We start from the raw sequence: 57671 nt of genomic DNA, 5'->3' as shown, positions 1-57671 counted from the left end.
AAGACGCAGACCATCCCCGTCGGGCCCGGCCGCGGATCGGGCGCTGGCTCGCTCGTTGCCTATGCATTGACGATCACGGATGTCGACCCGCTGCGCTTTTCGCTGCTTTTCGAGCGCTTCCTCAATCCGGCGCGCGTTTCCATGCCGGACTTCGACATCGATTTCTGCCAGGATCGGCGCGAGGAGGTGATCCGCTACGTTCAGGGCAAATACGGGCGCGAACAGGTCGGCCAGATCATCACCTTCGGATCGCTCCAGGCACGCGCGGCGCTGCGCGACGTCGGGCGTGTGCTTGAGATGCCTTACGGGCAGGTCGACAAGATCTGCAAGCTGGTGCCCAACAATCCCGCCAATCCGACGCCGCTATCGAAGGCCATCGAGGAAGAGCCGCGGCTGCGTGAAGCGGCGGAGGCCGAGCCGGTGGTCGCCAAGCTGCTCGATATCGCGCAGAAGCTCGAAGGGCTCTACCGCCACGCCTCGACCCATGCGGCCGGCATCGTTATCGGCGATCGCCCGCTGGCCAAGCTGGTGCCGATGTACCGCGACCCGCGTTCGGACATGCCCGTCACCCAGTTCAACATGAAGTGGGTGGAGCAGGCCGGGCTGGTGAAGTTCGACTTCCTGGGCCTCAAAACGCTGACGGTACTCAAGACGGCAGTCGATTTCGTCACCAAGCGCGGGGTCGCGATCGATCTTGCCGCCCTGCCGCTCGATGACCGCCCGACCTACGAGATGATGTCGCGCGGCGAGACGGTCGGTGTGTTTCAGGTGGAATCGGCCGGGATGCGCAAGGCGCTGATCGGCATGAAGCCTGACCGCATCGAGGACATCATCGCGCTTGTCGCGCTCTATCGGCCGGGGCCGATGGAGAACATTCCGGTCTACAACGCCCGCAAGCACGGCGAGGAAGAAGTCGCCTCGATCCACCCCAAGATCGACCATATCCTTTCCGAAACCCAGGGCGTCATCGTCTACCAGGAACAGGTGATGCAGATCGCGCAGGTGCTGGCCGGCTATTCGCTCGGCGAAGCCGACCTGTTGCGCCGCGCTATGGGCAAGAAGATCAAGGAGGAGATGGACAAGCAGCGCGAGCGCTTCGTCTCCGGCGCCGTGGAACGCGGCGTTTCCAAGCCGCAGGCCGACATGATCTTCGACCTCCTGGCGAAGTTCGCCAATTACGGCTTCAACAAGTCGCATGCGGCCGCCTACGGGATCGTCTCTTACCAGACCGCCTACCTGAAGGCGCACTATCCGGTCGAGTTCCTCGCCGCGTCGATGACCTACGACATGGCGAACACGGACAAGATCAACGACTTCCGCCAGGATGCGCGGCGGCTCGGCATCGAGATCGTGCCGCCATCGGTTCAGACATCCTTCCGGCTATTCGAGACCGGCGAAAACCGCATCTACTATTCGCTGGCCGCGATCAAGGGCGTGGGCGAAGGGGCTGTCGATCACATCGTCGCGGTGCGCGGCGACCGGCCATTCGCTTCGATCGAGGATTTCTGCCTGAGGATCGACCCTAAGATCATCAATCGCCGCACGCTGGAACATCTCATCGCGGCCGGGGCGCTGGATTGTTTCGGCTTCGACCGCGCAAAGCTCGTCGCCGGGATCGACCGGATGGTCGGCTTTGCCCAACGGGCGGCGGAAACGCGTATTTCTGGCCAGGGGGACATGTTCGGCGCGGGGGCGGCGACAGGGCCCGAGCGCATCCATTTCCCCGAATGCGAACCATGGCTGCCAGCCGAGATGCTTCACCGCGAGTATCAGGTGCTGGGCTTTTATCTCTCGGCGCATCCGCTCGACAATTATTCCGACGTCCTCGCCAAGCTTCGGGTGCAGACCTATGCCGACTTCGCGATTGCGGTTAAGAAGGGGGCAACGGCCGGCCGACTGGCCGGTACGGTGACTGGACGACAGGAGCGCAAGACGCGGACCGGGAACAGGATGGGCATCGTGATGTTTTCCGATGCTTCGGGCCAGTTCGAAGCCGTCCTGTTCTCCGAGGCCCTGGCGCAATACCGGGATCTGCTCGAACCGGGCCAGTCCCTGGTGATCGTCGTCAGTGCGGAGGAAAGACCGGAGGGCATCGGCCTGCGCATCCAGACCGTCCAGTCGCTCGAAGAGCGTTCGGTCCAGATGCAGACTGCTCTTCGGGTCTATGTGCGTGACAGCGGGCCGCTGCGGGCGATCGCCGGACAGCTCAACGCAAGAGGCGAGGGGCTCGTTTCATTCGTCGTCATCAAGGAAGACGGCAAGCGGGAAATCGAGGTCGAACTGCCCGACCGCTACAGGCTCTCGCCGCAGGTCGCCTCCGCGATGAAAGCGGCCCCCGGCGTGGTGGACGTCGAACTGGTATAGGAGAGATTGCCCGCAGCCCGGGCGACCATGCCTACGGGCAGGTCGCTCGGCTGGTGATCGCCAGCATGAGCGCTGGGCCCTGGCAACGAAAGCCAGTGCGCCAGCGGTTTCGGCGGAGCTACCGGCGGGATCAGGCCCGCGCGGCGATCTTCATGAAGGCAGGAATATCATCGCCAAATCCGATCGGCGTTGCCTCGTCATCGCGATTGCCACGCCGAGAGCCGGAATTGCGGCCCCGCCCGTTCTCGGAGCGGCCGGCGTCGTCATTTGCGGCGCGGCGCGGCTTCGGCTCGGCTGGAGCAGGGCTGACAGGTCCCTTCTGCTTCGCTGCGGCGCCGGATGTGCCGTCTTTCGCCGAGCCGTTCGTGGCGGCAGAGCTTTCAACGGCGGCGACCACTTCGGTCAAGGCCTCCTCGGCAGCGGGCTCCTTGCGCGCGCCGCGGGCGCTCTCCTTGCCGCCGCGCGGTTTGCGGCCACGTTTGGGCTTGTCTTCTTCCGGCGCAGCCGGTGCGATGGACGACAAATCACCGCTCAGCCACTCGATCTTCTGGTCGATCAGCTTCTCGATCGCGTCGACATATTTGCCCTCGCGCTTGGTCACCAGCGTGAAGGCCTTGCCCGAACGGCCGGCGCGGCCCGTGCGGCCGATCCGGTGCACGTAATCTTCGGCGTGGATCGGCACGTCGAAATTGAACACGTGACTGACATCGGGAATGTCGAGGCCGCGTGCGGCGACGTCCGAGGCCACCAGCAGTTGGAGGTTGCCTTCGCGGAAATTGTGCAGCATCGCCATACGCGAGCGCTGATCCATGTCGCCATGAAGCGCACCGGCCGAAAACCCATGCCGGTCGAGCGAGCGGAACAGGTCGGCGACGTCCTTCTTGCGATTGCAGAAGATGATGGCGTTCTTCAACTCATCCTGATCGCGTACGAGATCGCGCAGCGCGGCACGCTTTTCGTAGTCCTTGGCGCCCGTCGCCACCAGTTGCTGCGTGACGGTCTTGGCTGTCGACGAACGCGTGGATACCTCCACGCGAACCGCGTTCTGGAGGAAATTGTCGGCGAGCTTCTGAATTTCCGGCGGCATCGTCGCGGAGAAGAAGAGGGTCTGCCGGGTGAACGGGATCAGCTTCACGATCCGCTCGATGTCGGGGATGAACCCCATGTCGAGCATGCGGTCCGCCTCATCGATCACCAGAACCTCGACACCGCTCAGCAGCAGCTTGCCGCGCTCGAAATGGTCGAGCAGGCGACCGGGCGTGCAGATGAGGACATCCGCGCCGCGCTCAAGCTTGCGGTTCTGCTCTTCGAACGAGACGCCGCCGATGAGCAGCGCGACGTTGAGCTTGTGGTTCTTGCCGTATTTCTCGAAATTCTCGGCGACCTGGGCGGCGAGTTCGCGGGTCGGCTCCAGGATCAATGTGCGCGGCATGCGCGCCCTGGCGCGGCCCTTTTCCAGAAGCGTCAGCATCGGCAGGACAAAGGACGCGGTCTTGCCCGTGCCGGTCTGCGCGATGCCGAGAACATCACGTCGTTCCAGCGCCGGCGGGATGGCGCCTTCCTGGATCGGTGTCGGTTCGGTGTAGCCCGCATCTTGAACGGCGGACAGGACTTTCTGGCTCAGGCCGAGGTCGGAAAAAATGGTCAAGGGAAACTGGTTTCCATTGTCGATCGTTGATCGGGGGTGGTTCGCCAGCGTTCGTCCTGACGAAAGCGGCACGCGCTTGACAGCGCCACAAATGCCTTTAATGCGTCGGCACATAGAGCGAATGGCGGATGATGTCAAGAAATGCCCGCAAATGCGGGGCTCGGCGCGGCCGGTTCGCTCAGAGTGCTGCCAGCAGCGGCTTCAACGACATGCCTGCACCAAGAAAATTCTGCGGGTCGACGGGTTTGCCATGGCGGCGCACCTCGTAGTGCAAATGCGGGCCGGTCGATCGGCCGGTGCTGCCGGCAAGGCCGATGCGCTCTCCGGCGGCGACAAGTTGGCCCCTGGAGACGTCAAGCGCGGAAAGGTGCGCGTAACGCGTCGTCAGTCCGTCTCCGTGGTCGATTTCGACGAGGTTGCCATAACCGCCGCTGCGACCGGCCTTTACAACCGTGCCGCCGCCCGAAGCGCGGACGGCTTCGCCAGACCCGATGCGAAAATCGATGCCGGCGTGAAAAGCCGTGCGGCCGAGGAAGGGGTCCTTCCGCGTGCCGAAGCGGCTCGACATCTTTCGGCCCGGTGCCGGATGGGCGAAGGGCAAGGCAGCGGCATGGCTGCGCATGGCATCAAGCCGGGTGAGCGCCTCGTCCAGATCATCCAGCGTCGCCTCGAACGTGCTGTTTGCCGGAGCATCGATAAAGGGTCCGCCAACGCCGTCAGTGTCGGAAACAGGGCCATTCAAACCGACAGCGTGCAGAACATCTTCTATAGCCTTGGCAGTATCATAGGCATCGGATGTGAGAGCGCGGACACGCGAGAGCTGTTCCTGCTCGATGGCGTGGAGCGATGATTCTATTTCGCTGAAGACGCGGTCGGGATGGTGGTGTTTCGGTTCCTCGGACGGTGCATAGGCTGAGGCGGTGTCTGACCCATTGCCGCCCGCGCCTTGCGTTGCCGGGATGCTGCCCGTGACGAGCGAAATGGCATCGAGCGCGGTATCGGCACGAAGTTCGGCGGAGACGCCCGGTCGCGGTGTCGGCAAGGGGGCGTCGATCGCGCCCGGTGCAACATCGTGTTCGGCTCGGCGGAGCAGGGCGTCGAGACGACCGTTGCGCGAGGACAGCGCGTCCTGATGGGCGATCAGGCGGTCGACCTTCTCCTCCATCAATTGCTGGTCCAGCAACTGTCGACTGGTCACGCGGTCGACTTGCGCGCGCAGCGCGGCGATCCGATCCTCGTAAGCGTGTTGCATGCGCGCCTGACGCGCGACAGAAGAACCGATGAGGTCGTCGCGCAGCACGAGATAGGCGGCTGCGGCAACGAACGTCACCATCAGCACTGCGGCAAGGCATCCGGTCACCGCCATGGCCCATGGGCGGACGGTCATGTGACGGACGCGATCGCCGCTAGCGATGATGATCGTGTGTTCCTTGGGCCGCTTGCCGAAAATGCGTCCTTGCTGCGATTGCGCCACGGTTGCCTCTGCCGTTCCTCGAAGCGATCGATGGCACATTAGACCGCGTTAAGGTTAACATTGCCTTGCGGCTCAGGAGGTGCTGACGGCGGTCAGAGAACGATAGAAGGACGGCGTCAGGCCGGCCTCGGCGCGGGCGAGGTCGTTGAACGGGGCCTTGAGCGGGCCACGGAAATTGGCCCGCACCAGTGTCCGGAAAGTGGCAGCGGGATCCTTGCGTTGGCGCTGACACAGGAAGCGGAACCATTTCGCGCCGACCGCCACGTGCTTCTTCTCGTCTTCATAGATGATGTCGAGAACCTCGGCGCTCGCTGCGTCGCCGCTGTCGCGCATCTTCGCCTGAAGCGCGGGTGTGACATCGAGTCCGCGGGCCTCCAGGATCAATGGCACGACTGCGAGGCGGGCGGTCAGATCGTTGCGCGTGTCGTGGGCCGCCTGCCACAGACCGTCATGGGCGGGCAAGTCCCCATAGTCCGCATCCATTGCATTCAGACGTGCGCGTATGAGCTTGAAATGCTTCGCCTCCTCGAAGGCAACCTGCATCCAGCCGTCAAAAAAGCTTTGCGGCATCTTCTCGGCTGCGAAGCGGGCGACAATGTCGAGAGCAAGATCGACCGCGTTGAGCTCGATATGGGCGATGGCGTGCAGGAGCGCGATGCGACCTTTATCCGATACCAGTGAGCGCCGCTTGACCTTGGTCGGCGGCACAAGAAGCGGCCGGTCCGGACGGCCCGGCCTGTCGGGCAATGTCGCGTCGAGCGGGGAGCGCAGCGACAATTCGCGCGCGAACCAGCGCCGCGCACCTTGTTGTGCACGCTCGGTCTTCTCGATGAGGTCGGCGGCGGCGATGGCTGTCGCGGCCGCGTCGCGCAGCGAATGGAACCGAAAGTCCGCAACCATCAGCTCACATCGCCTTGACGGCCGCAAGCACGTCCTCCGCGTGGCCCGGCACCTTGACCTTGCGCCAGACGCGCGCGATCCGCCCGTTCTCATCGATCAGAAAGGTCGAACGCTCGACACCCATGTATTTGCGGCCATACATGCTCTTTTCCTTCCAGACGCCATAGGCCTCCAGCGTCGACTTCTCCTCGTCGGAGACAAGCGGCACTGTCAACCCGTGCTTGTCGCGGAATTTATCGTGCTTTTTCACCGGATCGGGGGACATGCCGATGACATCCGCGCCGGCCTTCTGGAAATCCGATCTCAGTCCCGTAAAGGCAATGGCTTCTGCCGTGCAGCCGGAGGTGTCGTCCTTGGGATAGAAGAACAGAACCACCTTTCGACCCTTCAGGTCTTCAAGGGATACGGTCTCTGCGCCGTCGCGCGGCAAGGTGAAGCCTGGCGCCGCATCGCCCTCGGTCAGATCGCTCATCGCTGGCCTTTCTTTCGTCGTCTTTATGCAGGAGTGGGTTCGCGTAAGCGATATATGGTCCGCAAAGCCTGCGTCCAGTTGTGATTTGGCACAATCGCCACGCGCTTTCTCCCCTTTTGTCGCGGGGAAGGCTTGCGCGAGCGCACCTGTCGCAGGCAAGTTGCGGAGTGAGCGTGCGTCACCTCTCCGCGTCGGATTGGTGAGCGTAATGGCCCTCGCGGCGGGACGGCCGGGCCCAGCGGATAGTTGAGCGAATGAACCAGAAGGACGATGCAAGCCCTTCGGCAGACGCGCCGTACCGTCCGGCTTCCGATCGCCAACGGGGGGTGAGGGCCAAGCGGACGCGCTTTCGCCGGGTGCTTGGTTTTCTGGGCGCAACGGTTGGCGCAGCCTTCGTGATCGTCATCCTTGCATTCAGCGCCGTTCAGTTCGGTCTGGCCGACGGTCTCTTCGCGAATCGCATCCGCGCCGTGCTTGCCGCGACCGTCGGGCCCGACATGACTGCCACGGTGGACAGCGCCAGCATCCGGATTGGCCGCGACGGACGCCTGGCGATCGAGGCGGATGCCGTGCGTTTCCGCCGGAGTGGGCGGCCCGGCACATCGGCTCCTGGCGAAGACGATCTCCTGACCTCGGCCCGTTCAGTCCGCCTGCTGCTCGACCCGCTTCCCGTCCTCAATGGTCGTTTGAATGTCGAATCCGTCGTGATCGACGGGGCGACCTTCGATCCGACGGTGATCGGCAATGGCGGCCGTCTCGATTGGAGCCGTATCCGGGTGGATGCGCTCGAGGAAGCATCGCGATTTGCATTCGAGGGGCTAGATCGGGCGTTTCGGATGCTCGACCGCAGCGGCACGAGTGCGATCCGCTTCACCGACGGCGCGGTGGTCGGCGCCGGTGCGGAGCGGGCCGACGGGAGCCGCGGGCCGCTGCGCATCGAGACGGTGGAACTGGCATTGTCAGCGCAGGACGATCTGACGATCGAAGGCACCATTTCATTCGGGGACCAGACACTTACGGTCAACGGCGAAACCGCTCCGCACCGCGAACTGGAAACGCTTGAGGACCTGAACATCAGGATCGCCGGCCTGACGGCCCTCGGCAACCGGCCCTTCTTCGCTGTGACCGCCGACGCGCCTGAGCTGGAGTCCCGCCGCCGCTTCGGGGTTGAAAGCGAGGCGAGCATCGCGCTCACGGCCCATCGCACGCCACAGCCGGGCCGGGCGATGATCGCGATGACGCTTGATCTGGCGCCCGGGGTGGCGACACTCGGCGGTAATCGATCGGTGCTGAAGCAAAGCCGGCTGCGTGCGGAATACCTGCCCGACGAGGACAAGATCGAAATCCTGCCTTCGACACTTCATGTGGGACAGTCGCGTTTTCCCTTCTCCGGGGGCATCATCGACATCTCCAACCTGAACTCGGTCGAGGGGCGGGGGTTTGCGATCGAACTGCTCGTTGACGAGGGACGATCGGCGCCGACCGATTCTTCCGAGCCGGCCCTGACTTTCGACGGCAAGGTCTTCGCGCGCTTCCTCAAGCATCACCAACGCCTCGTCATGGATGAGATCACCCTGGCCAGTCCGTTCGGCCAGATCTTCGCCTCGGCGGGAGTCGGTTTCGGCGGCAAGTCGCCGGAGGTCAGCCTGGCCGCTTCGTTCGCGCGAATGGGCACCGGCGGATTGAAGCAACTCTGGCCGCACTGGATTGCGAAGCGTCCACGCCAATGGGTATTGGCGAACCTCTTTGGAGGGCATGTCGAGAACGGAGAACTGCGCCTGTTCATTCCGCAGGACCGCATGGCCGAACAAAGGGGCCGGCTGCAGCTCGACGACAGCCAGCTGCGCTTCGGGTTCGATCTTAGGGGGGCGCGTGTCGGTATCGCCGGTGACCTGCCGCCCCTGCGCGAGGCGAACGGACGGTTCGACCTCATGGGCAACGCGCTAACGGTCGCCATCGACCGGGCCAAGACATATTTCGCATCCGACCGGGACGTGGATGTCGAGAGCGGGACCTTCACCATCGCCGAGACGGACCGCAAACCGCTGATGGCGGATCTTGAACTGTCGCTAGCAGGTTCAGCCGACGCCGTGGCCGAGATCATATCGTACCGGCCGATCGACGTGATCGACCGGATCGGCTATCGACCGGAAGACTTCTCAGGGACAATCAAGGCCGATGTATCCGCCCGTTTCGGCCTTATCGCCGAACAGGGCCCGCCGCCTCCGGAATGGTCGGCCGAGCTCGATCTGGCCGATGTGGACATTGCAAAGCCGGTGGAAGGACGCAGGCTCGAGGGCATGACAGGGACGCTGGCGGTCAAGCCAAGCCACGCCGTCCTGCAGGCTGATGCCGCTGTCGACGGCGTGCCGATGACGTTGCAGGTCACGCAGCCTTTGCAGGCCGGCGCGGGTATCGAAGCCGAACGTCTCATCACGGCACAGCTCGACGATGCGGCGCGCGCTCAGCTTGTCCCGGGTCTTGGCGGCATGCTGTCGGGCGTGGCCGATCTCAGCCTTTCCCAGATCGGAAAGGCGCCGATGGAGATCGCCGTCGACCTGACATCCAGCGCCTTGACCGTCCCTGGGCTGAATTGGACCAAGGCCGCCGGCATACCCGCCGAGGCGACATTCACCGCGGCGGTCGAAGAGACGGGAATCCGTATCGATGCCTTCGAGTTTGCCGGCGACGGCTTCGGGGTCAGCGGTGCGATGGATCTTGTGGACGGCCGGCTTGCAAGCGCGCGCTTCGACCGTGTGAGGCTGTCGCAGGCGGACGAGTATTCAGCCAGGCTCACCAACGATGGCGACGGCTACCGGGTCGAGATAGACGGAGAGACCATCGATCTGCGTTCGATTGTCGGATCGATTCGCTCCGGTGCGACCGGATCGTCCACGGGGGAAGGGGTGTCAGAGGGCGCCGCGATCGATGTGACGGCGAATGTCGCGCAGGCGGTTGGATTCAACGGTGAAGTGCTTTCGAACCTGACGGCAAGCTACAGCGGGCGAAATGGCGAGGTCCGTTCACTCGACGTCAAGGGCGTGACGGGCAGCGGCGAGGCGCTGGTGCTTTCGATCGATCCGGTCGAGGGCGGGTCGCAGCTTCAGCTGAACAGTGGCGATGCCGGGGCAGCCGCGCGCTTCGCCGATCTTTACGGCCGGATCGATGGCGGCCTGATCAACCTGCAACTGACGAGATCGGGCAAGGGGCCCTATGCCGGGCGCGTCACGATGGACAATTTCTCGGTGATCGACGAAGCCCAGTTGCAGCAGATTGTGACGGCCCGCGCCTATGGGGCCGAGCAAAGCCTGAACGATGCAGTGCAAGGGCGGATCAATACCGAGGCGGCGCAGTTCGAACGCGGTTTCGCGCGCATTCGGATCGGCGATGGTTCCGTTACCGTCTCCGACGGGGTGGTGCGCGGCCCGCAGATCGGAACCACGTTCCAGGGCACCGTTCGCGATCCCAATGGGCAGATGGCGATCACCGGCACGTTCATGCCTGCCTATGGCCTCAATCGCCTCTTTGCCGAAATCCCGCTGTTCGGGGCACTGCTTGGCAATGGACGAGACCGGGGCCTGATCGGCATCACCTTCCGCCTGGCAGGACCGAGCGCCGATCCGCAGCTTACCGTCAATCCGATCTCGGTGATGGCACCCGGCATATTCCGCCAGATATTCGAATTCTGAGCGATCGTTGCGGTCATGCGCACCAGGACCGGCGGGCTCCGCCCCACGGCCTTGCCAGCCCCTCGCTGACGAGCTGCTGGCCAAGAGAGCGCCCGCCGCGATGCACGGTGCGCAGGCTGCGGCCGTAACGATCCTTGTCGCGCGCTTGAAGGCGCAGCTCGATCGGTCCGGCATTGAGCAGTTCGTGCATGCGCATCGTTGCGCGCTTTCCGCGTTCCGCTTCGGCCGCACAGTCGGGACGGAAGGTCTCCGGCGTATCGATATCGGCGATTCGGATCGGCTGGGAACCGAGGTAGAAGGTGTCGCCATCGATGACGCAGTCGGCGTGGGGTGGTGTCGCGCAGAATGCAAAATGCGTGTGTAGCGCGCCCGTGACGATCGCGTCGGGCGGTTGAATGGTTCGTCCGTCGAACCAGAGGCAACCCGCGGCAATACCGATGGCAAGCACAAGCGCGGCCATCCGGCTGGCGAACCTGCTCAGCCTCGCGCGCCGCCGCGATCGGACCGCCGGTCTGCGGCCGTTGGTTCTCAGGAAAATAACGTTGCTCATGATTCGCCTCGCCATATCGAGGCAAGTGTGCGGGAGAGAGCCTGCGCGAGGATGAATCAGAACGCGAAAATGCACTGAATTGCGTGTGAACGCTTGATAAGCAGAATCATGTGTCCTGATCAGGCGCCTGTTTTGAATAGGCAAAAGCGGGTTCTGACGGTGGGTGGTTCGGATCGCCGAGCCGGGTTGCCGGGAGAATGGGCCATCCTCGGGCTTCGTGCGCAGCCCGTTCTTGTTTCGGCCAAGGATCGTCACTATCCATTGGTCGGAACCACCGGAGTTTCCTCGATCATGCGGCCCATCGCCAATGTCATCGCCATCGTAGCTGTCGCCCTGATACTGGCAGCCGTGCCGCGCACCGCGGCGCTGTCGCAAGAGGAGGGCCCGTCGATCGAGACGTTCCTGAACGATCTCTTCGGGCAAGACCGCGAGGCGGCGCCGCGCGCCGATGAGGCGCCAGCGCAACAGCCATCGGCGCCCGTACGGACCGTGCCTGAAAACCGGGCGGAGATGCAGCTTTCCTTTGCCCCGCTCGTCAAGCAGACGGCACCGGCGGTCGTCAACGTCTATGCCGACCGCGTGGTCCAGCAGCGCTCACCTTTTGCCGGCGATCCGTTCTTCGAGCGCTTTTTCGGCCAGGAAATGCCGCACCGCTCGCAGCGGCAATCCTCGCTAGGCTCGGGTGTGGTGATCGACCCTTCGGGCATCGTCATCACCAACAACCACGTGATCGACGGAGCAGACGAGATACGAGTCGCCTTTTCCGATGGCCGGGAATACGCCAGTGAGGTCGTGCTGAAGGACGAGACGGTGGATCTGGCCGTCCTGAAGATCGAGGCGGAGGAAACCTTTCAGTCCGTGCCGGTCGGCGATTCCGATGCCGTCGAGGTCGGCGATCTCGTGCTGGCGATCGGCAATCCCTTCGGGGTCGGCCAGACCGTGACCAGCGGCATCGTCTCGGCTCTTGCCCGCAACCAGGTCGGCATTTCCGATTTCGGCTTCTTCATCCAGACCGACGCGGCAATCAATCCGGGCAATTCCGGCGGTGCGCTGATCGACATGGATGGCAGGCTTATCGGGGTCAACACGGCGATCTTTTCCCGTTCCGGCGGATCGAACGGCATCGGCTTCGCCATTCCGGCCAACATGGTCCGCGCCTTTGCCGCCGCCGCCGAGACGGGGAACGACACCTTCATTCGCCCCTATATCGGCGCGACCTTCGAACCCGTGACACCCGACATCGCCGAGGCGGTCGGAGCGCAGCGGATTTCGGGAGCGCTCGTCAACGAGGTCGTGGATGATGGGCCTGCCGCGCGGGCCGGTCTCAGGCCGGGCGATATCGTGACGGCGGTCAATGGCCGTCCTGTCGAGCACCCAGACGCGCTCGGCTACCGCCTTGCGACGGCCGGTATTGGCCAGACCGTAGAGCTGGCGCTGCTTTCGCAGGGCGAGCGGCGCACGATTTCCATCGCGCTGGAGGCGCCGCCCGAAATCGAGGAGCAACGGATCGAGGGAGACAATCCATTTGCAGGCGCCGTAGTTGCGGACCTCACGCGGCAGCTGGCCCAGCGGCTGAGGTTGCCGGAGCCGCGCGGTGGCGTGATCGTGCTGGACGTCGACCGTCGCGCGCCGGCAGCCCAGTACGGGCTGCGTCCGGGCGACGTCATCGTCGCGGTCAATGGCGAGAGCGTCGGCGATGTCGACGGGCTCGTCGCCGTTCTCGATGAGGGTGCCGCGTTCTGGCGTTTCGACATCGAGCGGGGCGGGCGCCTCATGCGCCAGTTCGTCCGGTAGATGAGCGACCTGTTCACCCACGGACTGGACCCGACCGGGGGCACGCGGCGTCCGCTGGCCGACCGCATGCGGCCGCAAACGCTTGGCGAGGTCACCGGCCAGCCGCATCTGACAGGCCCCGATGGGGTGCTGACCCGGATGATCGCGGGCGGCTCGCTTGGCTCGCTCGTCTTCTGGGGGCCGCCTGGCACTGGCAAGACAACGGTGGCGCGGCTGCTGGCCGGCGAGACGGATCTGGCCTTCGAACAGATTTCCGCGATCTTTTCCGGTGTCGCCGATTTGAAGAAGGTGTTCGAGACAGCACGCGCACGCCGGATGTCGGGCCGTCAAACGTTGCTTTTCGTCGACGAGATCCATCGGTTCAACAAGGCGCAACAGGATTCCTTCCTTCCAGTCATGGAAGACGGAACGGTGATCCTGATCGGCGCGACCACGGAAAATCCCTCGTTCGAACTCAATGCCGCGCTCTTGTCGCGCGCGAGGGTCCTGACGTTCCATCCTCACGACGAGGCGAGCCTTGCCGCCTTGCTCGATCGGGCCGAGCAAGTGGAGGGCAAGGCGCTTCCGATCACCAAAGAGGCGCGCGCCGTTCTCATAAGGATGGCTGATGGCGACGGCCGTGCGGTGCTGACGCTGGCCGAAGAGGTCTGGCGTTCCGTGCGTGCCGACGAAACGATCGATGCCGAGCAATTGCAGTCTATCGTGCAGCGCCGTGCACCGGTCTACGACAAGGGTCAGGACGGTCACTACAACCTGATCTCGGCGCTTCACAAATCGGTGCGTGGCTCGGACCCCGACGCGGCGCTCTACTATCTGTGCCGGATGCTGGATGCCGGCGAAGATCCGCTCTATCTCGGTCGCCGGCTGGTGCGCATGGCGTCGGAGGATATCGGCCTGGCCGACCCGCAGGCCCTGACGATCGCCAGTGCGGCCAAGGACGCCTACGACTACCTTGGATCGCCGGAGGGGGTACTGGCGCTCGCCGAGGCCTGCGTCTACCTGGCGACGGCGCCGAAATCGAATGCCGTCTACACGGCCTTCAAGGCAGCGATGCGCGCGGCGAAGGAGAACGGTTCGCTGCTGCCGCCAAAGCATATCCTCAACGCACCGACCAAGCTGATGAAGTCGGAAGGCTACGGCCAGGGCTACGAATACGATCACGATGCACCTGATGCCTTCTCCGGCCAGACCTATCTGCCGGACCCCCTCAGCGGTACGACGTTCTACGATCCGCCCGAACGGGGTTTCGAGCGGGAAATCCGCAAGCGTCTCGACTTCTGGGCGGCGCGCCGGCGTGAGCGCCAGGCCCGTGAAGGCTGATGCCGGATTGTGCTTCAAAACCGTAACAAAAGCGGTTAGGGAAACAGGATGCTGCACACGCTTCTCGTGGCGCTCGGCGGCGCCATCGGCGCATCTTTGCGCCATCTCACCTCTCTCGCCGCGTTGAGGATTCTCGGTCCTCAATTTCCTTTCGGGACGATGACGGTGAATATCGTCGGCTCGTTCGCGATGGGTGTTCTGGTCGAACTGATCGCCCGGCGTTTCGGCGCATCATCGGAATTGCGCCTCTTTCTTGCCACGGGGCTTTTGGGCGGCTACACGACCTTTTCCGCGTTCTCGCTCGACACGATCGTTCTTTGGGAACGCGGCGCGGCGACCCTTGCGGTCTGCTATGTCGTCGCGAGCGTTCTGGTATCGATCGCGGCGCTTGTCGCCGGATTGAGCCTTGGCCGCGCAATTTTCTGAGCCGAGCTGCGGCGTATCAAGGATCGAGTGACAATGGCGGGCGTCGAACAGCGCAAGGTCGATGGCGACGAAGCGGGCATGCGGCTCGACCGGTGGTTCAAGCTCCACTTTCCTGGCCTCGGTTTCGGCCAGTTGCAGAAGCTTCTGCGATCCGGCCAGATCCGGCTCGACGGCGGACGGGCAAAATCCGACACGCGGGTCGAACCGGGGCAGATGGTCCGCATCCCGCCTCTGCCGGTGGACGAAAAGACCAAGGGCGGTCCGGTGTCGGCGCGCGCGGTTCGCTCAAGTCCCGATCATGAACTGTTGAGCCAGATGCTGATCTATGAAGATCCGAAGGTCTTTGTGTTCAACAAGCCGGCTGGTCTAGCCGTCCAAGGTGGCTCGGGGCTGACGCGTCATGTCGACAAGATGCTGGAGGCCTGGCGCAACAAGAAGGGCGAGAAGCCGCGGCTCGTCCATCGTCTCGACCGGGAGACCTCGGGCGTTCTCGTGGTCGCGCGCACACGCGGCGCTGCGCAGGCCCTGACGGGCGCGTTTCGCGAGCGCACAACGAAGAAGACCTATTGGGCGGTGGTCAAGGGTGTTCCCAAGAAGCGTGAAGACAAGATATCGACCTGGCTCGTCAAGCAAGCAACGCCCGACGGCGATCGCATGCGCGTTGCAAAGCATGGCGAGCCCGACAGCGACCACGCGGTTTCCTTCTATCGCATTCTCGAACAGGCGGGACAGGATCTCTCCTGGCTGGAAATGGAGCCTTATACCGGGCGCACACACCAGTTGCGCGTCCATGCTGCCCATATCGGGCACCCGATCCTGGGGGACCCGAAATATTTCGAAGCCGATCAGAACTGGTCGTTTCCCGGTGGAATGCAGAACCGCCTGCACCTCCACGCCCGCCGGATCGTGATCCCGAACCCTGCAGGTGGCACTATCGACGTGACGGCGCCGCTGCCGCCGCACATGGTGCAGACCTTCAATCTCATCGGGTTCGACGAGGCAAACGGAGCATCCGACTGATGGCCGACGAGGACAACAGAACCGTTCGCGATATCTTTTCCGACCTTTCCGGCGCGATGAGCGACCCGGACCCGGTCAAGCGCGCGCAAATCCAGATGCAGAAGCCGCTGCCCAAGCGCTTCTATAAGGAGGCGGGCGTCGCCGCACAGGAAGAGGGCAGGTACGGGGTCGTCCTCGACGGCCGGCCGGTCCGAACGCCGGGCCGCAATCTTCTCGCTTATCCGTCAGAGGCGCTTGCGGTGCGCGCCGCTGAGGAATGGGCATCGCAGGGCGAGGCCATCGATCCGGCGACAATGCCGCTGACACGCCTTGCCAATACGGCGCTCGATGGCGTTGCAAGCGATATGCAAGCCGTGGCCGAAGACGTCCTTCGCTTTGCGGGAACCGATCTCATTTGCTACCGCGCGGGTGATCCGGAGCGCCTGGTGGCGCGACAGGCGGAAACGTGGGATTCGGTCATCGACTGGGCGGCCGGCACGCTTGGTGCCCGGTTCTTGCTCGCGGAAGGCGTCATGCATGTCGCCCAGCCACGCGAAGCGATCGCCGCGTTCTCCGTCCATGTCGCGGGGTTCGACGATCCGTTGGCGCTCGCCGCGCTGCATGTGGCGACCGCGCTGACGGGGTCTGCCATTCTCGCAATGGCACTTGCCAAGGGTGCCCATTCCCCTGACGAAATCTGGGCGATGGCCCATCTCGACGAGATGTGGAACGAGGAACTATGGGGGCAGGACCATGAGGCATTGAAGCGGCGCGCGGCAAGGCGGCGCGATTTCGATGCCGCGGCCCTGGTGCTGGACGACGCCGCATCGCGCTGAGGGGCGGCTGGCTGGATCCCGCGGCGCGGTCGACAGGAAAGGCGCCATCGTCTAAGCGAAAGAGGTGCCGCTCACGGCCCGTCTGGAGGAACGATGCATGAAGAATGTGCTTCTCGAACTTGAGGAACGCCGACGCAAGGCCCGGCTCGGCGGCGGAGAAGCACGGATCGCTGCGCAGCACCAGAAAGGCAAGCTGACTGCGCGCGAGCGGATCGAGACGTTCCTCGACGAAGGCTCCTTCGAGGAGTTCGACATGTTCGTCGAGCATCGCTCAATCGATTTCGGCATGGCGGACACGAAGATATCCGGCGACGGCGTTGTCACCGGCTGGGGCACCGTGAACGGACGCAAAGTCTTCCTTTTCGCAAAGGACTTCACCGTCTTTGGTGGTTCACTTTCCGAGGCTCACGCCGAGAAGGTGATGAAGGTCCAGGACATGGCGCTGAAAAATCGGGCGCCGATCATCGGTTTCTACGACGCCGGCGGCGCGCGCATCCAGGAGGGGGTGGCCGCGCTTGGCGGCTATGCGGAGATTTTCCAGCGCAACGTGCTCGCCTCAGGCGTCATACCGCAGATCTCGGTGATCATGGGTCCTTGCGCAGGCGGCGACGTCTACTCGCCGGCGATGACAGATTTCATCTTCATGGTGCGCGACACGTCCTACATGTTCGTGACCGGTCCGGATGTCGTCAAGACGGTGACCAACGAGACGGTAACGGCGGAAGAACTGGGCGGGGCATCGATCCACACGACGAAATCCTCGATCGCTGACGGTGCTTACGACAACGATGTGGAAGCCCTGTTGCAGATGCGACGCCTTGTCGACCTGCTGCCGCAGTCCAACACGTCCGAAGTCCCGGAAATCGAGAACTACCAGGCCGTCGACGACATCGACAAATCGCTCGATACACTGATTCCGGACAACGCCAACAAGCCCTACGACATAAAGGAACTCATCCTGAAGGTCATCGACGAGGGCGACTTCTTCGAGATCCAGACATCGTTTGCGAAGAACATCGTATGCGGGTTCGGTCGCGTCGAGGGGCGTACCGTCGGGTTTGTCGCCAACCAGCCGATGGTTCTTGCCGGCGTGCTCGACAGCGACGCATCGCGCAAGGCGGCGCGGTTCGTGCGTTTTTGCGACTGCTTCAACATTCCGATCGTGACCTTCGTCGACGTTCCCGGCTTCCTGCCCGGCACGTCGCAGGAGTATGGCGGGCTCATCAAGCACGGGGCGAAGCTGCTTTTCGCCTATGCCGAAGCGACCGTGCCCAAGGTGACGGTGATCACGCGCAAGGCCTATGGCGGGGCCTACGACGTCATGGCGTCGAAGCATCTGAGGGGCGATATCAACTATGCCTGGCCGACAGCGCAGATCGCGGTGATGGGCGCCAAGGGCGCCGTCGAGATCATCTTCCGCAAGGACATGGGTGACGCCGACAAGATCGCGGATCACACGCGCATGTACGAGGACCGGTTCCTATCGCCGTTCGTTGCCGCCGAGCGTGGCTATATCGATGAAGTTATCATGCCGCATTCGACGCGCAAACGCATTGCGCGGGGGCTGAGGATGCTGCGGGACAAGCAACTGACCAATCCCTGGAAGAAGCACGACAACATTCCGCTTTAGTAAGGGCCGATCAGACAAGGCCTGCGCAAGCTCCCGTTCCGATCATGCCGTTGCCGGAATCAGCGGAGCCCGCCATGCTGTCCACCTATCTCAACTTCAACCTGATCGACAGGGACATGGCACGCAGCCTGGACAGGGTCGCCAGCGATCCCATCGTCGCGCGTGAAGCCAAGTACTACCGCGAGACAATAGGCTCTGTCGCTTCCGTGGATGCGTTTCTCGACGACTACCGGCTCTACTCCTACGCCATGAAAGCCTATGGGCTGGAGGACATGACCTATGCCCGCGCCTTCATGCGCCAGGTGCTGGAAAGCGATCTGACTGACGCGGAAAGCTTTGCCAACAAGCTGGAAGACGAACGCTACCGCACCTTCGCCGCCGCCTTTGCCTTCGGTGGCAATAGCCAAACGAGCGTTTCGATCGACATCCAGTCGAACCGGCAGACCGAGGATACCGTCGGGCTTTATGACAAGGGTGTCCAGGACGAGGCGGCAGGCTACGTCCGCGAGTTCAACTACTACAAGGATCGCATCGGCGATATCGAGAGTGTCGATGCTCTTCTGGCCGATCGGCGGCTGACCGAGTTCGCGCTGGAGGCGGCGGGACTCGACGTGCGCTACTACTCGCTCTCGCACCTGAGAGACATACTGACCAGCGACGTGGAAGACCCCGACAGCTACGTCAACCGCGAGGAGAATGCCCGCTATCTCTATTTTGCAGGCTGGTTCAACTTCGCCGCTGACGGTTCGGTGCCGGAAGGCGAGGCAGCGCAGGACGAGGCACAAATCCGCAACATCACCGAGACCTACATCTTCGACGTGCCGGATCGGATCATCCCGCTCGCCGCGGAGATCAAGACGGAGTACTTCAAGTCGGCTATCGCCGATGTCGAGACGATCGACGACTTCGTGGGCGATTTCAAGCTGGTCAATTATCTCTGGACGGCCTACGGCCAGCCGGCATCCTTCACCATGACGGCGGATGTGAAAGCAGCTCTGACCAGCGATCTCGACGATCCGGCGAGCTTTGCCAACACCCATCCCAATGGCGTCTTTCGGGCGATGGCGAGCCTGTTCAACTTCGGAACGGACGGAACTGCGCCCGACGGGGCACAGACGAACGAACAGAGCGATGCGCTGGTGGCACGGTTCATGGAGACCTATGACGATGCCGGCGAGCGCCGGGATGCCAACAGGGCCGCATATTTCCGCTCCGCCAGCGAAAGTGTCGTCAGCATCGATGGCCTGATGCGCGATACCCAGCTTTTCGACTACACGATGCGCGCCTATGGCTTCGACCCGCAGACGGTGTCGAAAGAGGCCGTCCGCCGTGCACTGACGAGCGATGTCGATGATCCTTTGAGCTTTGCCAACAGGCAGAGCGATGGGCGATATCGGGCACTGGCCGCTGCCTTCAACTTCGACGCCAATGGTCTTGCGACCACAGCCCGCAGGGCCCAGTCCCAGGCCGAAGCGGATGCGCTTGCCCAATCCTTCGCCGAGCGGGGGGACCTTCTCGGGCTTTCCGACAAAGAGGTCGAAGCGGAGATCATCTATTATCGCGAGCAGACCGGTCTGATCGACGATGTCGAGGGTTTCCTTGGCGATCAGCGCCTCGTCGGGTTCGTCCTGGATGCGCGCGGCATCGCCCGCGACGAGATGACTGAGGACATGTTGCGCCAGGTGCTGACGAGCGACGTCAATGACGCGGAGAGCTTCGTCAACACGCTGCCGGACCGACAGTTCCGCCTGTTGGCCGCGAGCTTCAATTTCCAGCCCGACGGGACGGTTTCGCGCGAACTGCTGTCAGTGGGCCAGGCGAGGGCGGACATCGTGACGACGGAGGAAAACTATCTCCGGCAATCACTGGAAGAGGAAGCCGGGGCGGAGAACGAAGGCGTGCGCCTGGCACTTTACTTCAAGCGCATGGCAGGCGAGATCACCAACGCCTTCGACATCCTTGCCGACCCCGCGCTGCAGGAGGTGGTGCGGATTGCGCTCGGTCTGCCGCAGGAAATCGCCCAGGCCGATATCGATGCGCAGGCCGCGATGATCGAGGAGCGGGTCGATTTCGCGGATTTCACCGATCCCGAGGAACTGGACAAGTTCCTGACCCGCTTCAGCGCGCTCTACGACATCGAGTATGACACGACACCCTCACTCGCCTCCACGCTGCTGTCCACCGATCCCGGCGCGACCCTCAACGCCGACATGCTAATGAGCCTGTCGCAGGTGCGTCTCAGGCTTTATTGACGGTCAGAGGCGCTCGGCATGCCAGCGCAAATGATCGCTCATGAAGCTGGAGATGAAGAAATAGGAATGGTCGTAGCCCTCCTGCATGCGCAGGGTGAGGGACATCCCGGCCTTCTTGCAGGCGTCCTCGAGGAGCCATGGCCGCAGACCCTCGTTAAGGAAACCGTCAGCGGTGCCCTGGTCCACCAGCAGTTCGGGAAAACGGGCGCCATCCTCGATCAGGGCACAAGCGTCATGCTTGCGCCAGTCGGCAGCATCGGTGCCGAGATACTTCCGGAATGCGCCGCTTGACCAATCCGCCGTCGACGGCTCGACAATCGGGGCAAAGGCCGAGCATGCCTTGAACCGTTCCGGATGACGCAGCGCGATCGTCAGAGCGCCATGGCCACCCATGGAATGGCCGAGGATCGACTGGCGGGCCATGTCTGCCGGAAATTCTTCGGCGATAAGCTTCGGCAGTTCGTCCACGACGTAGGAATACATTCGATAGTTGCGGTCGTACGGCGCTTGCGTCGCGTCGACGTAAAAGCCGGCGCCCTTGCCGAATTGCCAGTTGTCCGGTTCGTCGGGCACATCCTCGCCGCGCGGACTCGTATCGGGACAGACGACGATCAATCCGAGCTCGCTGGCGATCTGCCGGTACTCGCCCTTGTCCATGACGTTCTGATGGGTACACGTCAGGCCGGAAAGATACCAGACGACAGGGCACGGCCCATCCTTGGCCTGGGGCGGCACGAAGACGGCGAAGGTCATCTCGCAATTGCAGACATCTGATTGGTGCGAATAGACACCCTGGATGCCGCCGTGGGATTTCGCTTCGGACACTGTCTTCATACTGTTCTCCAATCCTTGATCGAGGGCAGCGATATCAGGTGTCCAGCGTCTTCGAAACGGAACTTATCGCCCGTCTCGCCACGGTCTCGAGCGCCTGCAGGAACGCCGAGCGGTCGCGCTGCGAGAACGGCGCGTTGTAGCCCTTGATTTCGCCTGCTTCGCGCAGGTGCTGTGACAGATCGCGCATCGCGCTAGCCATGCCGATGGTGGCCTCGTCGAAGATGCGACCGGAATGGGAGAGCGTGTGGAGACGCTTTTCCACGCAACTCGCGGCAAGCGGCACGTCGGCGGTGACGACGATGTCGTTTTCCTGCGCATTCTCGACGATCCAATCGTCGGCGGCGTCGAAGCCGGCGGACACCACCACATGCTTTACCATCGGGTCGCGTGACGGCCGCAGACCGGAATTGGCGACGATCACCGTCTTGAGGCCGTGCCGATCCGCGACCTTGAGTATTTCCGGCTTCACCGGACAGGCATCGGCGTCGACGAAGATGGTGGGCCCGACGATCGTCACGAACGTCCCAGTTCGGTCCGGATCAGGTCTGCACCGGCGCCCAGGGCGCGCAACTTGGCGCTGGCCACATCACGCGTCAACGGTGCCAGGCCGCAATTGGTGCAAGGGTATATCCGCTCCGGGTCGGCGAATTCCGTCGCGGCTTTCAAGACATTGGCCACGTCCTGCGCGGTTTCGACGGTTGTGGAGGCCACATCGATCGCGCCGATGAGCAGATCCTTTTTCGACAGGAGGCCGATCAGCGAGATCGGAACCCGCGAGTTGGCGCATTCGAGCGAGACCTGGTCGATCCGGCTTTCGTTCAGCGCCGGAAAGATCGCCTCGTATTGGCGCCATTCCGAACCGAGCGTCTCCTTCCACTTGATATTGGCTTCGATGCCGTAGCCGTAGCAGATATGGACGGCCGTGGTGCATTTGAGGCCCTCGGCGGCGCGTTCGAGCGCGGCGATGCCCCATTCGCCGACCTCATCCATGAAGACGTTGAAGGCGGGCTCGTCGAACTGGATCGTGTCACAGCCGGCGGCTTCAAGCTCCTTTGCTTCATCGTTCAGAAGTTCGGCAAAGGCCATCGCCATGTCGGCACGCTTGCCGTAATGGGCATCGGCAATCGTGTCGCAGATCGTCATCGGGCCGGGGAGGGTGAATTTGAGACCCTTCCTAGTATGCGCGCGGCAAAACGCGGCTTCGTCCCTGTGAACCGGGCGCTTGCGCGAAAGCTTGCCCGTTACAGTCGGCACCTCGACCGTGTAGCGGTTGTTACGGATCCCCATCGGGGTTTTCAGGTCCCAGTCGATGCCGTCCACATGCTCCAGAAAGCCATGGACGAAATGGGTGCGGAACTGCTCGCCGTCCGAGACGATCTCGATGCCGGCGTCTTCCTGCTCCTTGATCCAGATCAGCGCCGCATCGCGCTTGGCCCGGTCGAGCGCCTCGCCCTCAAGGCGCCATTTCGGCCAGAGCTTCTCGGTTTCGGCCAGCCAGCCAGGTTTCGGCAGGCTGCCGGCGACGGTGGGACGAAAGAGCATCGGGTCCTCCTGCGGCTCGGTTGGCCGCAGATTGCCGCTTTCCGGGCGGGGGTCAACCCGGCCCGGAAGGATAGGTCAGGACTTTTCGATCAATAGACGACGACCGAACGGATCGATTCACCGCTGTGCATCATGTCGAAGCCCTTGTTGATGTCTTCGAGCTTGAGGATGTGGGTGATCATGGGATCGATGTCGATCTTGCCGTCCATGTACCAGTCAACGATCTTCGGAACGTCCGTGCGTCCGCGTGCCCCGCCGAAGGCCGTGCCCTTCCACACGCGGCCGGTCACGAGCTGGAAGGGGCGGGTGGCGATCTCCTGACCTGCGCCAGCAACGCCGATGACGACCGATTCGCCCCATCCACGATGGGCCGCTTCCAGCGCCTGGCGCATGACCTTGACGTTCCCCGTGCAGTCGAAGGTGTAGTCCGCCCCGCCGATCTGGTCCGCGCCTCGCTTGGTCATGCCGACGAGGTGCTGGACGATGTCGCCGTCGACCTCCTTCGGATTGACGAAGTGGGTCATGCCGAACTTCTCGCCCCATTGCTTCTTGTCGTTGTTGATGTCGACGCCGATGATCATGTCGGCGCCGGCAAGCTTCAGGCCCTGGATGACGTTGAGGCCGATGCCGCCGAGGCCGAAGACGATCGCGGTCGCGCCGATCTCGACCTTGGCTGTGTTGATTACCGCGCCGACGCCGGTCGTCACGCCGCAGCCGATGTAGCAGATCTTGTCGAAGGGGGCGTCGGGATTGACCTTGGCCACCGCGATCTCCGGCAGGACGGTGAAATTGGCGAAGGTCGAGCAGCCCATGTAATGATGGATCTTGTCCTTGCCGATGGAGAACCTTGACGTGCCGTCCGGCATCACGCCCTGGCCCTGGGTGGAGCGGATGGCGGTGCAAAGGTTCGTCTTGCGTGACAGGCAGGAGGGGCAAGAGCGGCATTCGGGCGTATAGAGCGGGATGACGTGATCACCCTTCTTCACGCTGGTGACGCCCTTGCCGACATCGACCACCACGCCGGCTCCCTCGTGACCGAGGATGGCTGGAAACAAACCTTCCGGGTCGGCGCCGGAGAGGGTGAAATCGTCGGTGTGGCAGATGCCGGTCGCCTTCACCTCGATAAGCACTTCGCCTTCCTTCGGTCCTTCGAGCTGAACCGTCATGACTTCCAGTGGCTTACCGGCCTCCACGGCAACTGCGGCGCGTACGTCCATAACGATCTCCTCTCGGGCCTCAATGCGTTTGGGGCGAACTTGTCAGAGCTTGGGCGGCGCCTCAAGCACGGTTTTGAGGCGGAATGCCGGACTTTGGAACTATAGGCGCGTCACTCGCTGAACTGACGACCGAGTATGGTGATCTCTTTCTCGAGCGAGTCGATCAGGTCCGCGGTGCGCGCGTGCTGCTCCTTGAGCTTGCGCAGCCGCATGTTGACCACCTTGAGCGCCGACTCCACCGAATGCGCGTTGGGCGCGTCGCCGACGCCGCTGAGCAGCCAGGTGGGCGAAACGCCGAGCACGCCGGCAAGCATGATGAGGCGGTTGGCTCTCGGCTCCGATCGGTCACCCTCCCATGCGGCGATCGTCTCGGTCTTCACGCCAAGACGGCGGGCGAGCTGCGCAACGGTGATGTCGAGCGCGTCGCGTGCACGCCATATGCGCCCGCCGAGGGTGTCGCTGTCGGGTGTGTCCTGGATGATATTGCCGGCCTGTTCCATACGGGTCCCCTTCCGAACGTAGCGGTGGCGTCGCTTTCACGATTGTTGCCCCGAACGAAATGGCTTAACGCGGATTGATGATGCAATCCGCAACAGCGCAGACGATCGCAGGGCGCGACCACGTCCAGGGAATGGTGATCATGTCGATTGGCATGCTCATCTTGCCGGTCATGGACGCCATAGGCAAGTATCTGGCGACGGAAGAGGCCATGTCGCCGGGGCAGGTGACGTTCTATCGCTTTCTCTTTCAACTCATCTTCACCGCCATCGCCATCGCCATCGTTTCGGGACGGACAGGGTTCCAGTCGCAACGCTTCTGGCTGAACATCCTACGCGGACTGGTCATGGGTGTCGCCAGCCTTTGCTTCTTTGCGGCAGTGAAATACATGCCGATCGCCGATGCGCTTGCCATCTTCTTCGTCGAACCATTCATCCTGACGGCGCTGTCGGCGATCTTTCTGGGTGAGAAGGTGGGGTGGCGGCGCTGGACGGCAATCGCCGTCGGCTTCGTGGGTGCCGTGATCGTCATCGAGCCAAGCCTTGCCCGGTTCGGCGCTGTCGCGCTCCTGCCGCTGATGACGGCGATGCTGTTTGCGACCTATCTCCTGATGAACCGCATGCTCGGTGTCCACGACGGCCCGCTGGTGATGCAATATCTGGCAGGCATCGGCGGAACGGCGATCGCGTTCGTGTTCATCGCGGTCGGCGGGTTTGCCGGGATCGACAACCTGCAGCCCTCATTGCCGGCCAGCGGCCTCAGCGTCGCTCTGGTTCTGCTGCTTGGCGCTCTCGCTGCATTCGGACACGGCTTCGTCGTCCTCGCGTTTCAGAAAGCACCGGCGTCGGTGCTGGCGCCGTTCCAGTATCTGGAAATCGTGTCGGCCGTGCTCATGGGGTATTTCATCTTCGGCGACGTGCCCAGTCTTTCCAAATGGGTGGGCATCGCCATCATCGTCGGATCGGGTCTCTTCATCTTCTGGCGGGAGCAGCAGGTCCTGGAGAGCTGACGCTTTCGCGTGGCGCGGAACTGCTCTAGAACCGGGCGGAGAGAAGCCTCCGGCGTCAAATGGGGGCAACGGGGGATGCGCCTTCATGTTCAAGAAAATCCTGATCGCAAACCGCGGTGAAATCGCCTGCCGGGTCATCAAGACGGCCCGGCGCATGGGAATTGCCACGGTCGCCGTCTACTCCGACGCGGACCGCGATGCGCTTCATGTGGAAATGGCCGACGAGGCTGTCCATATCGGGCCGGCCGCCGCGTCGGAAAGCTATCTCGTCGGCGACAAGATCATCGACGCGTGCAAGCAGACTGGCGCGCAAGCCGTGCACCCAGGCTACGGCTTCCTGTCGGAGCGTGCGTCCTTCTGCGAGGCGCTCGAAGCGGAAGGTATCGTCTTCATCGGCCCGAAGCCGAAGGCGATACGGGCGATGGGCGACAAGATCGAATCGAAGAAGTTCGCCAATGACGCGGACGTCTCGACCGTTCCCGGCTTCATCGGCGTGATCGAGGACGGCGACCATGCCGAGGCCATATCCGACGAAATCGGCTATCCGGTCATGATCAAGGCGTCCGCCGGCGGCGGCGGAAAGGGCATGCGGATCGCCCATTCGCGGTCCGAGGTTCGCGAGGGGTTCGACCGGGCACGATCGGAGGCGAGAAACTCGTTCGGTGACGAGCGCGTGTTCATCGAGAAATTTATCGTCGAGCCGCGCCATATCGAGATCCAGGTGCTTGCCGACGCGCATGGCAATTGCATCCATCTCGGCGAGCGGGAATGCTCGATCCAACGGCGCAACCAGAAGGTCATCGAGGAAGCCCCGTCACCGTTTCTCGACGAGAAGACGCGTCAGGCGATGGGAGCGCAGGCGGTGGCGCTCGCACAGGCGGTCGACTACCAGAGCGCTGGGACGGTGGAGTTCATCGTCGACAGTGAAAAGAACTTCTATTTCCTGGAGATGAACACGCGTCTTCAGGTGGAACATCCGGTGACGGAACTGGTGACCGGGATCGATCTCGTGGAGCAGATGATCCGTGTCGCGGCGGGCGAGCGCCTCGCCTTGAAACAGGACGACGTGAGAATGACGGGATGGGCGGTGGAAAGCCGGCTCTACGCAGAGGATCCCTACCGCAATTTCCTGCCGTCGATCGGGCGGCTGACCCGCTACCGGCCGGTGCCCGAGGGGCGGCAGGGCGAGGTCATCGTGCGAAACGACACCGGCGTTTTCGAAGGCGCCGAGATCTCGATGTTCTACGATCCGATGATCGCCAAACTGTGCACCTTCGCACCGACCCGCGCAGGGGCGATCGAGGCGATGGGCGAAGCGCTGGACGGATTCGTCGTCGACGGGATCGAGCACAACATTCCCTTTCTCGCATCGCTGATGCGGCACCCGCGCTGGCGAGACGGACGACTGACGACGGGCTTCATTGCCGAGGAATATCCCGACGGATTTGCGTCGCAACGGCCCGGACCAGAGGAACAGGCTGTGCTTGCCGCGGTGGCGCTGACGGCGGAACTCCTGCGCAAGGACCGTCTGGACCGTTTCAGCGACCGGCTGGCACCGCACGAGGGCGCGCTGAGGCGCGATTGGATCGTGCGGCTCGACGATGACTATGTTGAGGTCTCGGTCGACGACGGCATGGCATCGATACCTTTCGAGGCGGACATGTCGATCGACGGCAAGAGGCTGACCGTCACGACCGATTTCAGGCCTGGAGACGCGGTCTGGCGCGGACGGATCGGAAACCTGGCCGTCACCGCGCAGACCCGTCCGGTGGTCAATGGACTGCGGGTCGATTGGCAGGGCTTCTCGACGGTGGCACGCGCATTGACCCCGCGCCTTGCCGAACTCGATCGGCTGATGCCGGTGAAGGTGCCGCCGGACACGTCGAAGATGCTCCTGTGTCCGATGCCGGGGCTCGTCGTATCGATCGCGGTCGCCGAGGGCCAGGCCGTCAAGGCAGGTGAAACGCTCGCGGTTGTCGAGGCGATGAAGATGGAGAATGTCCTGCGTGCCGAGCGCGACGCTACTGTCGCATCGATCAAGGCGGAGCCGGGCGAAAGCCTTTCGGTCGATGCCGTGATCATGGAATTCGAATAACCGGCCGGGGAGGGCCTATCAGGTGTCTTCGGTCTGACCGAAAACGTCCTGAAACGCTCTCTTCAACGCCAGGTCCGCATCGGCCATGCCAACCGGCAGGCCGAGATCGACGAGGCTCGTCACGCCGTGGTCGCTGACCCCGCAGGGCACGATCCCGGAAAAGTGTTCCAGATCAGGCTCCACGTTGAGCGCGATGCCGTGAAAGCTCACCCATTTGCGGATGCGGATGCCGATCGCGGCGATCTTGTCTTCGGCAGGCTGGCCGGGGACCGTGGCAGGACGATCCGGGCGCACGACCCAGACCCCCACACGATCCTCACGCCGTTCGCCGCGCACATTCATCGCGGCGAGCGTCTCGATGACCCAGGCTTCCAGGGCAGCGACGAAGGCACGCACGTCCTGGCGCCGGCGCTTCAGGTCGAGCATCACATAGGCAACGCGTTGACCGGGCCCATGATAGGTGTATTCGCCGCCGCGCCCGGTCTTGAAGACGGGAAATCGTCCAGCGGCGATCAGATCGTCCGCACGCGCGGAGGTGCCGGCAGTGTAAAGCGGCGGATGCTCGACCAGCCATACGGTCTCCGGCGCGCTGCCCGCAGCGATCAGCGCCGCGCGATCCTCCATGAAGGCAACCGCTTTCTCGTAGTCCGTCAGGCCGGGCGCCACACGCCATTCCACCGGCGCGGATCCGGCCACCGGGTGAAAACGCGCAACGAGCGAATCGCGGGCAGGGCCAGCGCGCTTGTGGGCATTTGCATCGAGCGTCAGATCGTTCATGAGGGGCTATCTATGCCCTCGCCATCGCCAGCACAATGGCGTCATTCCCGCCATTGCACGCCCATTGTCTTGAGGCCGCAATTTATGACGGCCACGGCCTTGTGCACCCCGAACCTATTTGCTAGATGACCGGCGCTGGCCGAGGCCGGCTTCTACCACGTGCGGTCGTGGCGGAATTGGTAGACGCGCAGCGTTGAGGTCGCTGTGGGGCAACCCGTGGAAGTTCGAGTCTTCTCGACCGCACCAATTTTCCCGATCATCAGGATGAAGCGGGCCTTTCAGAGGTCAATGCGCCGTGCGTTCCGCGCTCCGAGGATGCGTCGTCGGTTCGCGAAGGTGCGCGGCATTGATGGCGTCGATGACTTCATCGGCTGTTTCCAGCACCAGCGTCAGATCGTTGTCGATCGTCTTGATGGTCGCCGGGCCGCCATGTCCGGCTATGCGCATGATGTGATTGATGTTGAGATGGATGTGGTTGCCGTCACTCAGTGTCAGTCTGATGAACATTGCCGTCTCCTCCCACTCTCTTTCAAGAAACGCGGGCATAATCCACGCTTTCCTCATCAATAATCATAAAGCAAACGCGCGATCTTGAAAAGAACGATCGCAGAATTGTTGCTGGCGCCGTACAAGTGTGAACTCCTGCCGATGCGCTTATGCTTGCGGTCTTTGAGATGGCGGTGATATCGATCTGACATCGTGACCACCTGGACGGAATTCATGCTCAAAAGGATAGGCCGGCGCTTGATGCGCATGACCGGGGCGCGCGGCGCGCCGCCAGCTGTGCCGTCGATGCCGGAGCCACCCGCCGATGGGGTTCGGCTCAATCTGGGCTGCGGGTTCGATCTGCGGCCGGGCTGGGTCAATGTGGACCTGCACGACTTTCACAAGCCCGACCTTGTCTGCGACATCACGTGGCTCCGCTCGGTCGAGAGCGAAAGCGTGGACTATGTGCTTGCTCAGGACGTCCTGGAGCATATCCATCGCGTGCGCTGCCATACGGCGCTGATGGAGTGGAACCGTGTCTTGAAATTGGGTGGAGAGATCGCGGTGCGCGTGCCGGACGTGACGGCGCTGGCGGACATGCTGAGGCGACCCGATTACGCAACGGCACAGGGGCAGCGTCATCTTCTGCAGAACATGTTCGGCACGCAGAGCTATGACGGCGACTTTCATTTCAATGGGTTCACGACCCTTTCAATCCGCCACGACTTCGAAAGCTGCGGATTCGAGATCCTTCATCTCGGGCACAAGGACGAATGGCTTTTCGAGGTGCTCGGCCGCAAGGTCGACCACCGGGAACCGGATGAAATCTTAAGGATCGGCTCGGATGAGGCCTTCATCGAGGAAGCGTATCAGCGCTATCTCGGCCGCCCGTCCGACCCCGAGGGGCGAAACTATTTCCTCGGCGCGGTGGGCAAGGGCGTGCCGCGCGAAGCCGTGATCGAGACGCTCAAGGCCGCTTGAGAGGCATGAGACCTTGCGGCACGATACGCCGCAGCCCATTTATCGGGGGTCCGCGCGCCCTTCGTCTATCGGTCAGGACGCCAGATTCTCATTCTGGAAAGAGGGGTTCGATTCCCCTAGGGCGTGCTAGGCGATATGGCACGTGCCGGACAACGGTTCCTGCTTGACGGTTGCGTCTTCGGCAAACGTTCCTCTATGAATGTCGAGCGGTTTCGGATCGGGCCGCCCTGCACACATCCATGCAAAATGAGTCTCACCTGCCTTCGGGCCGGAACGGCTTTTGCGCCTTGGCATTGTCCGATCGAGAATGGCAGGCGAGGCAACAGGAAGGGACGTGCGAATGAGCGAACTGGGCGAGGACAAGCGGGCGGACGCGCAGGCGGCGGAAACCGCCGATGCGGGCATCGACGACGTGTACGCCGACGACGGCGCGCTGCGCTCGGATTTCCTCGAACGCGTGCTCGATGCGATAGAAATCGGCGATCGCGAAGCGCTTGAAGCCGAAGTCGGCGCACTGCACGAATCGGAACTGGGCGACCTTCTGGAGTCGATCCAGGCCGATGACCGCCAACGTCTCGTTTCACTCCTCGGCTCCGGGTTCGACTTCTCCGCTCTGACGGAGGTCGACGAGGCGGTGCGGCTCGAGATCATCGAGACGCTGCCTAACGAACAGATTGCCGAGGCGCTCAGCCAGCTCGATTCCGACGATGCCGTCTACATCCTGGAGGACCTCGACCAGGAGGACCAGGACGATATCCTGGCGAAGTTGCCGTTCACCGAACGCATCCGGCTGCGCCGCTCGCTCGACTATCCGGAGTCAACGGCCGGCCGGCGCATGCAGACGGAATTCGTGGCTGTGCCGCCGTTCTGGACGGTCGGCCAGACCATCGACTACATGCGTGAGGAAGCCGGGCTGCCGGACAGCTTCTCTCAGATTTTCGTGGTCGACCCGACCTTCAAGCTTCTCGGTGTCGTCGATCTCGACCGGATCCTGCGCACGAAACGCGCGGTGAAGGTCGAGGACATCATGCGCGACACCAACTATCCCGTTCCGGCGGAGATGGACCAGGAAGAGGCCGCGCAGCTGTTCGAGCAGTACGATCTTCTTTCGGCGGCGGTGGTCGATGGCAACAACAGGCTCGTCGGTGTCCTGACGATCGATGACGTCGTCGACGTCATCCAGGAGGAAGCGGAAGAAGACATCATGCGCATGGGCGGTGTCGGCGACGAGGAGCTGTCCGACAGCGTGCGCGCGACGGTCCGCTCGCGCTTCCTGTGGCTTCTCATCAATCTTGGGACGGCGGTGCTCGCGTCGCTCGTCATCGGCATGTTCGATGCCACCATCCAGCAGATGGTGGCGCTGGCGATCCTGATGCCGATCGTCGCCTCGATGGGCGGCAATGCCGGGACGCAGACTATGACCGTCACCGTTCGCGCGCTGGCGACGCGTGACCTCGATATCTACAATGCGGGCCGCATCATCCGGCGCGAGGCGACAGTCGGTCTGATCAACGGGTTTCTTTTCGCCGTCGTCATCGGCGTCGTGGCGCTGTTCTGGTTCGGCAATGCCGACCTTGGCATCGTCATCGCGCTCGCAATGATCATCAACATGATTGCGGCCGCACTCTCGGGCATACTGCTGCCGCTTCTGCTCGATCGTGTCGGAGCCGATCCGGCGATATCCTCGGCCGTGTTCGTCACGACGGTGACGGACGTCGTCGGATTCTTCGCATTTCTCGGACTGGCAGGGTGGTGGTTCGGTCTCGTTTGAGCCGCCAAAATTGACTTTTACGTAAAAGTAGTTACGCTTTCCCCTCAAATCTTGGGGATCTGTGCGGCGTGAACAAATACTATACGATTACCGAGCTGACGCGCGAATTCGGCGTCTCTACCCGGACGCTGCGCTTCTACGAGGACGAGGGACTGATTCAACCGGAGCGGCGCGGACGGACCCGGCTGTTTCGCCAGGCTGACCGGCGGCTGATCCAGGAAGTGCTGCGCGGTCGGCGGATCGGCTTCACGATCGCCGAGATTCGCGAGATCATCCAGGTCTACAAGGACCCGCCCGGCGAAGAGGGGCAGTTGAAGCTCCTGATGAAGCGTGTCGACGAGAAGCGCGCCGATCTGCGTCAGAAGCGCAAGGATATCGAGGACACGCTCAGTGAACTCGACAATGTCGAAGAGGCATGCCTGACGCGGCTTGCGGAGATTGGCGTCAGCACCTGAAATCAAGGACGCGGTGATTGCCCTCCTAGAATGTCGGCGGTGCATTGCGATGCGATCGCACCGGTTCGTTCGTCGGTAGCGGGATCAAGCCTGCCGCCGATCAAGTCGTCGAAAAGCTCCTGCGCGTTGAGCGCCTGGTATGTGCAGTCGCAAAAACGCGTGCAGAAGGCTTCGGATTGCCCCGACGCGCAGCTTTGGGTGCAGTTTGCCATGTAGGCGGTGGCCGGGTCGGCGCCGGGTGCCGGATAGACCAAGGCGAAGAGATAGACGCAGGCGATCAGCACTGGCTGGTGGACGAGATAGACCAGGAGGCTGTGCCGGCCCGCGAAGGCGAGGAGACGGCTTGGCCCGGATGGTTCGCCGTTCATCGCCAGAAAGCCGAGCCGGTCGCGATCCTTGAGGATGCGGGCGAGCGCAATACCGAAAAGCGTCGGGCTGAAGAACGGAAACAGCGGCACATAGTCATTCGACGGCGGATTGGCCGAGGACAGACCGACCCACCAGAAGATCGGCGCATCGAAAAAAGCAGAGCGCAGGAACTGCGGCGCGACGACGACGAAGACACCCGCAGCGATCGTAAGAAGAGGCGGCAGCCGGAGAAAGGCAAGGCCTATCAAGCTGGCGGCCGCTATGGCGTGAAGGATGCCGAAAAAGATGAACCGCGAGGGAGTTGCGAACCAGGTTGCGATCGTGATCGCGAGCGCTGCCGCGACGATCATCGCGAACCGCTTCCAAAAGGGGCGCCAGCGTATGGTGGGGTAATGGCCGAGGACGAGGCTGAAGCCGGCAAGGAAAAGAAAACTGGATGCGATCGAACGCGCAAAAAGCTTCCAGAGGCCCTGTCCGGTGGTGCCCGGTTCGCTATAGCCGAAGAACTCCAGATCCCATGCGAAATGGTAGATCGCCATGGCCACGAGCGCGACGCCACGCGCCACATCCAGCCAGATCAGGCGACGGGATCGAGACGCTTCGGATGCGGCAGGGGAAATATCTGTCACGCGTTTGGCCTTCCTGTCCTCTTGTCGTCACTCGGCAAATGCATACCTGAAGCGAACATCCCGAACCTCTCAATGCGTGCTTTGTGTAGCACACCGCTGCGCTGGCGATAGACGAAGGAAAAAGGACAGGCAATGCAGGCAGTTTCGGCACATGGAGCGGAAATCCCGGTTCTCGGTCTTGGAACATGGACCCTCAAGGGCGACGACTGCGTCGCCATGGTGGACGCGGCGATCAAGGCCGGCTATCGGCACATCGACACGGCGATCATGTACGACAACGAAGGCGCGGTGGGCGAAGGAATTCGTTCGAGCGGGGCAGGGCGCGATTCGCTCTTCCTGACCAGCAAGGTCTGGTACACCGACATCGGACCGGGAGACCTTCAAAGAGCGGCGGAAGCCAGTCTGCGCCGGCTCGACGTCGACACGCTCGATCTGTTGCTGATCCACTGGCCGAACCCGGATATCCCGCTTGCGCAATCCATCAAGGCGCTGAACGAAGTGCGCAAAAGCGGCATGACCCGTCATATCGGGGTCTCGAACTTCACCACGTCTCTGCTCGACGAGGCCTGGGCCGCCACCGACGCGCCGCTGGTGTGCAACCAGGTCGAATATCATCCGCTGCTCGACCAGTCGAAGGTGCACGCGGCCTGCCGGTCCCACGGCATGGCCATGACGTCCTATTGCCCGCTGGGGCGGGGTGGCGACGTGTTCGAGGCCGAACCGGTCCGGGCTGCGGCGGCCGCTCATGGAAAAACGCCCGCGCAGATCGTCCTGAGATGGCACATCCAGCAAGATGGCGTTGCCGCCATTCCACGCACGTCCAAGCCGGAGCGGTTGGCCGAGAACGCGGCGATCTTCGACTTCGCGCTGGGCGCAGAAGAGATGGACGCGATCAGCGCGCTCAAGTCGCGCAATCAGCGAATCTGCGATTATGATTTCTCACCGGAATGGGATCGCGCCGACTGAGGGGACGTGTCGACGAGGATCTGGCGCGCCGCCGAGAAGAATTGGCGGCGCAAGAGCACGGCCAGCACCAGAGCCGTGGTCATGGCGAAGACCACCGGCCCCACGAACCACCCGAGATAGCCGATCGAGAGGAACACGGCGCGCAGACCGGCATTGAAATGCCGGCCGCCGAGCACGTTCATCATGATCGCCCGCTCGACCAGCCTTTCGGCCTCGGCGGGTCGTTCGGCCAGTTCGGCGGGCATCGGGATCGTTCCGAACAGGATCGAAGAATAGTTGAACAGACGGTAGGACCAGCCGAACTTGAAGAAGGCATAGCCAAAGATCGCGATCAGGCCGCACACCTTCAATTCGAAGCCCGTGCGCCCGCCAGCAACGACCAGAGGCAGGTCACGGTAGATCCGCAGCGCTTCCTCCGTTGCGCCGAGCAATGCGAAGCAGCCGCCGATCGCGATGATGGAGGTGGATGCGAAGAACGCCGTGCCATTTTGCAGGCCGGCGATGATCGACGTGTCGATCATGCGAAGGTCGCGTCGAATGCTGTTTCTTATCCACAGGCCACGATGGCGGTTCATCAACCGCGTCAGGCTTTCGCGCTGCCAATTCCGGTTGCCGTCGCTGGCCCAGGCAAACCCAAGCCAAGACAGGATAAAGAAGCAAAGTGCGGCGAGATCGGCGGTCTGCATGCGCGGGCGGGTCCTGATGATCGTCGCCGCATTGAGACCGACAGACATGGTCGATGCAACCAAAACCCGCCTACAACGTTCTCGCTTCCCGATGACAAATGAGGCAACTGCGGTCAAAATGAGGCACTGCGACTCAGGCGTTTACCTCTCGTTAACCAAGCAAGTGCTTGTGTTTCATGGAGCGATGCAGATTCGCATGGCCTGATATGCACGTCGTGCCGCGGCATTGCCGCTTTTTGCAGTTGCGAAGCCGGAAGAGGTTTTGTATGAGCACCGCCCGGGACGACAGAAGAAAAACATCCGTTCCCTACACAATCGGGGCATCAAGTGGAGTTATGATGGAAGAGACCGCTCAGAAATCCTGCTGGGCCTTTACGGCTCGGGCAGTGATTGGTTTCGCCGGCGTTCTGGTACTCGCCTATCTCTTTGGTGGTATCTAAGGCGCCGTCCAGAAATACGGACGTCTTGAAATTCAAGAAAAAAGCGCGGAGCGATCCGCGCTTTTTTCGTTTATGGCCGCGTCGCCTGGAACGCGTTTGTGATTTGCGCCGCCTGGTGTCGATGACGGGGTATACGCCACCCGTGCCGGAACGATAGGCTCTGCGGATGCCAACGCGCCGGAGCCGCCATGTTTCTTTCGGTTTTCGATGTCTTCAAGATCGGGGTCGGGCCTTCCAGTTCGCACACGATGGGGCCGATGTCGGCCGCAGTCCGCTTTCTCGACGAGATTGCCAATGGTGACTGGCCGCGACCGTCCAACGCGGCGGTCGAGCGCATTTTCGTGAGCCTCCACGGTTCGCTCGCCTATACCGGTGTCGGGCACGGAACGGGCCGCGCCGTCGTGCTCGGTTTGTGCGGAGAGCGTCCCGATACGGTCGACCCGGACCTGATGGATGCCATGATCGGGGAGGTCGAGCGGAAGAAATCCGTCCAACCGGAAGGTCATCCGGCCTATCGCTTCGATCCGGCAAACGATCTCGTCTTCGACCGAAAGACGCCGCTGCCGGGGCATGCGAACGGCATGGCGTTCGTTGCGTATGACAGGGATGACCGCCAGTTGCTCCGCCGCGTCTACTATTCGGTCGGCGGCGGCTTCGTGGTCGGCGAGGAAGAGTTGGCGGCGCTGAAGGCGAAAGCGCAAAAGGAGGACGGGCCGGCAGTGCCCTATCCCTTCCGCAACGCAGCGGAAATGATGGAGATGGCGTCTTCGGCCGGATTGTCGATCGCGGAGATGAAGCGGGCGAATGAACTGACGCGGATGAGTGAGGACAAGCTTGACGCCGGCCTCGACGCGATCTGGGCTGCGATGGACGGATGCATAGAGCGGGGCCTTGCCCAGGATGGCATCATGCCGGGCGGATTGAAGGTCCGGCGGCGGGCGCGCGCGATCCACGACAGGCTGGAAGAGGACTGGCGCAGCAACCGGGTGAACCCGCTGGTCGCCAATGATTGGCTGAGCGTCTTCGCCATGGCGGTGAACGAGGAGAATGCCGCCGGTGGCCGCATCGTCACCGCCCCGACCAACGGCGCGGCCGGTGTCATCCCTGCGACCATCCGCTATTACCTCAAATTTCATGACGGAGCCGACGCTGGCGGCATCCGCGAATACCTGCTGACCGCGGCGGCCGTCGGCGGCATCATCAAGAACAATGCCTCGATCTCAGGGGCGGAGGTGGGCTGCCAGGGAGAGGTCGGTTCGGCGGCCGCGATGGCGGCCGCCGGTCTCGCCGCGCTGATGGGCGGTTCGCCCGAACAGGTCGAGAATGCCGCTGAAATCGCGCTCGAACATCACCTTGGCATGACCTGCGACCCGGTCGGGGGGCTCGTCCAGGTTCCGTGCATCGAGCGCAACGCGCTCGGCGCGGTCAAGGCCGTGACCGCTGCGTCACTGGCCTTGAAGGGCGACGGGAAACATTTCGTCTCGCTCGATGCCTGCGTCGAGACGATGCGGCAGACCGGGCTCGACATGAACGAACGCTACAAGGAAACCAGCACCGGCGGTCTTGCCGTGAATGTGGTGGAATGTTGAGCGGACACGAAGATTTGGCGCGCCGCGCCATTGATCGACCGCATCAGATCCCTATCAAGGGTACATGACGCTTCATCTTCTCAAGCTTTGCGTCGGCGTGGAAACGATCGACGATCTGCAGGAGCATATCCATCGCCGGCTTTCGACCGCCGCGTCAGCCGGCGTGCCGGCCGAACAGGTGCATACGACCCGAATGGTTCCCAAGCGGGTGCCGGAACTCCTCGATGGTGGTTCGCTGTACTGGGTGATCAAAGGCAACATCCAGGTGCGACAGAAGCTTCTCGAGATTCGTCCCTTCACCGATGGCGAGGGCATTTCGCGATGTCACCTCGTTCTCGAGCCGGCGTTGCATCCGACGCTCTGGCAGCAGCGGCGGCCATTCCAGGGTTGGCGATACCTGAATGTCGACGATGCTCCGCGTGATGTCACGGATGAGGACGGCGATATTCGCGACCTACCGCCGGAGATGCGGCGCGAGCTGGCCAGCCTCGGTCTTCTTTGAGTGCGGCGCGTGAAAGAACACGGGCGTGCGGGAGCTATTGCGTTTGGCCGGCGAAACGCCAGATTCAGGTGATGATGCATTACCGGCGGATCAGTCGATGAACGGAAGGGACGATCCCAAACAGCGGGCGGGGCGGCAGTTATCGACACGCGGCAACTCCGCGGCGACGGCCTCCACGAAGGGTGAGATCGACCGTTTTCTCTCCGCCGCCCGGACGATCGCACCGCAGGCGGGCGGGGGACGCCTCGTCTTCGCACTCGATGCGACGATGAGTCGGCAACCGACCTGGGATGCGGCGTGCCGGTTGCAGGCGCAAATGTTCGACGCTGTGGGCGCCGCCGGAAATCTTTCCGTGCAACTCGTCTATTTCCGCGGCTATGGCGAATGCCGCGCTTCGCGCTGGGTCAACGACACGTCGAGCTTGCGCGATCTCATGACGCGGATCGATTGCCGTGGGGGCCAGACCCAGATTGGCAAGGTCCTGCACCACATCGCCGAGGAGACCCAGCGCAAGCCGGTGAGCGCCGCTGTCGTGATCGGCGACGCCATGGAGGAGGAGATCGACGTTCTGTGCCACCGCGCCGGGGAACTGGGGCTGCGCAAGGTGCCGTGCTTCATGTTCCAGGAGGGACAGAACCCCGCCGCCCATCAGGCATTCGCCGAGATCGCGCGCCTTTCGGGCGGGGCACATGTGCGTTTCGATGCGAACGCCGCCGACCAATTGGCGGAACTGCTCAAAGCGGTGGCGACGTATGCGTCTGGCGGGCTGAAGGCCCTGGAAAGTGCCAGGACGCGCGGTTCTCGCCTGCTGCTGCAACAGCTCTCCTCGCGGCCGAGCCGTCGCTGACCATGGCGGTGATGTTCTACGCCACCCTTGCGTTGCTGGTTCTGGGGCTGTTGGCATTGGCCTTCACCAAGGCCAACCCCCGGCAACTGGCAATGAGCTTGAAATACGCCCTTCCGGGGCTGATGGGGCTTGCCGGACTCGGGCTGACCCTTGCGGGACGAGCGGGTGTCGGCATGACGCTTATCGGCTTCGCCGCTGCCCTGTTCGGCAGGATGCGGCATTCTTCCGGCGTCAGCAGGCCCGCCCGCCGTGTGTCTCACGTGCGCAGCGCCGTTCTTGAGATGGAACTGGATCTCGATACGGGAGAGATGTCGGGCTTCGTGCTGGCCGGGCGGATGGAGGGCAGGGAACTCGACGATCTCGATGAACCCGAATTGCTGCTGCTCCACGAGGAACTGTCCAGCGACGCGGAAAGCCTGCAGCTAATGGAGGCGTATCTTGACAGGCGCCTTGCCGGTTGGCGCGAGCGCGCTGATGCGCACGCGGGCGACGGGCTGGGAAGCGCGCCAGGCACGGGCCCCATGAGTGAGCAGGAGGCTTACGAGGTCCTTGGTCTTGGCCCGGGCGCGACCGAAGCGGATATCCGCCAGGCGCATCGCCGCCTCATGAAGCGGGTTCATCCGGACGCGGGCGGCTCGGTCTTTCTTGCCGCGCGGATCAATGAAGCCAAGGATATTCTGTTGCGTCGTCATTAAGCTCATCCCCATACGCAGAACACAAAATTCGGGGTCGTCTATGTCCGGGCTCTCATCCCCAGGGCGACCCGCCAAACGCGGCGGGCCGGTCGTCTTTGCGTCGCAGGGCTATTGCTGGGTAGCCCAGCATCCATAACCGCTGCGCTTCAGGCTGTCGCAGGCTGCCCAGGCATCGTCCTTGCCGTCGAAGCCGGCGAAACGGGCGCGATAAAGCTGCTGTCCGCCATCGCTGTAGGCGACGGTATAGGGGCGGGCGTCGGCGATGGCGCCGCCAGCCTTGGTCTGAGCGGCCGAAAGAAACGCCATGGCCTCGTTCTGATCGGGCATTGCCGCGACCTGGACCACCCAGCCGCTGGGCGCAGGCTGCGCCGCCGCCGCAACGGCACTGGTGCTGGCTGTGGTTACGGTGTCGACGTCGCTCGATCCCATCTCGACCTGACCGATTGCGGCTGGCGGCACCGGGGCGTCCGGCTGCTGCTCGCGCAGAACGGCTGCCAGCGCCTGACGTCCGACGATCGGCCGGCCATCCGGTACGGGGAAGGCGGCAAGAGCGTTCGTGCGGGCTGCAGGGGCGTAGGCCGTCGCAACGCGCATGTCGATCGGGTCACGGAAGACGGGCAATGGCCCTTTCTCGGGAAGCGACCATGCACTTGCCGCGAGCATCGGCGATGCGCCGGAGCGCGCAATGAGGTTGCCGGTGCCGGCGCCGCCGCGCGTAGCCTTCGGCAGGTACTCCGCGATCAGCTTCTGCATCTGGGCATTGCGGCTTGCGCCGGTGCGGCCACCCATCACGACACCCACGATAAGGCGACCGTCGTCCTTGACCGAGCTGACCAGGTTGAAGCCGGATGCATTGATGAAGCCGGTCTTGATGCCGTCGACGCCGCGCACGCTGCCGAGCAGACGGTTGTGGTTGCCGTAGGTCGCCTTGCCGAAGGTGAAGCTGCGCGTTGAGAAATAGTGGTAGTGATGCGGGAAATGTTCGCGCAGGGCGATGCCCAGGCGCGCCATGTCGCGGGCAGTCGTCTTCTGTTCGGAATTGGGAAGACCGTGCGCGTTCTTGAATGTCGTGCGCGACATTCCGAGCTGGCGGGCCTTGTTGGTCATAAGCTGGGCAAATCGACCTTCCGAACCACCCAGGAATTCACCGAGCGCGGTCGCGGCGTCGTTGGCAGACTTGGTGACGAGCGCCTTCATCGCCTGATCGACCGTCAGGGTCGAGCCTGAGCGCAGACCGAGCTTGGAGGGCACTTCGCCTGCGGCGTTGGCCGAAACCGGAATGCGGCTGTCCTTGGTGATGCGTCCCGCATCCAGCGCCTCGAACGTGAGGTAGAGCGTCATCATCTTCGTCAAGGATGCGGGATAACGCGGCGCGTCGGCGCTGTTTTCATAGAGCGTCTTGCCAGTCCGGGCATCGATGACGATGCCGGCATATTTCGGATTGGCGCTGGCCTGCGTGGCCGCGAACGTCATTACGAGCATTGCCGCGATGAACAGTTTCGCAGCGGTGAGGAGATTTTCGCCCGTTGTAAGGCCGGCGACGCCTGATACGGATTTGGTCACGGGCAAACTCGTTCTACGCGACGCATGGATATGAGCTTCCGATCGCCGCGCCCCCGCTCATGGCAACCGTTGTCCCGGACATTAATCGCGCCATCGTTACCAAGAGGTTTATGCTGATCGAGAGCTTTCTGTGGAAGCGATGATTTGTCTCAAATTCGAAGAATGCGGCCATGAGAGGGCAGCGTGAATGGTGCGTCGCACAAAAATTCTTGACCAATGGTGCGATGCACATATATGGAGGTTCGAACGCATCCGCCCTTGCGACTGCAATCCAATGAGGTGAGTGACATGTTGAATTTTGACGAAGCCAACAAGACCGGCAAGGAAGCTGTCGACACCATGCTGAAGAGCTATTCGACGATGGCGACCGGCATGCAGACGATGGCATCGGAAGCCGCGGACTACTCCAAGCGCTCCTTCGAGCAGGGTGCCGCCACGATCGAGAAACTCTCGAGCGCCAAGAGCCTCGAGAAGGTGTTCGAGATCCAGAGCGACTTCGCCAAGTCGCAGTACGAATCATTCGTCCAGCAGGCCACGAAGATGGGCGAGATTTACGCCGATCTGGCGCGCGACGCCTACAAGCCTTTCGAAAAGGCTGCCAGCTAAGACGCATTTGCTGACGTTCGGGAAGGGTCTCGGGGACCCTTTGATAAGCGGGCATCATGAAGGCCCGGTGGCATCGATCGATGCTGCCGGGCCTTTGTTTTGCATGGTAGCCACGAAGGATTATCATTGAACGGCGCAGCGGGGGGCTTAAAATGCTCCGACAAACGCTTAAATGAAGCGGTACGATCAATCCCACGCGTCGCCGGGGCGGCGACCAATGACATGATGAACGAGGTGGTTCGCAGAATGGTCGCACGACCGATCTGGTTGCAAAACGGCAATGAGCGCAATGGCGATGGTCCGGGACGCGGTACGTCCGTCATTACCCGCACCAAGACGAAGGTGAAGAAGCCGAGCCTCTACCGCGTCCTTCTCCTCAACGACGATTACACACCAATGGAATTCGTCATCCACGTCCTTGAACGCTTCTTTCAGAAGGACAAGGAGGCCGCGACGGTGATCATGTTGCATGTTCACAATCACGGCGTCGGCGAATGCGGGGTCTTTACCTACGAGGTGGCGGAGACCAAAGTGACCCAGGTGATGGATTTCGCGCGACAGAATCAGCATCCGCTCCAGTGCGTCATGGAAAAGAAATAAGGAACCAAGAGCGTGCCGACTTTTTCACCAAGCCTAGAGAAGGCCCTGCATCAGGCGCTGACGCTGGCGAATGAGCGTCACCATGAATATGCGACGCTCGAGCACCTGCTTCTCGCACTGATCGACGATTCCGATGCGGCTGCCGTGATGGGTGCCTGCAACGTCAATCTCGACCAGTTGCGCGCCATCGTGACCCAGTATGTCGACAATGAGCTTCACAATCTCGTGACGGGGTATGACGAGGACTCCAAGCCGACCTCGGGTTTCCAGCGCGTCATTCAGCGCGCGGTCATTCACGTCCAGTCTTCCGGGCGAGAGGAAGTGACGGGCGCGAACGTGCTCGTGGCGATCTTCGCCGAGCGCGAGAGCCACGCGGCCTATTTCCTGCAGGAACAGGAGATGACGCGCTATGATGCGGTGAACTTCATTTCGCACGGCATCGCCAAGCGCCCTGGAGCGTCCGAAGCGCGGCCGGTCAATGGCGCGGAAGAGCAGGAAGCGGACGGCCAGGCCGCCAGCGAGCAGGACGAGGGCGGCAAGAAGAAGGCGCAGGACGCGCTGTCGGCCTATTGCGTCAACCTCAACGAGAAGGCGAAGTCCGGCAGGGTCGATCCCCTTATCGGGCGCGACCTGGAGGTGAGCCGCACGATCCAGGTTCTCTGCCGCCGCTCCAAGAACAATCCGCTCTATGTCGGTGATCCTGGCGTCGGCAAGACGGCTATTGCCGAGGGGCTTGCCAAGCGTATCGTCGAGAAGGACGTGCCGGAGGTGCTCCAGGACGCCACGATCTTTTCGCTCGACATGGGCACACTGCTCGCAGGGACCCGCTATCGCGGCGACTTCGAAGAGCGGTTGAAGCAGGTCGTCAAGGAACTTTCCGAGACGCCGGGGGCCGTGCTCTTCATCGACGAAATTCACACCGTGATCGGCGCGGGCGCCACATCGGGCGGCGCGATGGATGCGTCCAACCTGCTGAAGCCGGCGCTGTCTTCCGGTACGATCCGATGCATCGGGTCGACGACGTACAAGGAGTATCGCCAGTTCTTCGAGAAGGACAGGGCACTGGTCCGCCGTTTCCAGAAGATCGACGTCAACGAACCCTCGATCGACGATGCGGTGAAGATCCTGACCGGGCTAAGGCCATATTACGAGGACTATCACAAGGTGAAGTTCTCGACGGCCGCGATCAAGTCGGCGGTCGAGCTGTCGGCCCGGTATATCAACGATCGCAAGCTGCCCGACAAGGCGATCGACGTGATCGACGAAACCGGCGCGTCCCAGATGCTGTTGCCGGTATCCAAGCGCCGCAAGACGGTGACGGAGAAGGAGATCGAGGCGACGATCGCCACGATGGCGCGCATTCCGCCAAAGACCGTGTCGAAGGACGACGAGGTGGTGCTCGCCAATCTCGACAAGGAGCTGCGCACCGTCGTCTACGGCCAGGATACGGCCATCGACGCCTTGTCCTCGGCGATCAAGCTGGCACGCGCCGGCTTGCGCGAGCCGGAGAAGCCGATCGGAAGCTATCTCTTCTCCGGTCCGACTGGCGTCGGCAAGACGGAAGTCGCCAAACAGCTTGCCGCGTCGCTCGGCGTCGAACTGCTCAGGTTCGACATGTCGGAATATATGGAGCGTCACACCGTCTCGCGGCTGCTCGGCGCGCCTCCCGGCTATGTCGGCTTCGACCAGGGCGGCCTGCTCACCGACGGTGTCGACCAGCATCCGCATTGCGTGCTGCTGCTCGATGAAATCGAAAAGGCTCATCCGGACCTTTTCAACATCCTGCTGCAGGTCATGGACCACGGCAAGCTGACCGATCACAACGGCAAGCAGATCGACTTCCGGAACGTCATCTTGATCATGACGACCAATGCCGGGGCGTCGGACATGCAGAAGCCGGCGATCGGCTTCGGCTCGGCCAAGCGTACCGGCGAGGATTCAGAAGCGATCAACCGGCTCTTCACGCCCGAGTTCCGCAACCGTCTCGATGCCATCATACCGTTCGGCTCGCTGCCGACACCGGTGATCCATCAGGTGGTTCAGAAATTCGTCATGCAACTGGAAACGCAACTGGCCGAACGAGGCGTCACCTTCGATCTGTCGAAGGAGGCAATCGCCTGGCTGGCGGACAAGGGCTACGACGAGATGATGGGCGCGCGGCCGCTGGCACGCGTGATCCAGGAGCACATCAAGAAGGAACTCGCCAACGAGGTGCTCTTCGGCAAGCTGAAGAAGGGCGGGACGGTGAAGGTGACCGTCGAGACGAAAGACGGCGGCGCCAGCGGTCTCAAACTCGACGCCATCCCTGACGAGGTTCCCGTCAAGCCGAAGAAGAAGCCTGCCGCGAAGAAACCGGCCAAGGCCAAGGCCCCGGCGCGGGGCAAGACGGCGGAAAAGCCATCCGCGAGCGATAATGGCGGCGATACCAAGACGGCCGTTGCAGTTACGGAACGTCCAAAGGCCGACAGTCGAAAGTCGGGCGGAACGGTTCCCAAGGTGCCGCGCAAGAAATAGCGAAGACGGAGAAGAGCCGTTTTGTGATGGCCGGGGTTGGTGACAGCCTCGGCCATTGCTTTGTGAGGTACGCCCACATGGCCTGTCATGCCTGAGCGAAACCAAAACAAGTAAGGCTGGCTGACTTTTCCATCTCGTTCTTGTCCGAGAGCTGTGATAGTCCGGCAGAGACATGCCCGACAGTTCTCCTCCCGAAACGCCAGTTCCCCACTATCGCTCGCTGTCCGCCGCCGGGTGGTATCTGCATGGCGTGCGCACGGCGATTTCGATCCCGGCGGTCATCCTGGCGTCCACCTTCGTGGGCTTTGCCGCGCTGGCGATCAGCGCCGGGATGTCTGTGGAGCACGCGGTGTTCATGACGGGAATGATCTGGGCGCTGCCCGGCAAGGTCGTGCTCATCGGCGCGATCAATGCGGGCAACGGCGTCCTTTCGGCGGCATTCGCCGTGGCGCTCTCATCGATGCGACTGACGCCGATGGTGGTGGCTCTGATGCCGGAGATGCGCACGCCACGCAGCCGCAACTGGGTGCTGTGTCTCGCGTCGCATTTCGTTGCGGTGACGGCGTGGGTCCTTGCGATGGAGAAGATGCACGTCGTTCCACCGGAGCGACGCACGCTATGGTTCATCGGCCTCGGGTCGACGCTCATCTTCATCAACATGGTGGTCGTCGCGCTGGTCTATTTCCTCGCTGCCGACCTGCCGGATGTGCTTTCGGCGGCGCTCTTGCTGTTGACGCCGCTCTATTTCGTCACATCGCTATGGGGCTCGGCACGCGAGCGCGCCGGTCACGTGGCAATGGTCGCCGGCATCCTCCTCTGGCCTCTCGTTCATCTCGTCCTGCCAGAGTTCAGCCTGTTGGCGACCGGCGTTCTGGGAGGCGGACTTGCCTACGGCTACCACCGTCACGTTCGCGTGCGGGGGAAGGCGGCGACATGACATTCGATGCCCTCGATACCTGGTGGTGGCCCTTTGTCTATATTCTGATCGCGGGATGGCTGGCGACGGACAGTTGGCGCTTTCTTGGCGTTTATCTCGGCGGCAGGCTTTCCAGCGATTCGGAAATCCTGGTTCTTGTAAGGGCCGTGGCGACCGCCCTCGTGGCCGGCGTGATCTCCAGCCTTGTCATCGCGCCGTCAGGACCGCTCGCGGAAACCGCGCTTTTGCTGCGGGTCGGCGCGGCTGCGGCAGGATTTGCCAGCTACATCCTTTTCGGCCGCCGGATCCTCGTCGGCATCTTTGTGGGCGAAGCCGTCCTGGTCGCTGGCATGCTCATGTCTTGAACCGGTTCAGGCGAGCGCAGCGCGAATCTTCTCGGCGTTTTGCGCGAGAACGGCCTGATCCTCCATCGTCCCGGTATGGGGCTTCAGCGCGACCCCGTCGAAACGCGGAATGACGTGGACGTGCAGGTGGAACACGACCTGGCCGCCGGCGGACTCGTTGAACTGCTGGACCGTTACGCCATCGGCGTTGAATGCCTTGACCACGGCCCGCGCGATCTTCTGGACCGTCTCCATGACACGGGCGAGGTCGGCTGGTTCGACATCGAGGATGTTGCGGCATGGCGTCTTGGGAAGAACGAGGCAATGCCCGTCGCCGCGCGGCATGATGTCCATGAAGGCCAGCGTATGCTCGTCTTCGAAAACCTTTTGTGACGGCAGTTCGCCGCGCAGGATCTTGGCGAAGGTGTTCGTGTCGTCATAGGCGGTCATGAATTGTCTCCCGGATTGGTTCGTCGCGGCGTAGGCACATTTGCGGCGGCGCCATCAATGGCCTACCGATCTTGAGAAGAAATTGACGATGATGACGCCGGCAAGGATCAGCCCCAGCCCGATGATCGCCGGAAGGTCGAGCCGCTGGCCAAATGCGAAATATCCAATGAGCGCAATCAGCACGATGCCCGTTCCCGACCAGAGTCCGTAGACGACGCCCACCGGCATTGTGCGCAGCGTCAACGACAGGAAGAAGAATGCGAGGCCATAACCGCCGATCGTGACCAGCGACGGCGCGAGGCGGGTGAAACCATCGCTCATCTTCAGCGCCGAAGTCGCGACGACTTCGAAGACCACAGCGATAATCAGATAGACATAAACCATACCGCTTGCTCTGCCCGAGGCGCCGTTGAAACCAATGAAGATGCTGTAGCCGATTCAGGACCGGCGTGGCGAGCGGTCATCCCTTGCGGAATGGCCCATGGCTGGAAAGGATCGCACCGACCCGTTCGACATCCTCGCGCTCGACATCGAGATAGTCCGCAACTGCGCGCCGCAGCCCCGGATGGGTGATGTGGTGGGCGGAGTACGTGGTGACCGGCAGATAGCCGCGCGCCAGCTTGTGCTCGCCCTGTGCCCCCGCCTCGACCCGTGCGAGACCATGGGCAATGGCGAAATCGATCGCCTGATGGTAGCAAATCTCGAAGTGCAGGAACGGGTGGTCCTCGATGCAGCCCCAGTGGCGGCCGAAAAGGCAATCACCACCGATGAAATTGATCGCTCCGGCAACGTACCGTTCAGCCCGGCGGGCCATGATCAGCAGCACATCCTCGGGCATGCGCTCGCCGATCATGGAGAAGAATGCCCGATTGAGATAGGGCCGGCCCCATTTGCGCCCGCCGGTATCGCGGTAGAACGCATAGAAGGCGTCCCAGTGGGCTTCGGTTATGGCCCTCCCGGTCAGCCACTCGACCTCGATGTCGTTGTCGAGTGCGGCTCGCCGTTCGCGCCGCAGCGCCTTGCGCTTGCGTGAGGCCAGCGTTCCGAGAAAGTCCTCGTAGGTACCATAGCCTTCATTGTGGAAGTGGAACTGCTGGTCGGTGCGGCGCAGATACCCGTTTCGCTCGAAATGTCCGATTTCCAGTTCAGGCACGAAGGTGACATGTGCCGAGGATACGCCGAGCCGCTCGGCGAGTGCCACCAAGCCTTTTGCAAGTGCGTCCTGTGCCGCCGGACGGCCCGCGCCTGGCGGTGTCAAAAGACGGGGGCCGGTGGCAGGCGTGAAGGGTATCGATGACTGCAGCTTGGGATAGTAGCGTCCGCCGGCGCGCTCGAAGGCATCGGCCCAGCCGTGGTCGAAGACATATTCACCCTGGCTGTGACTCTTGAGATAGCAGGGCATCGCGCCGAGAAGGACACCTTCGGCGCTCTCGAGCAGGAGGTGTTGCGGCAACCATCCGGTCCGTGCGTCAACGCATCCCGATTCTTCGAGCGCGGTGAGGAAATGGCGGGACAGAAAGGGGTTGTAGGCAACCGATCCGGCGCAAGCGCGCGCCGTGCCCTCCATCCGGTCCCATCCACCCTGGTCGATGCCGGACATCGCGTCGGCGACGCGAATGTGGATCTCGGTGGTTTCCTGCGGCTCGACACGGTGGCCGACTGTCATGGCATGCCTTCTTTCGCACCTGCGAAGGAGCTAGAGCGGAAACATCGCGTTGAAAGCCCTTGCACGAAAATTTGACGCTACATGGGTCGTGGGTCGAAACCTTCGAACGTCATCTGGTCAGCGAATTCGAAACTTCGATCCCGCGCCTCCTGATTACGCACCGTCCAGGAGATGACAGGTGTGCCGGTTTCGCGAAGGCGCGCCACGAAAGCGTTGGGGAGATGATGGACGTTGTAGGACACGAAATCCAACCCGATTTGCCACGCCTTCTCGTGGCCGGCGAGTGCCTCTTCACGCACGCCTTCGGCCGTCAGACCGAGGAGATAGGGGGCCTCGAGTTCCTTCAAGTCGCGCAGGAGCGCATGGTCAAAGGACATGAGTGCCACTGGTCCGGCATAGCCTTCCAGCGTCTCCAGTACAGCGCCGGCGAACCCATCGTCGTCGCCGGGCTGTCCCTTGAGTTCAATGACCAGCGGCACGCGTCCGCGGACGGTCTTCAGCATGTCGGCAAGCGTGGGGATGCGCTCGCGCGTTCCGCCCACCGCCGTCTGCTGCAACTCGCTTGAGAGCTTGTCACGGGTGCGCAGCTTCAATGCGCACAAGCGCTCCAACGTGTCGTCATGAAAGACGACAGGGACGGCGTCAGCGGCGAACTGAAGGTCGCATTCGATGGAAAAGCCGGCATCGGCCGCGCGCTGGAACGCGGCGAGCGTGTTCTCGAAAACGCTGGTGTTGAGATCGTGATAGCCGCGATGGGCTATGGGATGGCGCGTCAGCCAAGTCGTATCCCTCATCACATCCGCCTCAATTGATTGCGAACAGCGCGTCGATCTCGACTGCGGCGTTCATAGGAAGCGCTGCCATGCCGACGGCTGCGCGCGCATGACGGCCGCGCTCACCGAGTACATCGGCGAGAAGGTCCGATGCCCCGTTGATGACGAGATGCTGCTCGATGAAGGTTGGGACGGATGCGACGAACCCGTTGATCTTGATCAGCCGGGCAATGCGTTCCAGGTCGCCGGAAAGCGCGCTCGATGCCTGTGCGAGGATATTGATCGCACACAGTTCGGCTGCGCGCCGCCCGGCCTCAACGTCGACGTCGGCGCCGAGGTGGCCGACAACGGCCAGGCCGCCAGCCTCCATCGGCAACTGACCGGATATATGGAGATGGTTGCCCGAGATCACCCATGGCACGTAGTTCGCCGCCGGTGCGGGTGCGGCGGGCAGGATGATGCCCTTTTCCTCCAGACGCTTCTTAATCGTCGCGGTCATGCATGCTCCTCGTTTGTCGATCGCTTCGCCATAAAAATGCCTTGAGCGCTGCCGTCAAGCGCCTCGCTTTTGCCTATCGCCTCCCTGTAACATGGCGTCAGGGAACAGGAGACGATTCATGCCGCTACGTTTTCGCGCGCAATGCGCCGCCAGCCTCATGCTTCCGGCGCTCGGCATGCTGGGTGCCATCGAGAGCCCGGCGGCTGCGGCGTCGGCCAGCGCGCTGGTCCCACACCGCGCGGTCTATGACCTAAAACTGGAGGAAACGCAGGAGCGTTCCGGCATCTCGGGCATGTACGGCCGTATGGTCTATGAAATGAAGGGTTCGCCCTGTGACGGATTCTCGGTCAGCTTCCGGTTCGTCACTCGCGTGGACACGGAAGAATTCTCGCGCGTCACCGACCAGCAGACGACGACCTACGAGAATCTGGAGGAAGAGACGTTTCGCTTCGTCACGCGCTCTTTTGTCGACGATTCGCTCGACGATGAAACCAGCGGCAGTGCGCGTCGGGGCGATGGCGGCGGCATAGACGTGACCTTGAACGAACCAGAAGAGCGCAGCCTGTCACTCAACGCGGGCAAGTTTCCGACCGAGCACATGCTGGAACTCATCACCCGCGCGGAAGAGGGGGATCGGTTCTATCAGTCTCACATCTATGACGGGTCAGAGGATGGCGATCGTGTCATGCTGACGACGACGGTCGTGGGCGATCGCGAAGAACCTTCGACCGGTGACACTGAGTTGTCAGAAGCCGGCGATCTCGAGGATGCGGCTTACTGGCCGGTGTCCATGGCCTATTTCAACGAGCAGGACCGCGGCGACGAGACGCCGGACTATCAGATATCGTTCAAGCTCCACGACAACGGCGTGACGCGCGATCTCGTCATGGATTACGGCGATTTCGTTCTCAGCGGAAAGCTCCAGAGCCTGGAGCTGTTCGAACGCGCCGACTGCACGGAATAAACCGCCGATTAATGCAAATTCACATGAATTGATGGCGAGAGATTCGGCAGGTATTCAACATATAGAAGTTTTATCAATTGGTTCCGCGGTGATTTGAACATGAAGGATCACTTATTTTGCGTCGCAACCCGGTCATGATTGGTCCGTTATAGCTTCATCAGGTACTGCCCGAAGGGACGGCGGGCCCTTTGTGGAGGCTTGGTGGATCAATGAAACGTTTCGAAATCATCGACGGCCTGCGCGGCTACTTCCTCGTGTTCATGCTTATCAACCACCTCGTGTTCACGGGTGGATATTTCCTCGTCCAGATCAATCATCGGCAGTTGGCCTTCGTCGAGGATGCGCAAGGGTTCGTCTTTCTGTCCGGACTGCTCGTCGGGATGGTCTATGCCCGCAAGATGGCCAAATACGGCTATGAGACCGGGCGCAACGCGATCTGGAACCGCGCCTTCGAGCTCTATCGATATGCGATGCTGATCGTCATCGCCGTTCTCGTGGCGAAGATGGCGCTGCCGGAAGCTGGCGAAATATGGCGGAACTGGCTCGGTGGTACATCGCTGGCGGACCCGGTGCGTCTTGCGGCGATCGCAACGTTCTTCTTCCAGCCGACCTTCATGGACATCCTGCCGCAGTATATCGTCTACATGCTGTTTGCGCCGTGGTTGATCCAGCTCTGTCTCAAGGGTCAGTGGCATGTGGTCATGATCGGATCAGTCATCTTCTGGATGGCTGGCCAACTGGGTCTTCAGCATCTTGTGACCGGGCCCCTCGACGTTGCCCTCGAGCGTGCCGACGAGCAGGGCGTGCGGGCCAGCTTCAATCTATTCGGCTGGCAGCTTGTCTTCTTCACGGCGCTGGTGCTCGGCGCGATGACGGCGACCAAGCAGATCGCCTGGTCGCGCATCTTCACGCCGGAAAACACCGTCATACCCAAGGCGGCGCTGGCGATCTGCCTGTTCTTCGTCCCTTTGCGCATCGCGACCGCACACGGGTTTCTGCCCGATGACATGTACGGCAAATTCGGTGCGATGGAGGTCAGGGCAGACTTCGGACCGGTCTATGTGCTGAACTTCGCCGCCGCTGCCGCGGGCATGGCCTGGCTGTTCATTGCCGGGCCGGAGCACAGCAATTCGCTGGTTCGGCGGGTGGCCGGGGCGCTGACCTGGCTTTTCACGCTGCGGTTCCTGCGGCTCCTTGGCCGTCACTCGCTCCAGGTCTATGTCTGGCATGTCGCGATCGTCTACGCGGTTCGTTATGTCGATGGACGGGCTGGCGGTTTCAGCGAGCCGGTCAAGATCGCGATCGCGCTTATATCCATCGCGCTGCTGACGTTGCCGGCGCTATGGCGCGAGCGGGAGCAATGGCTGGCCCGACCGAGCGTGCAGCCGGCCGAATAGGTTATTCGAGAATTGGTATCTTCTGTGGTTCAGGGTCCGTGCTCGCAGCACGGACCTTTTCCGTCACATCCCGATAGCCATAGATCTCCCAATCGTGTGGAAAGCTCATTACGCGATCGTCCAGCATTGGAAAGCCGCTGCCGAACACGGCGTTGAACACTGCACGATAGCTGTTGACCGGAGAGATGTCGGGACGCATCGAGCCGTAATCGCCGGACGGAAAGAAATAGGCATTGAGGATGCCAGTCTTCATGTCCAGTTCGCCCGGCGTCGCATCGTGCCAGGGCACGGAGCCGTCACGCGTCGGGAAGGGTCCTTCATCGGCCTGGATGAGAATGACCGGCGGCGTGGCGCTGCCTTTCTTCAAGGTGGTGACCAGATCCCGGATCATCATGTTCGCATAGGCGATGTGGTCGATATAGCCCTGATCAGGTCCGCGTGCAGCGGCTTCGGCCTGGGTCAGGCATTCGCCTTGCGCCGTAAACACGTAGGGACCGTGCGGCACGAGGATGTGAGCGAAAAGGTAGACCGGCTTGTCCGCGTCGCCGATTGTCTTGATCTCCTCAATCTGCCGCGAGACCCTCTGGCACTGGCCGTTGTCCCAGTCGAGCATCATCGTCAACGGGGTGTCGGGAAGAGCGTGAAAAAGCGGCCGGAGGATCGTGCGCCGCAGATAGAGCATGTTGAATTCGCTGAAGCCCATCGGCCGGTTGATGTCGGCCACGGCGTTGTCGAACGTACCGGTCCACCATGAACCGTACTGATGGAATGTGTAGTCACGCGCCTTCAGGAAGCGGGCGACGCGGTGGTCGTCGAGCATCTCGTAGACGGGCCGCCAGTTGCTCCTTTGCGCTGGTGGATTGGCGTCGAGGTTGTCGAGGTAATCCATGTAGAAGGTCGACGCCAGGGAATGGCCGGTCTTCAGATAGTTGGAATGGCTTTGTCGGGCGAGGTAGAAGCCCTGCGCCTCAAGGAAATCTCCGATCTCGCGATTGTCGGTGTCGAAATAGCTTTCAAGCACGTGCTCAGAACCGTAGCGGTCGAAAACGAAGTGGTAGATGTCGGGCGGCGTCTCGCCGGCAATACGGGTCCGGCCGGTTGCCGGCGGTGCCAACTGCTCCAGGGCAGCTGCCGCACGGTCACCGTCGTAAAGGTCGCGCGCGTCCCAGTTTCGCCAGTCATAGGCGACGATCTTGAAGGTGGGGGTGATGACGAGAACGACGGCGATCGCGTTGAGGATGGTGTTGAGCGGTTTGAGCGACAGGCGAACGCGCAGCACCGCCCATGACAGTATGACCATCGCAAGAACAGCGAGCGGCAGCGTGCGCACCATGGGGTATCCGCCGTCGATCGCCCGGTTGAGGCTGCCGAAAAGATTGAGAAAATAGCAAGACCCGACAATCCAGACGCTTGCGGCAACCGCAGCTCTGGCCTCCCGCGATCCGCTGATGGCGCAGAAGATCCCATAGAATAGCATGGCGGCTGCCAGGCCCCACGCGATCGCCGGCGCGGCGTCCGGAAAGTCGACCATGTAGGTGCTGTTGGCGAGCAGAGCCAGGACCGACGCGGGCGCAAACAGGAACGGATGAAGCGTCCAGCTCCCGTCGCTTCTTCGCCACCAGCGCTGTGCCGTGCGGTGCGGGCGGTCGCGCTCGACAGCATGCGATACTGGCTGATCCATTGGTCGCGTCTTCCACACACTCGCCTGATTGGCAGGCGGTTTTCCAGTACGCACGGCGTGCGCCGCGCTCTGGCAATCATTGCAGTTCTGTGACAGTTTTGTGAAGGAACGATTATGGTTTCATGAAGTTTTACGTTCGTCATCATCCTATCGACGACCACGACGAAAGGCGAATTCCCATGCGGTTCAAGCTGACGTCACAGCCATTTGGCCTTACGCTTTCCGCGCTCTTCGTCGGTATCTCGACGACCAGCGCCCATGCCTATCTTGATGCCGGAACGGGCAGCATGATCCTTCAGGTACTGCTGGGCGGGATCGCAGGCGTCGCGATCGCCGGGAAGCTCTACTGGTACAAATTCCTGTCGCTGTTCGGCATCAAGCCGAAAGGGGATAAGGACGAAGTGGAAGATCAAGCGATCTCAAATCAGCAGGCGTCGACCGACAGATGAGCGAGGCAATAGAGCGGGGAGCGGCGCTCAAGACCATCGACACGCCGGCCGCTACCGACTCCATCCAAGACGAGCCGAGTTCCTACCGCGACCGCAACGGTTCGGTGTTTTATGATCACGGGCGCGTCTTGCGGCGTCTGTCCGCCAAGGCTGCCGCCGATTGGGAGGCTCTCAGCAAGAGCGAATTCTTCGGGCGATCGGTGCAGGACGGCAAACTGATCGGCACCGAACTCGTTGAAACGCGCGCGCCGGGAGAGCGGTGGGCGGCAATTGTCGAGCATGAGCGCGTACCATTCATATCCTATCCCTACGAATGGACGTTCGGACAGCTCAAGGACGCCGCACTTCTGCATCTGGAGTTGATGCGCGCCGCTCTCGATGAAGGTATGATCCTCAAGGATTCCTCTGCCTACAATGTCCAGTGGCGCGGCATGCATCCCGTCTTTATCGACACGCCGTCCTTCGAAATCCTGCGGAAGGGCGAGCCTTGGGTCGGCTACCGCCAGTTCTGCGAGCTGTTTCTTTATCCACTCATGTTGCAGGCCTATAAGGGGCTTGATTTCAAACCCTTTCTGCGCGGCCGTATCGACGGCATATCGGCGGACGAGATGCGGCGCATGATGTCGGCTCGCGATATGGCGCGCAGCGGCGTCCTCCTGCATGTCGTGGCGCAAAGCGCATTGCAACGGCGCTATTCGGGAAGCGCGAGCAACGTGCGCGGGGCCCTGGCTGAGGCTGGATTCGACAAGAGGCTGATCGAAAGCAATGTTTCCAAGCTGACGAAGCTTGTTCGCGGATTGGATCCCCCCGGTACGGAGACCGAGTGGTCGGACTACGACAAGACCCATTCCTACGACGAGGTCGAGTTCCAACGTAAAATCGCGTTCGTGCGCAACGCTGCAGCCGGGCGGCGGTGGAAGCTTGCGTGGGACCTTGGCTGCAACACCGGCACGTTCTCGCGTATCGTTGCGGAGCATGCCGACTATGTGGTGGCGATGGACGGCGACTGGATGGCGATCGAGCACTTCTACCAGCGTGAGCGGGCAGGGGATGCCCGTTCCAGCATTCTGCCGCTGGTGATCAACCTCGCCGACTCCTCGCCTAACCAGGGCTGGCGCGGCGCCGAACGCAAGGGGCTGGCAGAGCGCGGCCGCCCCGAGCTGACGCTGTGCCTTGCCTTGATCCACCACATCGTCATCTCCGCGAACATTCCGCTCGCCAGTTTCCTTGACTGGCTGAAGGAGCTGGGTACGGCGGTGGTGATCGAATTCGTCGGGCGTGACGACGAGATGGTCAAGACATTGCTGGCCAATCGGGAAGACCAGTATGACGACTATCATCCCGACATTTTCGAGGCTCTACTCGGCGAGCGGTTCGCGATCAGGGACAGGCAGGATCTGAAGGGCGGCAAGCGCACGATCTATTTTGCCGAGCCGCATTCGCGCTGACGCGGGTGATCTTCCAGGCACACGCACTTGCCTTTGCCGGCGAACCGCTATAAGGCACGGCGCATTCCACACGCGTGACATGGGACGTGGCCGGGAGACATCCGGGACGTTCCGCCGGTGGCTTGAGAAAGCTGTTCGTTGCGCGGAGGTTCAACCGGAAAGGAGACAGAGGCATGGCATTGCCCGATTTTTCCATGCGCCAGCTGCTGGAAGCCGGCGTCCATTTTGGACACCAGACCCACCGCTGGAACCCGAAGATGAAGCCCTACATCTTCGGTGATCGCAACAATGTTCACATCATCGACCTGGCGCAATCCGTGCCGATGCTGCATCAGGCTCTGAAGGTCGTATCCGATACCGTGGCCGGCGGCGGCCGCGTTCTTTTCGTCGGCACCAAGCGTCAGGCATCCGAGATCATCGCCGATGCGGCGAAGCGTTCGGCGCAGTATTACGTCAATGCCCGCTGGCTCGGCGGCATGCTGACCAACTGGAAGACGATCTCGAACTCGATCCAGCGTCTGCGCAAGCTCGATGAACTGCTCGCTGGCGATGCCCAGGGCTTCACGAAGAAAGAGCGTCTCAACCTTGAGCGCGAACGTGAAAAGCTCGACCGTGCCCTCGGCGGTATCCGCGACATGGGCGGCACACCGGACCTGATGTTCATCATCGACACCAACAAGGAAGCGATCGCGATCGACGAAGCCAAGCGGCTCGGCATTCCGGTCGTGGCTGTGGTCGATTCCAACTGCGATCCGGACCGTGTCGACTACGCGATCCCCGGCAACGATGACGCCGCCCGCGCGATCTCGCTTTATTGCGACCTGATCTCGAAGGCCGCGCTCGACGGTATCGCCCGTCAGCAGGGCTCGTCGGGCGTCGACGTTGGCGCTTCGGCTGAATCGCCGGTCGAGCCTGCGCTCAACGACGGCGAGGCAGCCGCCGGCGAAGGCCAGGACGCCAAGGCCTGATAGCGGCCTGAGTACCGCCCGGAGCGCAGAACCGTGCGATCCGGGCGTCATTTCCCTGACATGAAAATCGGCACATTGGCGTGCCGAAAGGATAGCGGCGCGGAGCGCCGACCCTCGGGCGCCCCCTTCGCGGCGGATAGCCCGGACCGATGAACGAGAGGCAAGTATGACGATTACCGCTCAAATGGTGAAGGAACTGCGCGACAAGTCCGGCGCCGGCATGATGGACTGCAAGAAGGCGCTGGCCGAAACCAATGGCGACATGGAAGCGGCCGTTGACTGGCTGCGTGCCAAGGGCATCTCCAAGGCTGACAAGAAGTCGAGCCGCACCGCGGCTGAGGGTCTTATCGGTGTTGCCAGCGAAGGCGCCAAGGCCGTCGTCGTGGAAGTCAATTCCGAGACCGATTTCGTTGCCCGCAACGACAAGTTCCAGGAACTCGTCGCCGGTGTCGCCAAGGTCGCGCTGACAACCGACGGGGCTGTCGAGGCCGTATCTGCTGCCGACTACCCGGCATCCGGCAAGACCGTCGAGGACACAATCCGCGACGCCGTGGCAACGATCGGCGAGAACATGACGCTGCGTCGCTCGGCGCTGCTGTCGGTCGACGACGGCGTCGTCGCGACTTACGTTCACAACGCGGTCACGGCCGATCTCGGCAAGCTCGGCGTTCTCGTCGCGCTGCAGTCTACGGGCGACAAGGATGCGCTGAACACGATCGGCCGTCAGGTTGCGATGCACGTCGCCGCCACCAACCCGCTTGCGCTGACGTCGGACGACGTCGATCCTGCAGTTGCCGATCGCGAAAAGCAGATCTTCATCGAACAGGCGCGCGAATCCGGCAAGCCGGAGAACATCATCGAGAAGATGGTGGAGGGCCGCATGCGCAAGTTCTACGAAGAAGTCGCGCTTCTGTCCCAGGCCTTCGTCATCAACCCCGACCAGACCGTCGGCGAAGCGGTAAAGGCCGCCGAAGCCGAGGTCGGTGCACCGATCAAGGTCACGGCCTTCGTTCGCTTCGCTCTCGGCGAGGGCGTCGAGCGCGAGGAAAGCGACTTTGCCGCCGAAGTCGCGGCCGCGGCCAAGGGCTGAGCCCGCCGCGACGCTGCGGCGTCACGAACCGGCGAAGGGCATCGCGTGACAACGCGGTGCCCTTCGTGTATGCGGCAGCACGAGCAGAAAAAGACGGCGAGATCCACGCATGACGACCCCATCCCCCCGCTACAAACGCATCCTGCTCAAGGCTTCCGGCGAAGCGCTGATGGGGCAGCAGGGCTTCGGCATCGATGTGGAAGTGGCCGATCGGATCGCTGGCGACATCGCTGAAGTACGCGCAATGGGTGTCGATGTCGGCGTCGTTGTCGGCGGCGGCAACATCTTTCGCGGCGTGGCCGTTGCCTCCAAGGGCGGTGACCGGGTGACGGGCGACCACATGGGCATGCTCGCCACGGTGATCAACGCGTTGGCACTGGCAACCTCGCTTCGCAAGCTGGGTGTCGACACGGAAGTGCTGTCGGCGATCGCGATGCCGGAAATCTGCCAGAGCTTCTCTCAGCGCGCGGCCCTTCATCACCTCGAAAAGGGCAGGGTGGTGATTTTTGCCGGCGGCACCGGAAACCCCTTCTTCACGACCGATTCCGCCGCCGCGCTTCGTGCAGCCGAAATGGGCGCCGAAGCCATCCTCAAGGGCACGCAGGTTGACGGGATCTATTCAGCCGATCCCAAGCTTGTCGCCGATGCGACGCGCTTCGACCGCCTGACCCACGACGAGGTTTTGAACAAGGGGCTGGCCGTCATGGACGTTGCGGCGGTGTCGCTGGCACGCGAGAACGCGATACCGATCATCGTCTTCTCCATCCATGACAAGGGCGGCCTTCCAGCCATCCTCAACGGCGATGGACGAGGCACGATCGTAACCGATCATTGAATTTTGGCATCCGGCCGTTCTGGTACGGTGCCCGAGCATGCATGGGAGACCCGACATGAGTGATGGTGTCAATTTCGCCGATCTGAAGCGCCGTATGGAAGGTGCCGTGACGGCATTTCATAACGATGCGGGAGGTCTGCGGACAGGGCGGGCCTCGGCCAGCGTT

Annotated in this window: 53 protein-coding genes and 2 tRNA genes (2 of these 55 running past the window's edge); 34 read left to right on the top strand and 21 right to left on the bottom strand. The window is 62.4% G+C overall.

Annotated features, from left to right (window positions below; all coding sequences use genetic code 11):
* Positions 1 to 2364: the 3' portion of a DNA polymerase III subunit alpha gene (dnaE, locus tag CN673_RS12285; protein WP_099866589.1), read on the top strand. It extends 1128 nt beyond the left edge of the window; 2364 of the gene's 3492 nt are visible here — the last part of the coding sequence; its start codon lies off the left edge, out of view; it ends in the stop codon at positions 2362 to 2364.
* 130 nt (positions 2365 to 2494) lie between these two features.
* Here dnaE and CN673_RS12280 read toward each other — a convergent pair whose 3' ends face one another.
* The 4 genes from CN673_RS12280 to bcp all read right to left on the bottom strand — a co-directional run bounded on the left by CN673_RS12280 (position 2495) and on the right by bcp (position 6858).
* A complete protein-coding gene (locus CN673_RS12280) occupies positions 2495 to 4012 on the bottom strand; it encodes a DEAD/DEAH box helicase (protein WP_099866587.1) in 1518 nt (505 codons plus the stop codon).
* Positions 4013 to 4190: 178 nt separating this feature from the next.
* Complete coding sequence (locus CN673_RS12275) at positions 4191 to 5486, bottom strand: peptidoglycan DD-metalloendopeptidase family protein (RefSeq protein ID WP_370853038.1); 1296 nt, start codon at positions 5484 to 5486, stop codon at positions 4191 to 4193.
* 72 nt (positions 5487 to 5558) lie between these two features.
* Positions 5559 to 6386, bottom strand: a complete 828-nt coding sequence (locus tag CN673_RS12270; RefSeq protein ID WP_099866584.1) for a ferritin-like domain-containing protein — start codon at positions 6384 to 6386, stop codon at positions 5559 to 5561.
* Positions 6387 to 6390: 4 nt separating this feature from the next.
* A complete protein-coding gene (gene bcp, locus CN673_RS12265) occupies positions 6391 to 6858 on the bottom strand; it encodes a thioredoxin-dependent thiol peroxidase (RefSeq protein ID WP_099866582.1) in 468 nt (155 codons plus the stop codon).
* 254 nt (positions 6859 to 7112) lie between these two features.
* Here bcp and CN673_RS12260 point away from each other — a divergent pair, with 254 nt between their 5' ends.
* Entirely contained in the window at positions 7113 to 10547 is a 3435-nt protein-coding gene (locus tag CN673_RS12260) for a YhdP family protein (RefSeq protein WP_114149043.1), read from the top strand.
* Positions 10548 to 10560: 13 nt separating this feature from the next.
* Here CN673_RS12260 and CN673_RS12255 read toward each other — a convergent pair whose 3' ends face one another.
* The gene (locus CN673_RS12255) at positions 10561 to 11097 is read right to left on the bottom strand and encodes a thermonuclease family protein (protein WP_245409888.1); all 537 of its coding nucleotides are present in this window, start codon (positions 11095 to 11097) and stop codon (positions 10561 to 10563) included.
* A 291-nt stretch (positions 11098 to 11388) separates the two neighbouring features.
* Here CN673_RS12255 and CN673_RS12250 point away from each other — a divergent pair, with 291 nt between their 5' ends.
* From CN673_RS12250 to CN673_RS12220, 7 genes are all read left to right on the top strand, one after another.
* Positions 11389 to 12891, top strand: coding sequence for a DegQ family serine endoprotease (locus CN673_RS12250; RefSeq protein WP_099866877.1), 1503 nt, complete (start codon positions 11389 to 11391; stop codon positions 12889 to 12891).
* A complete protein-coding gene (locus CN673_RS12245; protein WP_099866576.1) occupies positions 12892 to 14211 on the top strand; it encodes a replication-associated recombination protein A in 1320 nt (439 codons plus the stop codon).
* Positions 14212 to 14259: 48 nt separating this feature from the next.
* Positions 14260 to 14637 carry a fluoride efflux transporter CrcB gene (gene crcB / locus CN673_RS12240; RefSeq protein ID WP_099866574.1) on the top strand — a complete coding sequence of 126 codons (378 nt, stop codon included), beginning with the start codon at positions 14260 to 14262 and terminating at the stop codon, positions 14635 to 14637.
* Between the two features lie 33 nt (positions 14638 to 14670).
* Positions 14671 to 15657: an RluA family pseudouridine synthase gene (locus CN673_RS12235; RefSeq protein WP_099866571.1), complete on the top strand. Its 987-nt coding sequence runs from the start codon at positions 14671 to 14673 to the stop codon at positions 15655 to 15657.
* On the top strand, positions 15657 to 16472 hold the full coding sequence (locus tag CN673_RS12230; protein ID WP_099866570.1) for an ATP12 family chaperone protein: 816 nt from the start codon (positions 15657 to 15659) through the stop codon (positions 16470 to 16472). Before CN673_RS12235 ends, CN673_RS12230 begins: the two co-directional genes overlap by 1 nt.
* 97 nt (positions 16473 to 16569) lie before the next feature.
* Complete coding sequence (locus CN673_RS12225) at positions 16570 to 18102, top strand: acyl-CoA carboxylase subunit beta (protein WP_099866876.1); 1533 nt, start codon at positions 16570 to 16572, stop codon at positions 18100 to 18102.
* A 74-nt stretch (positions 18103 to 18176) separates the two neighbouring features.
* Positions 18177 to 20354: a DUF1217 domain-containing protein gene (locus tag CN673_RS12220; protein ID WP_198585987.1), complete on the top strand. Its 2178-nt coding sequence runs from the start codon at positions 18177 to 18179 to the stop codon at positions 20352 to 20354.
* 3 nt (positions 20355 to 20357) lie between these two features.
* On the opposite strand, the gene fghA is transcribed toward CN673_RS12220, so the two are convergent.
* From fghA to CN673_RS12195, 5 genes are all read right to left on the bottom strand, one after another.
* Positions 20358 to 21188, bottom strand: a complete 831-nt coding sequence (gene fghA / locus CN673_RS12215; protein ID WP_099866567.1) for an S-formylglutathione hydrolase — start codon at positions 21186 to 21188, stop codon at positions 20358 to 20360.
* Between the two features lie 34 nt (positions 21189 to 21222).
* The gene (locus CN673_RS12210) at positions 21223 to 21705 is read right to left on the bottom strand and encodes a YaiI/YqxD family protein (RefSeq protein ID WP_370853037.1); all 483 of its coding nucleotides are present in this window, start codon (positions 21703 to 21705) and stop codon (positions 21223 to 21225) included.
* Complete coding sequence (locus tag CN673_RS12205; RefSeq protein WP_099866566.1) at positions 21702 to 22730, bottom strand: methionine synthase; 1029 nt, start codon at positions 22728 to 22730, stop codon at positions 21702 to 21704. The genes CN673_RS12210 and CN673_RS12205 overlap by 4 nt, the downstream gene beginning before the upstream one ends.
* Positions 22731 to 22819: 89 nt before the next feature.
* Positions 22820 to 23947, bottom strand: coding sequence for an S-(hydroxymethyl)glutathione dehydrogenase/class III alcohol dehydrogenase (locus CN673_RS12200; RefSeq protein WP_099866565.1), 1128 nt, complete (start codon positions 23945 to 23947; stop codon positions 22820 to 22822).
* A gap of 110 nt (positions 23948 to 24057) precedes the next feature.
* Positions 24058 to 24447 carry a helix-turn-helix domain-containing protein gene (locus CN673_RS12195; RefSeq protein WP_099866564.1) on the bottom strand — a complete coding sequence of 130 codons (390 nt, stop codon included), beginning with the start codon at positions 24445 to 24447 and terminating at the stop codon, positions 24058 to 24060.
* 80 nt (positions 24448 to 24527) lie between these two features.
* On the opposite strand from CN673_RS12195, the gene CN673_RS12190 reads away from it, so the two are divergent.
* Both CN673_RS12190 and CN673_RS12185 read left to right on the top strand, forming a co-directional pair.
* Entirely contained in the window at positions 24528 to 25454 is a 927-nt protein-coding gene (locus CN673_RS12190) for a DMT family transporter (RefSeq protein WP_245409887.1), read from the top strand.
* 85 nt (positions 25455 to 25539) lie between these two features.
* On the top strand, positions 25540 to 27549 hold the full coding sequence (locus tag CN673_RS12185) for an acetyl-CoA carboxylase biotin carboxylase subunit (RefSeq protein ID WP_099866563.1): 2010 nt from the start codon (positions 25540 to 25542) through the stop codon (positions 27547 to 27549).
* 18 nt (positions 27550 to 27567) lie between these two features.
* On the opposite strand, the gene lipB is transcribed toward CN673_RS12185, so the two are convergent.
* The gene (gene lipB / locus CN673_RS12180) at positions 27568 to 28326 is read right to left on the bottom strand and encodes a lipoyl(octanoyl) transferase LipB (protein WP_099866562.1); all 759 of its coding nucleotides are present in this window, start codon (positions 28324 to 28326) and stop codon (positions 27568 to 27570) included.
* Between the two features lie 161 nt (positions 28327 to 28487).
* Here lipB and CN673_RS12175 point away from each other — a divergent pair.
* A tRNA-Leu gene (locus CN673_RS12175) sits at positions 28488 to 28572 on the top strand.
* Positions 28573 to 28611: 39 nt separating this feature from the next.
* Here CN673_RS12175 and CN673_RS12170 read toward each other — a convergent pair.
* On the bottom strand, positions 28612 to 28833 hold the full coding sequence (locus tag CN673_RS12170; RefSeq protein ID WP_157928889.1) for a flagellar FlbD family protein: 222 nt from the start codon (positions 28831 to 28833) through the stop codon (positions 28612 to 28614).
* A 213-nt stretch (positions 28834 to 29046) separates the two neighbouring features.
* Here CN673_RS12170 and CN673_RS12165 point away from each other — a divergent pair, with 213 nt between their 5' ends.
* The 4 genes from CN673_RS12165 (at position 29047) to CN673_RS12150 (ending at position 32019) form a co-directional block, all read left to right on the top strand.
* On the top strand, positions 29047 to 29793 hold the full coding sequence (locus CN673_RS12165; RefSeq protein ID WP_099866560.1) for a class I SAM-dependent methyltransferase: 747 nt from the start codon (positions 29047 to 29049) through the stop codon (positions 29791 to 29793).
* Between the two features lie 54 nt (positions 29794 to 29847).
* Positions 29848 to 29919, top strand: a tRNA-Glu gene (locus CN673_RS12160).
* 214 nt (positions 29920 to 30133) lie between these two features.
* Positions 30134 to 31564: a magnesium transporter gene (gene mgtE, locus CN673_RS12155; protein WP_099866559.1), complete on the top strand. Its 1431-nt coding sequence runs from the start codon at positions 30134 to 30136 to the stop codon at positions 31562 to 31564.
* Between the two features lie 68 nt (positions 31565 to 31632).
* On the top strand, positions 31633 to 32019 hold the full coding sequence (locus tag CN673_RS12150) for a MerR family transcriptional regulator (protein WP_099866558.1): 387 nt from the start codon (positions 31633 to 31635) through the stop codon (positions 32017 to 32019).
* Between the two features lie 2 nt (positions 32020 to 32021).
* On the opposite strand, the gene CN673_RS12145 is transcribed toward CN673_RS12150, so the two are convergent.
* Positions 32022 to 33017 (bottom strand): acetyltransferase domain-containing protein, encoded by a 996-nt coding sequence (locus CN673_RS12145; protein WP_245409886.1) that lies wholly within the window; start codon positions 33015 to 33017, stop codon positions 32022 to 32024.
* A gap of 132 nt (positions 33018 to 33149) precedes the next feature.
* On the opposite strand from CN673_RS12145, the gene CN673_RS12140 reads away from it, so the two are divergent.
* Positions 33150 to 33983: an aldo/keto reductase gene (locus tag CN673_RS12140; RefSeq protein WP_099866557.1), complete on the top strand. Its 834-nt coding sequence runs from the start codon at positions 33150 to 33152 to the stop codon at positions 33981 to 33983.
* Here CN673_RS12140 and CN673_RS12135 read toward each other — a convergent pair.
* Complete coding sequence (locus CN673_RS12135) at positions 33947 to 34669, bottom strand: DUF599 domain-containing protein (protein WP_099866872.1); 723 nt, start codon at positions 34667 to 34669, stop codon at positions 33947 to 33949. The two genes, CN673_RS12140 and CN673_RS12135, sit on opposite strands and share 37 nt — an antisense overlap.
* Before the next feature lie 628 nt (positions 34670 to 35297).
* Between CN673_RS12135 and CN673_RS12130 the strand changes: the two genes are divergently transcribed.
* From CN673_RS12130 to CN673_RS12115, 4 genes are all read left to right on the top strand, one after another.
* Positions 35298 to 36698, top strand: a complete 1401-nt coding sequence (locus CN673_RS12130; protein ID WP_099866556.1) for an L-serine ammonia-lyase — start codon at positions 35298 to 35300, stop codon at positions 36696 to 36698.
* Positions 36699 to 36762: 64 nt separating this feature from the next.
* A complete protein-coding gene (locus CN673_RS12125; RefSeq protein WP_099866555.1) occupies positions 36763 to 37200 on the top strand; it encodes a DUF1489 family protein in 438 nt (145 codons plus the stop codon).
* Positions 37201 to 37297: 97 nt separating this feature from the next.
* The gene (locus CN673_RS12120; protein ID WP_099866554.1) at positions 37298 to 38047 is read left to right on the top strand and encodes a hypothetical protein; all 750 of its coding nucleotides are present in this window, start codon (positions 37298 to 37300) and stop codon (positions 38045 to 38047) included.
* An 11-nt stretch (positions 38048 to 38058) separates the two neighbouring features.
* A complete protein-coding gene (locus CN673_RS12115; protein ID WP_245409885.1) occupies positions 38059 to 38742 on the top strand; it encodes a DnaJ domain-containing protein in 684 nt (227 codons plus the stop codon).
* A gap of 108 nt (positions 38743 to 38850) precedes the next feature.
* Here CN673_RS12115 and CN673_RS12110 read toward each other — a convergent pair whose 3' ends face one another.
* A complete protein-coding gene (locus CN673_RS12110; RefSeq protein ID WP_099866871.1) occupies positions 38851 to 40224 on the bottom strand; it encodes a serine hydrolase in 1374 nt (457 codons plus the stop codon).
* A 369-nt stretch (positions 40225 to 40593) separates the two neighbouring features.
* Between CN673_RS12110 and CN673_RS12105 the strand changes: the two genes are divergently transcribed.
* The 5 genes from CN673_RS12105 (at position 40594) to CN673_RS12085 (ending at position 45306) form a co-directional block, all read left to right on the top strand.
* A complete protein-coding gene (locus tag CN673_RS12105; protein WP_099866870.1) occupies positions 40594 to 40911 on the top strand; it encodes a phasin family protein in 318 nt (105 codons plus the stop codon).
* A 246-nt stretch (positions 40912 to 41157) separates the two neighbouring features.
* Positions 41158 to 41511, top strand: a complete 354-nt coding sequence (clpS, locus tag CN673_RS12100; protein ID WP_099866869.1) for an ATP-dependent Clp protease adapter ClpS — start codon at positions 41158 to 41160, stop codon at positions 41509 to 41511.
* A 12-nt stretch (positions 41512 to 41523) separates the two neighbouring features.
* Complete coding sequence (gene clpA / locus CN673_RS12095) at positions 41524 to 44025, top strand: ATP-dependent Clp protease ATP-binding subunit ClpA (RefSeq protein WP_099866552.1); 2502 nt, start codon at positions 41524 to 41526, stop codon at positions 44023 to 44025.
* 172 nt (positions 44026 to 44197) lie between these two features.
* Entirely contained in the window at positions 44198 to 44962 is a 765-nt protein-coding gene (locus tag CN673_RS12090) for an AzlC family ABC transporter permease (protein ID WP_099866551.1), read from the top strand.
* Positions 44959 to 45306, top strand: coding sequence for an AzlD domain-containing protein (locus CN673_RS12085; protein ID WP_099866550.1), 348 nt, complete (start codon positions 44959 to 44961; stop codon positions 45304 to 45306). Before CN673_RS12090 ends, CN673_RS12085 begins: the two co-directional genes overlap by 4 nt.
* A gap of 6 nt (positions 45307 to 45312) precedes the next feature.
* On the opposite strand, the gene CN673_RS12080 is transcribed toward CN673_RS12085, so the two are convergent.
* The 5 genes from CN673_RS12080 to CN673_RS12060 form a co-directional block, all read right to left on the bottom strand.
* Positions 45313 to 45735, bottom strand: a complete 423-nt coding sequence (locus CN673_RS12080; protein WP_099866549.1) for an HIT family protein — start codon at positions 45733 to 45735, stop codon at positions 45313 to 45315.
* 54 nt (positions 45736 to 45789) lie between these two features.
* A complete protein-coding gene (locus CN673_RS12075) occupies positions 45790 to 46119 on the bottom strand; it encodes a DMT family transporter (RefSeq protein ID WP_099866548.1) in 330 nt (109 codons plus the stop codon).
* A gap of 76 nt (positions 46120 to 46195) precedes the next feature.
* Positions 46196 to 47401 (bottom strand): GNAT family N-acetyltransferase, encoded by a 1206-nt coding sequence (locus tag CN673_RS12070; protein WP_099866547.1) that lies wholly within the window; start codon positions 47399 to 47401, stop codon positions 46196 to 46198.
* 77 nt (positions 47402 to 47478) lie between these two features.
* Entirely contained in the window at positions 47479 to 48195 is a 717-nt protein-coding gene (locus CN673_RS12065; protein ID WP_099866546.1) for a glycerophosphodiester phosphodiesterase family protein, read from the bottom strand.
* A 10-nt stretch (positions 48196 to 48205) separates the two neighbouring features.
* Entirely contained in the window at positions 48206 to 48673 is a 468-nt protein-coding gene (locus tag CN673_RS12060) for a RidA family protein (RefSeq protein WP_099866545.1), read from the bottom strand.
* A 118-nt stretch (positions 48674 to 48791) separates the two neighbouring features.
* Between CN673_RS12060 and CN673_RS12055 the strand changes: the two genes are divergently transcribed.
* The gene (locus CN673_RS12055; protein WP_245409883.1) at positions 48792 to 49637 is read left to right on the top strand and encodes a cell envelope integrity EipB family protein; all 846 of its coding nucleotides are present in this window, start codon (positions 48792 to 48794) and stop codon (positions 49635 to 49637) included.
* A gap of 209 nt (positions 49638 to 49846) precedes the next feature.
* Complete coding sequence (locus CN673_RS12050) at positions 49847 to 51034, top strand: OpgC family protein (RefSeq protein WP_099866543.1); 1188 nt, start codon at positions 49847 to 49849, stop codon at positions 51032 to 51034.
* A 1-nt stretch (position 51035) separates the two neighbouring features.
* Here the strand turns inward: CN673_RS12050 and CN673_RS12045 are convergent, their stop codons facing one another.
* Positions 51036 to 52715 (bottom strand): sulfatase-like hydrolase/transferase, encoded by a 1680-nt coding sequence (locus tag CN673_RS12045; RefSeq protein ID WP_099866542.1) that lies wholly within the window; start codon positions 52713 to 52715, stop codon positions 51036 to 51038.
* 122 nt (positions 52716 to 52837) lie between these two features.
* On the opposite strand from CN673_RS12045, the gene CN673_RS12040 reads away from it, so the two are divergent.
* The 6 genes from CN673_RS12040 to frr form a co-directional block, all read left to right on the top strand.
* Positions 52838 to 53164, top strand: a complete 327-nt coding sequence (locus CN673_RS12040; protein WP_099866541.1) for a hypothetical protein — start codon at positions 52838 to 52840, stop codon at positions 53162 to 53164.
* Complete coding sequence (locus tag CN673_RS12035; protein ID WP_099866540.1) at positions 53161 to 54612, top strand: inosine/xanthosine triphosphatase; 1452 nt, start codon at positions 53161 to 53163, stop codon at positions 54610 to 54612. The genes CN673_RS12040 and CN673_RS12035 overlap by 4 nt, the downstream gene beginning before the upstream one ends.
* Before the next feature lie 173 nt (positions 54613 to 54785).
* Positions 54786 to 55580: a 30S ribosomal protein S2 gene (gene rpsB, locus CN673_RS12030; protein ID WP_099866539.1), complete on the top strand. Its 795-nt coding sequence runs from the start codon at positions 54786 to 54788 to the stop codon at positions 55578 to 55580.
* A 166-nt stretch (positions 55581 to 55746) separates the two neighbouring features.
* Positions 55747 to 56670, top strand: coding sequence for a translation elongation factor Ts (gene tsf / locus CN673_RS12025; RefSeq protein WP_099866538.1), 924 nt, complete (start codon positions 55747 to 55749; stop codon positions 56668 to 56670).
* 109 nt (positions 56671 to 56779) lie between these two features.
* Positions 56780 to 57505: a UMP kinase gene (gene pyrH / locus CN673_RS12020; protein WP_099866537.1), complete on the top strand. Its 726-nt coding sequence runs from the start codon at positions 56780 to 56782 to the stop codon at positions 57503 to 57505.
* Between the two features lie 55 nt (positions 57506 to 57560).
* Positions 57561 to 57671, top strand: the start of a protein-coding gene (frr, locus tag CN673_RS12015) for a ribosome recycling factor (protein ID WP_099866536.1). Its footprint extends 450 nt past the window's final position; only the first 111 of its 561 coding nucleotides appear in the window; it begins with the start codon at positions 57561 to 57563; the stop codon falls past the right edge of the window.

This window comes from Neopararhizobium haloflavum, assembly GCF_002750855.1.
GTDB classification, from domain to species: domain Bacteria; phylum Pseudomonadota; class Alphaproteobacteria; order Rhizobiales; family Rhizobiaceae; genus Georhizobium; species Georhizobium haloflavum.
Note: the sequence above shows the minus strand (reverse complement) of the source record. Positions and strands in the feature narration are given on the sequence as shown.

Coding starts and splice junctions, on each gene's coding strand:
- CN673_RS12270 (WP_099866584.1), bottom strand. CDS start 6,386: ATGGTTGCGGACTTTCGGTTCCATTCGCTGCGCGACGCGGCCGCGACA.
- bcp (WP_099866582.1), bottom strand. CDS start 6,858: ATGAGCGATCTGACCGAGGGCGATGCGGCGCCAGGCTTCACCTTGCCG.
- CN673_RS12260 (WP_114149043.1), top strand. CDS start 7,113: ATGAACCAGAAGGACGATGCAAGCCCTTCGGCAGACGCGCCGTACCGT.
- CN673_RS12255 (WP_245409888.1), bottom strand. CDS start 11,097: ATGAGCAACGTTATTTTCCTGAGAACCAACGGCCGCAGACCGGCGGTC.
- CN673_RS12250 (WP_099866877.1), top strand. CDS start 11,389: ATGCGGCCCATCGCCAATGTCATCGCCATCGTAGCTGTCGCCCTGATA.
- CN673_RS12245 (WP_099866576.1), top strand. CDS start 12,892: ATGAGCGACCTGTTCACCCACGGACTGGACCCGACCGGGGGCACGCGG.
- crcB (WP_099866574.1), top strand. CDS start 14,260: ATGCTGCACACGCTTCTCGTGGCGCTCGGCGGCGCCATCGGCGCATCT.
- CN673_RS12235 (WP_099866571.1), top strand. CDS start 14,671: ATGGCGGGCGTCGAACAGCGCAAGGTCGATGGCGACGAAGCGGGCATG.
- CN673_RS12230 (WP_099866570.1), top strand. CDS start 15,657: ATGGCCGACGAGGACAACAGAACCGTTCGCGATATCTTTTCCGACCTT.
- CN673_RS12225 (WP_099866876.1), top strand. CDS start 16,570: ATGAAGAATGTGCTTCTCGAACTTGAGGAACGCCGACGCAAGGCCCGG.
- CN673_RS12220 (WP_198585987.1), top strand. CDS start 18,177: ATGCTGTCCACCTATCTCAACTTCAACCTGATCGACAGGGACATGGCA.
- fghA (WP_099866567.1), bottom strand. CDS start 21,188: ATGAAGACAGTGTCCGAAGCGAAATCCCACGGCGGCATCCAGGGTGTC.
- CN673_RS12205 (WP_099866566.1), bottom strand. CDS start 22,730: ATGCTCTTTCGTCCCACCGTCGCCGGCAGCCTGCCGAAACCTGGCTGG.
- CN673_RS12200 (WP_099866565.1), bottom strand. CDS start 23,947: ATGGACGTACGCGCCGCAGTTGCCGTGGAGGCCGGTAAGCCACTGGAA.
- CN673_RS12195 (WP_099866564.1), bottom strand. CDS start 24,447: ATGGAACAGGCCGGCAATATCATCCAGGACACACCCGACAGCGACACC.
- CN673_RS12190 (WP_245409887.1), top strand. CDS start 24,528: ATGCAATCCGCAACAGCGCAGACGATCGCAGGGCGCGACCACGTCCAG.
- CN673_RS12185 (WP_099866563.1), top strand. CDS start 25,540: ATGTTCAAGAAAATCCTGATCGCAAACCGCGGTGAAATCGCCTGCCGG.
- lipB (WP_099866562.1), bottom strand. CDS start 28,326: ATGAACGATCTGACGCTCGATGCAAATGCCCACAAGCGCGCTGGCCCT.
- CN673_RS12170 (WP_157928889.1), bottom strand. CDS start 28,833: ATGTTCATCAGACTGACACTGAGTGACGGCAACCACATCCATCTCAAC.
- CN673_RS12165 (WP_099866560.1), top strand. CDS start 29,047: ATGCTCAAAAGGATAGGCCGGCGCTTGATGCGCATGACCGGGGCGCGC.
- mgtE (WP_099866559.1), top strand. CDS start 30,134: ATGAGCGAACTGGGCGAGGACAAGCGGGCGGACGCGCAGGCGGCGGAA.
- CN673_RS12140 (WP_099866557.1), top strand. CDS start 33,150: ATGCAGGCAGTTTCGGCACATGGAGCGGAAATCCCGGTTCTCGGTCTT.
- CN673_RS12135 (WP_099866872.1), bottom strand. CDS start 34,669: ATGCAGACCGCCGATCTCGCCGCACTTTGCTTCTTTATCCTGTCTTGG.
- CN673_RS12130 (WP_099866556.1), top strand. CDS start 35,298: ATGTTTCTTTCGGTTTTCGATGTCTTCAAGATCGGGGTCGGGCCTTCC.
- CN673_RS12125 (WP_099866555.1), top strand. CDS start 36,763: ATGACGCTTCATCTTCTCAAGCTTTGCGTCGGCGTGGAAACGATCGAC.
- CN673_RS12120 (WP_099866554.1), top strand. CDS start 37,298: ATGAACGGAAGGGACGATCCCAAACAGCGGGCGGGGCGGCAGTTATCG.
- CN673_RS12115 (WP_245409885.1), top strand. CDS start 38,059: ATGTTCTACGCCACCCTTGCGTTGCTGGTTCTGGGGCTGTTGGCATTG.
- CN673_RS12110 (WP_099866871.1), bottom strand. CDS start 40,224: ATGCTCGTAATGACGTTCGCGGCCACGCAGGCCAGCGCCAATCCGAAA.
- CN673_RS12105 (WP_099866870.1), top strand. CDS start 40,594: ATGTTGAATTTTGACGAAGCCAACAAGACCGGCAAGGAAGCTGTCGAC.
- clpS (WP_099866869.1), top strand. CDS start 41,158: ATGGTCGCACGACCGATCTGGTTGCAAAACGGCAATGAGCGCAATGGC.
- CN673_RS12090 (WP_099866551.1), top strand. CDS start 44,198: ATGCCCGACAGTTCTCCTCCCGAAACGCCAGTTCCCCACTATCGCTCG.
- CN673_RS12085 (WP_099866550.1), top strand. CDS start 44,959: ATGACATTCGATGCCCTCGATACCTGGTGGTGGCCCTTTGTCTATATT.
- CN673_RS12080 (WP_099866549.1), bottom strand. CDS start 45,735: ATGACCGCCTATGACGACACGAACACCTTCGCCAAGATCCTGCGCGGC.
- CN673_RS12075 (WP_099866548.1), bottom strand. CDS start 46,119: ATGGTTTATGTCTATCTGATTATCGCTGTGGTCTTCGAAGTCGTCGCG.
- CN673_RS12070 (WP_099866547.1), bottom strand. CDS start 47,401: ATGACAGTCGGCCACCGTGTCGAGCCGCAGGAAACCACCGAGATCCAC.
- CN673_RS12065 (WP_099866546.1), bottom strand. CDS start 48,195: ATGAGGGATACGACTTGGCTGACGCGCCATCCCATAGCCCATCGCGGC.
- CN673_RS12060 (WP_099866545.1), bottom strand. CDS start 48,673: ATGACCGCGACGATTAAGAAGCGTCTGGAGGAAAAGGGCATCATCCTG.
- CN673_RS12055 (WP_245409883.1), top strand. CDS start 48,792: ATGCCGCTACGTTTTCGCGCGCAATGCGCCGCCAGCCTCATGCTTCCG.
- CN673_RS12050 (WP_099866543.1), top strand. CDS start 49,847: ATGAAACGTTTCGAAATCATCGACGGCCTGCGCGGCTACTTCCTCGTG.
- CN673_RS12045 (WP_099866542.1), bottom strand. CDS start 52,715: ATGGATCAGCCAGTATCGCATGCTGTCGAGCGCGACCGCCCGCACCGC.
- CN673_RS12040 (WP_099866541.1), top strand. CDS start 52,838: ATGAAGTTTTACGTTCGTCATCATCCTATCGACGACCACGACGAAAGG.
- CN673_RS12035 (WP_099866540.1), top strand. CDS start 53,161: ATGAGCGAGGCAATAGAGCGGGGAGCGGCGCTCAAGACCATCGACACG.
- rpsB (WP_099866539.1), top strand. CDS start 54,786: ATGGCATTGCCCGATTTTTCCATGCGCCAGCTGCTGGAAGCCGGCGTC.
- tsf (WP_099866538.1), top strand. CDS start 55,747: ATGACGATTACCGCTCAAATGGTGAAGGAACTGCGCGACAAGTCCGGC.
- pyrH (WP_099866537.1), top strand. CDS start 56,780: ATGACGACCCCATCCCCCCGCTACAAACGCATCCTGCTCAAGGCTTCC.